Annotated in this window: 38 protein-coding genes and 1 pseudogene; 23 read left to right on the top strand and 16 right to left on the bottom strand. The window is 67.1% G+C overall.

Features of this window, described 5'->3' with window-relative positions; genetic code table 11:
- Positions 1-448: 448 nt before the first annotated feature.
- Positions 449-1,327 carry an AurF N-oxygenase family protein gene (locus Rhe02_RS37815; RefSeq protein ID WP_203913286.1) on the bottom strand — a complete coding sequence of 293 codons (879 nt, stop codon included), beginning with the start codon at positions 1,325-1,327 and terminating at the stop codon, positions 449-451.
- 45 nt (positions 1,328-1,372) lie between these two features.
- Here Rhe02_RS37815 and Rhe02_RS37810 point away from each other — a divergent pair, with 45 nt between their 5' ends.
- The 5 genes from Rhe02_RS37810 to Rhe02_RS37790 are packed head-to-tail and all read left to right on the top strand — an operon-like array spanning position 1,373 to position 5,328.
- Positions 1,373-2,017 (top strand): TetR family transcriptional regulator, encoded by a 645-nt coding sequence (locus tag Rhe02_RS37810; RefSeq protein ID WP_203913285.1) that lies wholly within the window; start codon positions 1,373-1,375, stop codon positions 2,015-2,017.
- The gene (locus Rhe02_RS37805) at positions 2,007-2,234 is read left to right on the top strand and encodes a DUF4873 domain-containing protein (protein WP_203913284.1); all 228 of its coding nucleotides are present in this window, start codon (positions 2,007-2,009) and stop codon (positions 2,232-2,234) included. Before Rhe02_RS37810 ends, Rhe02_RS37805 begins: the two co-directional genes overlap by 11 nt.
- Positions 2,231-3,706: a flavin-containing monooxygenase gene (locus tag Rhe02_RS37800; RefSeq protein WP_203913283.1), complete on the top strand. Its 1,476-nt coding sequence runs from the start codon at positions 2,231-2,233 to the stop codon at positions 3,704-3,706. Before Rhe02_RS37805 ends, Rhe02_RS37800 begins: the two co-directional genes overlap by 4 nt.
- Positions 3,687-4,559 (top strand): SDR family oxidoreductase, encoded by an 873-nt coding sequence (locus Rhe02_RS37795; RefSeq protein ID WP_239124313.1) that lies wholly within the window; start codon positions 3,687-3,689, stop codon positions 4,557-4,559. The genes Rhe02_RS37800 and Rhe02_RS37795 overlap by 20 nt, the downstream gene beginning before the upstream one ends.
- Positions 4,543-5,328 (top strand): alpha/beta fold hydrolase, encoded by a 786-nt coding sequence (locus Rhe02_RS37790; RefSeq protein WP_203913281.1) that lies wholly within the window; start codon positions 4,543-4,545, stop codon positions 5,326-5,328. Before Rhe02_RS37795 ends, Rhe02_RS37790 begins: the two co-directional genes overlap by 17 nt.
- Here Rhe02_RS37790 and Rhe02_RS37785 read toward each other — a convergent pair.
- Positions 5,321-6,262: a hypothetical protein gene (locus tag Rhe02_RS37785; protein WP_203913280.1), complete on the bottom strand. Its 942-nt coding sequence runs from the start codon at positions 6,260-6,262 to the stop codon at positions 5,321-5,323. The two genes, Rhe02_RS37790 and Rhe02_RS37785, sit on opposite strands and share 8 nt — an antisense overlap.
- Positions 6,263-6,264: 2 nt before the next feature.
- Positions 6,265-6,750: a SigE family RNA polymerase sigma factor gene (locus Rhe02_RS37780; RefSeq protein WP_203913279.1), complete on the bottom strand. Its 486-nt coding sequence runs from the start codon at positions 6,748-6,750 to the stop codon at positions 6,265-6,267.
- Between the two features lie 81 nt (positions 6,751-6,831).
- On the opposite strand from Rhe02_RS37780, the gene Rhe02_RS37775 reads away from it, so the two are divergent.
- Positions 6,832-7,791 (top strand): zinc-binding dehydrogenase, encoded by a 960-nt coding sequence (locus Rhe02_RS37775; RefSeq protein WP_203913278.1) that lies wholly within the window; start codon positions 6,832-6,834, stop codon positions 7,789-7,791.
- Here Rhe02_RS37775 and Rhe02_RS37770 read toward each other — a convergent pair.
- Positions 7,772-8,857: an acetate/propionate family kinase gene (locus tag Rhe02_RS37770; RefSeq protein WP_203913277.1), complete on the bottom strand. Its 1,086-nt coding sequence runs from the start codon at positions 8,855-8,857 to the stop codon at positions 7,772-7,774. The genes Rhe02_RS37775 and Rhe02_RS37770 overlap by 20 nt on opposite strands.
- Positions 8,858-8,911: 54 nt before the next feature.
- On the opposite strand from Rhe02_RS37770, the gene nfi reads away from it, so the two are divergent.
- The gene (gene nfi, locus Rhe02_RS37765; protein ID WP_239124312.1) at positions 8,912-9,568 is read left to right on the top strand and encodes a deoxyribonuclease V; all 657 of its coding nucleotides are present in this window, start codon (positions 8,912-8,914) and stop codon (positions 9,566-9,568) included.
- On the opposite strand, the gene pta is transcribed toward nfi, so the two are convergent.
- The 4 genes from pta to Rhe02_RS37745 all read right to left on the bottom strand — a co-directional run bounded on the left by pta (position 9,549) and on the right by Rhe02_RS37745 (position 16,330).
- Positions 9,549-11,606, bottom strand: a complete 2,058-nt coding sequence (gene pta / locus Rhe02_RS37760; protein WP_203913276.1) for a phosphate acetyltransferase — start codon at positions 11,604-11,606, stop codon at positions 9,549-9,551. The two genes, nfi and pta, sit on opposite strands and share 20 nt — an antisense overlap.
- A gap of 163 nt (positions 11,607-11,769) precedes the next feature.
- Positions 11,770-11,946, bottom strand: a complete 177-nt coding sequence (locus Rhe02_RS37755) for a DUF6104 family protein (protein ID WP_203913275.1) — start codon at positions 11,944-11,946, stop codon at positions 11,770-11,772.
- 6 nt (positions 11,947-11,952) lie between these two features.
- Entirely contained in the window at positions 11,953-15,597 is a 3,645-nt protein-coding gene (locus Rhe02_RS37750; protein ID WP_203913274.1) for a multifunctional oxoglutarate decarboxylase/oxoglutarate dehydrogenase thiamine pyrophosphate-binding subunit/dihydrolipoyllysine-residue succinyltransferase subunit, read from the bottom strand.
- Positions 15,598-15,667: 70 nt separating this feature from the next.
- Positions 15,668-16,330 (bottom strand): hotdog fold domain-containing protein, encoded by a 663-nt coding sequence (locus Rhe02_RS37745; RefSeq protein WP_203913288.1) that lies wholly within the window; start codon positions 16,328-16,330, stop codon positions 15,668-15,670.
- 70 nt (positions 16,331-16,400) lie between these two features.
- On the opposite strand from Rhe02_RS37745, the gene Rhe02_RS37740 reads away from it, so the two are divergent.
- Together Rhe02_RS37740 and Rhe02_RS37735 are read left to right on the top strand one after the other, a co-directional pair.
- The gene (locus tag Rhe02_RS37740) at positions 16,401-17,141 is read left to right on the top strand and encodes a GNAT family N-acetyltransferase (protein ID WP_203913273.1); all 741 of its coding nucleotides are present in this window, start codon (positions 16,401-16,403) and stop codon (positions 17,139-17,141) included.
- Positions 17,138-18,022, top strand: a complete 885-nt coding sequence (locus tag Rhe02_RS37735; RefSeq protein ID WP_203913272.1) for a lysophospholipid acyltransferase family protein — start codon at positions 17,138-17,140, stop codon at positions 18,020-18,022. The genes Rhe02_RS37740 and Rhe02_RS37735 overlap by 4 nt, the downstream gene beginning before the upstream one ends.
- Here Rhe02_RS37735 and Rhe02_RS37730 read toward each other — a convergent pair.
- Positions 17,987-18,718 carry a hypothetical protein gene (locus Rhe02_RS37730; RefSeq protein ID WP_203913271.1) on the bottom strand — a complete coding sequence of 244 codons (732 nt, stop codon included), beginning with the start codon at positions 18,716-18,718 and terminating at the stop codon, positions 17,987-17,989. The two genes, Rhe02_RS37735 and Rhe02_RS37730, sit on opposite strands and share 36 nt — an antisense overlap.
- Positions 18,719-18,866: 148 nt before the next feature.
- Here Rhe02_RS37730 and Rhe02_RS37725 point away from each other — a divergent pair, with 148 nt between their 5' ends.
- The 3 genes and pseudogenes from Rhe02_RS37725 to Rhe02_RS37715 all read left to right on the top strand — a co-directional run.
- Positions 18,867-19,553, top strand: coding sequence for a response regulator transcription factor (locus tag Rhe02_RS37725; protein ID WP_203913270.1), 687 nt, complete (start codon positions 18,867-18,869; stop codon positions 19,551-19,553).
- Entirely contained in the window at positions 19,550-21,082 is a 1,533-nt protein-coding gene (locus Rhe02_RS37720; protein WP_203913269.1) for a sensor histidine kinase, read from the top strand. The genes Rhe02_RS37725 and Rhe02_RS37720 overlap by 4 nt, the downstream gene beginning before the upstream one ends.
- A 438-nt stretch (positions 21,083-21,520) precedes the next feature.
- Positions 21,521-22,651: pseudogene (locus Rhe02_RS37715) on the top strand (S1C family serine protease); the annotation flags it as partial.
- 97 nt (positions 22,652-22,748) lie between these two features.
- Here the strand turns inward: Rhe02_RS37715 and glpK are convergent.
- Positions 22,749-24,185 (bottom strand): glycerol kinase GlpK, encoded by a 1,437-nt coding sequence (gene glpK / locus Rhe02_RS37710; RefSeq protein WP_203913267.1) that lies wholly within the window; start codon positions 24,183-24,185, stop codon positions 22,749-22,751.
- 105 nt (positions 24,186-24,290) lie between these two features.
- The gene (locus Rhe02_RS37705) at positions 24,291-27,383 is read right to left on the bottom strand and encodes an efflux RND transporter permease subunit (RefSeq protein ID WP_203913266.1); all 3,093 of its coding nucleotides are present in this window, start codon (positions 27,381-27,383) and stop codon (positions 24,291-24,293) included.
- 100 nt (positions 27,384-27,483) lie between these two features.
- Between Rhe02_RS37705 and Rhe02_RS37700 the strand changes: the two genes are divergently transcribed.
- The 5 genes from Rhe02_RS37700 to Rhe02_RS37680 all read left to right on the top strand — a co-directional run bounded on the left by Rhe02_RS37700 (position 27,484) and on the right by Rhe02_RS37680 (position 35,004).
- On the top strand, positions 27,484-28,176 hold the full coding sequence (locus Rhe02_RS37700; RefSeq protein ID WP_239124311.1) for a response regulator transcription factor: 693 nt from the start codon (positions 27,484-27,486) through the stop codon (positions 28,174-28,176).
- Entirely contained in the window at positions 28,173-29,570 is a 1,398-nt protein-coding gene (locus Rhe02_RS37695; RefSeq protein WP_203913264.1) for a sensor histidine kinase, read from the top strand. Before Rhe02_RS37700 ends, Rhe02_RS37695 begins: the two co-directional genes overlap by 4 nt.
- 180 nt (positions 29,571-29,750) lie before the next feature.
- Positions 29,751-31,421 (top strand): protein kinase domain-containing protein, encoded by a 1,671-nt coding sequence (locus Rhe02_RS37690; protein WP_239124310.1) that lies wholly within the window; start codon positions 29,751-29,753, stop codon positions 31,419-31,421.
- Positions 31,422-31,525: 104 nt separating this feature from the next.
- Positions 31,526-34,090: a glycosyl hydrolase family 18 protein gene (locus Rhe02_RS37685; protein WP_203913262.1), complete on the top strand. Its 2,565-nt coding sequence runs from the start codon at positions 31,526-31,528 to the stop codon at positions 34,088-34,090.
- Positions 34,091-34,179: 89 nt separating this feature from the next.
- On the top strand, positions 34,180-35,004 hold the full coding sequence (locus Rhe02_RS37680) for a patatin-like phospholipase family protein (protein ID WP_203913261.1): 825 nt from the start codon (positions 34,180-34,182) through the stop codon (positions 35,002-35,004).
- Between the two features lie 6 nt (positions 35,005-35,010).
- Here the strand turns inward: Rhe02_RS37680 and Rhe02_RS37675 are convergent, their stop codons facing one another.
- From Rhe02_RS37675 to Rhe02_RS37665, 3 genes are all read right to left on the bottom strand, one after another.
- Positions 35,011-36,249: an RNA polymerase sigma factor gene (locus Rhe02_RS37675; RefSeq protein WP_203913260.1), complete on the bottom strand. Its 1,239-nt coding sequence runs from the start codon at positions 36,247-36,249 to the stop codon at positions 35,011-35,013.
- Positions 36,246-36,581, bottom strand: coding sequence for a YciI family protein (locus Rhe02_RS37670; protein ID WP_203913259.1), 336 nt, complete (start codon positions 36,579-36,581; stop codon positions 36,246-36,248). The genes Rhe02_RS37675 and Rhe02_RS37670 overlap by 4 nt, the downstream gene beginning before the upstream one ends.
- A gap of 395 nt (positions 36,582-36,976) precedes the next feature.
- Positions 36,977-37,498: an HdeD family acid-resistance protein gene (locus Rhe02_RS37665; protein ID WP_203913258.1), complete on the bottom strand. Its 522-nt coding sequence runs from the start codon at positions 37,496-37,498 to the stop codon at positions 36,977-36,979.
- Positions 37,499-37,593: 95 nt separating this feature from the next.
- Between Rhe02_RS37665 and Rhe02_RS37660 the strand changes: the two genes are divergently transcribed.
- The 3 genes from Rhe02_RS37660 to Rhe02_RS37650 are packed head-to-tail and all read left to right on the top strand — an operon-like array spanning position 37,594 to position 42,339.
- Positions 37,594-40,923 carry an SCO7613 C-terminal domain-containing membrane protein gene (locus Rhe02_RS37660; RefSeq protein ID WP_203913257.1) on the top strand — a complete coding sequence of 1,110 codons (3,330 nt, stop codon included), beginning with the start codon at positions 37,594-37,596 and terminating at the stop codon, positions 40,921-40,923.
- A 9-nt stretch (positions 40,924-40,932) separates the two neighbouring features.
- Positions 40,933-41,289 (top strand): SHOCT domain-containing protein, encoded by a 357-nt coding sequence (locus Rhe02_RS37655; RefSeq protein ID WP_203913287.1) that lies wholly within the window; start codon positions 40,933-40,935, stop codon positions 41,287-41,289.
- 9 nt (positions 41,290-41,298) lie between these two features.
- Positions 41,299-42,339, top strand: a complete 1,041-nt coding sequence (locus Rhe02_RS37650; RefSeq protein ID WP_203913256.1) for an FHA domain-containing protein — start codon at positions 41,299-41,301, stop codon at positions 42,337-42,339.
- Between the two features lie 56 nt (positions 42,340-42,395).
- Here the strand turns inward: Rhe02_RS37650 and rocD are convergent, their stop codons facing one another.
- On the bottom strand, positions 42,396-43,601 hold the full coding sequence (gene rocD, locus Rhe02_RS37645; protein WP_203913255.1) for an ornithine--oxo-acid transaminase: 1,206 nt from the start codon (positions 43,599-43,601) through the stop codon (positions 42,396-42,398).
- Positions 43,598-44,407: a dimethylargininase gene (gene ddaH, locus Rhe02_RS37640; RefSeq protein WP_203913254.1), complete on the bottom strand. Its 810-nt coding sequence runs from the start codon at positions 44,405-44,407 to the stop codon at positions 43,598-43,600. The genes rocD and ddaH overlap by 4 nt, the downstream gene beginning before the upstream one ends.
- Positions 44,408-44,627: 220 nt before the next feature.
- Between ddaH and Rhe02_RS37635 the strand changes: the two genes are divergently transcribed.
- From Rhe02_RS37635 to Rhe02_RS37625, 3 genes are all read left to right on the top strand, one after another.
- Positions 44,628-46,079 (top strand): sugar transferase, encoded by a 1,452-nt coding sequence (locus tag Rhe02_RS37635; RefSeq protein ID WP_505973683.1) that lies wholly within the window; start codon positions 44,628-44,630, stop codon positions 46,077-46,079.
- Positions 46,080-46,109: 30 nt separating this feature from the next.
- A complete protein-coding gene (fabG, locus tag Rhe02_RS37630; protein WP_239124309.1) occupies positions 46,110-46,865 on the top strand; it encodes a 3-oxoacyl-ACP reductase FabG in 756 nt (251 codons plus the stop codon).
- Between the two features lie 127 nt (positions 46,866-46,992).
- Complete coding sequence (locus tag Rhe02_RS37625; RefSeq protein WP_203913251.1) at positions 46,993-48,549, top strand: CocE/NonD family hydrolase; 1,557 nt, start codon at positions 46,993-46,995, stop codon at positions 48,547-48,549.
- Positions 48,550-48,579: the final 30 nt, after the last annotated feature.

Here is a 48,579-nt window from a genome sequence, read left to right as displayed (position 1 = left end):
CTGCCCCCGGCTCTCGTTGCCCGCTGCGCCGCTTCCGCCGCCGCGGCGAGATGGGGTGCGTCGCTTGTCCATCTCTGTGTCAGGGAGGTGAGGCAGAGATGGACATGGGAGGGAGGGTGGGTGGGGCGCTGCCGGGGGGCGGCTCTGCGTTAGGGAGGTGAGGCAGAGATGGACAAGCGAGGGAGCAGGGGGTGGGGCGCTGCCGGGGGGCTCTGCGTTGGGGAGGTGAGGAAGAAAGGTGGGGGAGCGGGTGGGTGCTGGAGGCGACGGGGAGGGTGGGGGAGCACCGGTGGGATGTTGGCTCGGCCCAGGAGTTCACCGGGTGGCCTGCCAATGGCGGGGAGCCGCGGGGGGTGACCACGCATGAAGCTTCGTTGCCGCGCGGGAGCTTGCGGCGCGTGACCACGACGCAGCGGCGTAAAGGAAAGATGTTGCGCGGCAAGGGCGGCTAGAGGAGGTGGGCGCGGGTCCAGAGGAGGCGGGCGGGGCCGGCGATTAGGCCTAGGTCGGTGAGGGTGGCGGTGACGCGGGTGGCGGACCAGCGCAGGGTGGCTTGGAAGTGGGGGTTGGCGCGAGCGGCGCTGCGGCCGAGGTTGGGGTCTATGCCGACGGCGCGGTAGACGGAAGGGTGCACGAGGCGGGTGGCCACGGCGTAGGCGGCGCGGGCGATGACGAGGCGGGAGTAGGCCAGGGCGATCGGGTTGGCCGAGGCTACCTGGCGGTCCAGCTCCTCGCGGGCGAAGCGGATGTGCCGGGCCTCCTCGATGACGTGGATCCGGGAAACCATGCGTATCAAGGGTTGTAGCGTTTCGTCGGCCATGATTTCGCGTTGGAATGAATCGAGGATCTCCTCGGCGATGAGGATGGCCGCATACATGTGCGGGCCGCGAGCGGTGGTTTTGAGGAACCGGCCGAGGAAGTGGTCGGCGCGGCTGGGCGGGTAGACGGGACAGCCGGCGGTCGAGATGAGACGGCCGAACATGATCGAGTGGCGGCACTCGTCGGCCACTTCGGTGAGCGCGTATTGGGCGTGCTGGCTGGTCGGGTCGGCGTCGTAGTAGAAGCGGATGAGCATCTGCATGAGGATGGTCTCGAACCAAAGCCCGGCCGATGCCGCGCTAGCCACCTCGTGTTTGGTGAGTTCGACGCGCTGGCGGTGGGTGAGGCCGTCCCAAAGCGACGTGCCGTAGAGGCTGCTGCGGGTCGGCGGGATCCAGAACCGGTCGGGATCCAGCGGCGCCTCCCAGTCGATGTCCACCTGCGGTTCGTATTGGCGCTGCAGGGAGAGGTCCAGCAGGCGGGAGGCGGTCGCCTCACGAGTTGACATAACTCCTCCTTGACGTTACCTCCGTTAACTGTTACGAAAAGTAACGTGCAAGTCAATGCCAGGAAAGCCCGTTGGGCTGAGCATCGGGAGCAGCGCCGGATCGAGCTGATCCAGGCGGCGATCGAGGCCGCGGTCCAATACGGACCGGCCGTCGATATGGATCAGGTGGCCAAGGTGGCCGGGATCAGCAAACCCGTGCTGTACAGGTATTTCGCTGACAAGACCCAGCTGTGGCTGGCCGTGGGCGAGCACCTTGCCCACCAGGTCGTCGCGATCGTCATCCCCGCGATCGATCAGGTGCGCGAGGAGCGCGAGCTGATAGCGGCCACCATCGACTCCTATCTGGGGGCGATCGAGGGGCAGGCGGAGCTGTACAGATTCCTCATGCAGCAACAGGTTCCCGGCGTGCATCACCTGGTGAACAGCGCCTCGCAAACGGTCGAGAGCGGGCTGTCCCGGGTGATCGGCGACCGGCTGCGGGCCCTGGGCCTGGACGCCGGGCCTGCCGAGCCGTGGGCGGTCGGAATAGTCGGGCTGGTCCAGGCCACCGGCGACTGGTGGATGAAGCGCGACCGGCCGATGCGCCGCGAGGCGCTGACCGACTATCTGACAACGCTGCTGTGGCACGGGATCGCCGGGGTCAGGGCGGCCGCGGACATCCCGGGCGGGCTGGCCAGCCATGCGACTTGAGACCGAGCACGGCACGTTTGAGGTGCAGGCGCGGATGCTGGGGCGGGTCGAGCCGGTGGACGGGCGCTACCACTGGGACGGCCGGATCGAGCCAGATGAGCGGATCGCGGCGCTCGTGCGGTCGGGGGCAAGGCAGGCAAGGCTCGACGGGGTTGCGGTCAGGTTGACTGAGGTCGATCCTTGGGGAGGCGTGCTGGTGAGAGGGACGAGACCGTGACAGATACCGATGTGGCTGTGATCGGAGCGGGGTTCGGCGGGCTCGGCGCCGCGATCCGCATGCGCCAGAAGGGGCTTACCGACTTCGTGGTCTTCGACAAGGCTGAGGAGATCGGCGGCACCTGGCGGGACAACACCTACCCGGGCTGCGCCTGCGATGTGCCGTCACATTTGTATTCGTATTCGTTCGCGCTCAATCCCAAGTGGACGGACACCTTCTCCGGTCAGCGGGAGATCTGGGACTACCTGCTGCGTTGCGTCGACCGATACAAGGTGCGGCCACACCTGCGGCTGGGTCACCTTATCGAGGAGATGAGCTGGGAGGAGGCCGCGCAGCGGTGGGTGATCACTACCTCGCAGGGCGTCTATCGGGCCCGCGTGGTCATCCTCGCCACCGGCCCGCTCAGCGAGCCGGCGACGCCGGACATCCCGGGCCTGGAATCCTTCACCGGCACCGTTTTCCACTCCGCGCGCTGGCGGCACGACCATGACCTAAGCGGGCGTCAGGTGGCCGTCATCGGGACGGGCGCCTCGGCGATCCAATTCGTGCCGCAGATCCAGCCGGTGGTGGGAAAGCTGCGGCTCTTCCAGCGCACGCCGCCCTGGGTCATGCCGCGCCGGTCGCGTCGCGTCAGCAAGGCCGAGCACGCGATCTATCGATATGTGCCGGGCGCGCAGCGGCTGATGCGAAGCCTCCTCTATTGGGCCCGCGAGGGGCAGGGCATCGGCTTCTTCCACCCGCGCATCAACCGGATGGGTCAGCGGATCGCCGAGCTTCACCTGCGCAGCCAGGTCAAGGACCCAGTGCTGCGGGCCAAGCTGACGCCAAGCTACGTGATGGGCTGCAAGCGGGTGCTGCTTTCCAACGACTATCTGCCCTCGCTGACCAAAGACAACGTAGACGTCATCACCTCCGGCATCGTGCGCGTCACGCCCAACGGTGTGGTCACCGCCGATGGTGTGGAACACCCCGCAGACACCATCATTTTGGGTACCGGGTTCCGCGTGACCGACATGCCGGTGATGCACCACGTCCGGGGCAGGGAAGGGCAAACCCTTGCCCAAGCGTGGACCCCGACCATGCGCGCCTATCTCGGCACCACGGTCGCCGGTTTCCCCAACCTGTTCTTCCTGCTCGGCCCGAACACCGGCCTGGGTCATACCTCGGTGGTGCTCATGATGGAAAGCCAGCTCCGCCAGGTCCTCAAAGCGCTGGAATACATGCGCCGCACCGGGGTCACCGCGATCGAGCCCACGCCGCAGGCGCAGCAGCGCGACAGCGCCGAGGTCGACCGCAAGATGGCCGGCACGGTTTGGGCCACCGGCGGGTGTAACAGCTGGTACCTCGACTCGACCGGCCGCAACTCCACGCTGTGGCCCGGTTTCGCCACCACCTTCCGCCTGCGCCTGAGGCGCTTCCGCCCCCATGATTACCAGAGCGTCGGAGCACATCGTGAACTCATCAATCAGTAACAAGGTCGTCCTCATCACCGGTGCGGCACGCGGAATCGGGGAGCAGGTCGCGCGGCAGGCGGTGGCCAAGGGGGCCAAGGTTTCCGTGGTGGGCCTGGAACCCGAGCGGCTCAAGAAGCTCGCCGGGGAGCTGGGCTGTCATTGGGCACACTGCGATGTCACCGATCAGGCCGGCCTGGATCTCGCGGTGTCCTCCGCCGTCGAGGCGCACGGCCGGATAGACGTCGTTCTCGCGAATGCCGGTGTGGCCAACATCGGAACGGTCAACACTGGGCCGGTCGAGGCCTTGGTGCGTACCATAAACGTGAATTTGAATGGGGTTATCCGCACCGTGAGCGCGGCCTTGCCGCATCTGATCGAGTCGAAGGGCTACGCCCTTCTCGTCTCCTCGGTGGCGGCGTTCACCGCGATGCCCGGCATGGCCGCCTATTGCGCCTCCAAGGCCGGTGTGGAGCAGTTCGGCAACGTGCTGCGCCTCGAGGTGGCGCATCTGGGTGTGCGGGTGGGCACGGCCCATCCCATCTGGGTCGACACCGATCTGGTCCGGGACTTCCGGGAGGACCTGCCCAGCTATCGCCACGCGCGCAAGAAGATGCCGTGGCCGATGTCGACGGAGCTGACCGCGGAACAATGCGCGCAGGCACTTTTGCGCGGCATGGAGAAACGCAAGCGGCGCGTTTACATCCCGGGTTCGATCGGGCTGGTTCAGGCCCTGCGCACGGTAATGCTCAGCGGATTCGTCGACGGCATCATCAAACGCGGTTCGGGCGGTGGCGAGATGGTCACCGCGATGGAGCAAGAGGCCCGCGACCTCGGCCGGCCCTTCGGGAGTCACAGTGTTGGTCAACAGTGAGAAGAGGGGAAGCGGGCCGCCGCTGGTTCTCATCCACGGCATCGGCCACCGCTGGCAAGCCTGGGAGCCTGTACTCGACGAGCTGGCCCGCCACCACGAGGTCATCGCCATCGACCTGCCCGGATTCGGCCGCTCGCCGGTGCCCGACGGGGGCATGCCGCACGGGATGGCCGAGACGGTGGCCCGGATAGGCGAACACTTCGCTTCGGAAGGGCTGGAAAGGCCGCACGTGGCGGGGAACAGCCTCGGTGGTGCGATCGCCCTTGAGCTCGCCGCCGGTGGCCTCGTCTCCTCGGCCACCGCGCTTTCCCCGGCCGGTTTCTACACCGAGGCGGAGCGGCGTCGCGCCCTGCGGATGCTGAGCACGATGCGGCTCAACACGTTCCTGCCCGGGCCGGTGATGAAGGTGGGTCTGCGGTTCCCGGCGATCCGAGCCATGTCTTTCTCCGGGATAGTGGTCCACCCGGGGCGGCTGTCCGCCGATCGCGCCTACCAGGATGCGCTCGCGATGAGGCGGGGCAAGGGTTTCCGGCAGGTCGCCAAGTCTGCTTTGGACTATCGTTTCGCCGGTGCGCCAACGGTTCCGGTGACTGTCGCCTGGGGGACGCAGGATCGGATCCTGCGTCCCAACCAGGCGGAGCGAGCTCGCGAGCTCTTGCCGCAGGCCCGGCACGTGCCATTGCCCGGCTGCGGTCACGTGCCGATGAGCGACGATCCAGACCTGGTGGCCGCGCTCATCCTGCAGACCACCGGGGCACGGGTCACCTGAACATGTCCATCTCGGTGGCGCTGGACAGCTCGATCAGCTGCTCCGGGCTGAGCAATGTACCGGTGGCGAAGGCAAAGATGGTGCTGTGCGGGCCGTATACCTCTGTCATCAGCATGCCTTCCCGCGTCCGGAAATGACGCACGACCACATCGCCACGTTTCTCAAAGCTCCAACCGGATTCGGGCCCGGTGGGCGGCTCCCATGGCTTGCTCACGCTGATATCGAATTGGATTGACTGGCCCGGGTGGACGATGACGGCCGAGGCGGCATAGATGCGATCTCCATCCCTGCCCCGCCAGCGATAGTCCAAGACCGAGTAGACGGCCAGTGGCTCGCTGTCGCCGTTGCCGTACTGTGGATCGTTGTCGTGGAACTGTGCGAATTTCGCTCCCGGCGCCATCCGCTGTAGCTCGCGTTTGAGGTAGCACTCCATCTCCCGCATGCGCGGCTTGTCTGGAGGATAGGTGGGCGCCATCGTCAACCAGCCCGGGTCGGGAAAGATCACTACCGAGTCGGTCGGATAGGGCGACGGTTCGATGGTTGGAGCGGGCGACGGAAGGTAGGTCGGGTAAGCGGTCGGCATGTTGGTGGGGTGGGTGCTCGGCGCGTTGGTGGGATTGGGGGTTGCTTCCCCGCTCGGGTCAGGCGTAGGCCACGGGCTCGGATTGTCCGGCGCGGTCGACGGCTGGGCGACGTAGCCGTGTATCACCGGCACGCTGCATCCCGACTCCAGCGATGGACTGCCTCCCAACGGCACCAGGGCGATCGAGGCCACCAGGCCGATCGCGGTGACTGTGCCGCCCGAGGTCAGGCCCATCCGCCACCGATGCCGGCGGCGGCCCTTGCTGAGCAGGGCTGCGGCGCTCAAGCCCAGCGGAGGTTCGTTGTCGATCACGTGGTGGCGCAGGGCATCACGAATCTGAATCTCTTCCATTTCTACTCTCCCCGCATTACGGGTACGGCCAGGGCGGCTCGGAGCTTGTCGAGACCGCGGGCGGTCTGGCTCTTCACGGTTCCTTCGGTGATGCCGAGCAGCGCGGCGGCTTCGGCGACCGAGATGTCCTCCAGATGACGCAACACGATCAAGGCCCGCTGCCGGGGTGGCAACTGGGTCAATGCGGCTCGGATGTCCAGCTCGGGGCCTGTTGCGGGCTCGGGTGTGGCCCGGTCAGGTGGCTGGGACACCACGTGCTCCCGGCGGCGCAGCCGGCGATCGGAGAGGAACGCGTTGACCACGATGCGGCGCGAGTACGCGTCGAGCGTGGCCGGTTCGATTCGCTTCCAATGCCGGTAGAGCTGCAGGAACGCGTGCTGGGTGAGGTCTTCGGCCAGGTGCCAGTCGCCGCAGAGCCCGTAGGCCAGGCGGCGCAGTGAGGCGGCTCGGACGGCGAAGTAATCGGAATAGTCCGACTCCCAGGTCATGCACTCCTCCTTCCTTCGCGCCGTATACGTCACAGGCCGCCGAGGGGTTGCACGTGAGCGGTAAATGTTAGCGTCGACAGCATGCGCGCGATCTACGCCGAGTCGATGAATCCAGACAATCCGCTGGCCGGTCTAGTGGTGGGAGAGCAACCTGATCCCCAGGCGCCCGAGGGCTGGACGACGGTCAGGGTGCGCACCAGCTCGCTCAACCATCACGATCTTTGGTCGTTACGCGGGGTCGGGCTTTCCGCCGAGCAGCTGCCGATGATCCTGGGCTGCGACGCGGCCGGGATCGACGAGGACGGCAACGAGGTCGTGGTGCACGCCGTGCTGGGGCAGGGTGAGGACGAAACCCTTGACCCGAAACGCACCCTGCTCTCGGAGAAGCACCCGGGCACGCTGGCCGATCTGGTGTGTGTGCCGCGCCGCAATGTCGTCCCCAAGCCGCAAAGTCTTGATTGGATAGACGCGGCGTGCCTTCCCACCGCCTGGCTCACCGCCTATCGCATGCTCACCACCCGTGGCCGGCTTCCCAAGGACGGCACCGTTCTTGTCCAGGGCGCCGGCGGCGGCGTGGCCACGGCCGCCGTGGTGCTGGCCAAGGCGCTAGGCGCCCGAGTCTTCGCGACCAGCCGTGACGCCGCGAAGCGGGCGCAGGTGGAAGCGTTGGGCGCCACCGCTTTCGAGCCCGGCGGGCGGCTGCCCGAACGCGTCGACGTCGTCATCGAAACCGTGGGCGCGGCCACCTTCGACCATTCCATCAAGAGCACGAAGCCCGGCGGCCGCATCGTCGTCTCCGGCAGCACCTCCGGCCACCTGGCCGAGGTCGATCTGCGCCGCATCTTCTTCCTGCAGCAGGAGATCGTCGGCTCCACCATGGGCACCCGGGCCGAGCTGGTGGCGCTGATGGATCTGGTGGTGGCGCAACAGATCCGTCCGGTCATCGACAGCGTCTACGGCTTCACCCAGGCTCGCGAGGCCTTCGACCGTCTCGCCCACGGCGAGGTCTTCGGCAAGATTGTCATCGACCATTCGAGCTGAGCAGCGCCTCGGTCTGTGTGGCGATCTCGAGCTCCTCGTCGGTGGGAACCACGCAGACCGCCACCCTCGCCCCGTCGGGCGAGATGATGGCTTCCCCCTTGGCGTTGCGGGTCTCATCGACCGCGATGCCCATGAACTCCAAATTGGACAGTGACGCTGCCCTTACCGCAGCCGAGTTCTCGCCGACTCCGGCGGTGAAGGCGACCGCGTCGACACCGCCGAGCATTGCCGTGTAAGCCCCGACGTAGCTCTTGATCCGCTCGCAGTACATCGCCAAGGCCAGCTTGGCCTGCTCATCGTCGCGGCGCAGCACCTCACGCATGTCGCTGTCACCGCACAGGCCAAGCAGCCCGCTGCGCTTGTTGAGCAGATCGTCAATGGCCTCGACCGGCATTCCGGCCACCCGATGCAGATGAAAGATGATGGCCGGATCTATATTGCCGCTTCTGGTGCCCATGACGAGCCCCTCAAGCGGCGACAGTCCCATGCTCGTGGCGAAGCTGCGGCCGCCCTTGACCGCGCAGGCGCTGGCCCCGTTGCCCAGGTGCAAGGTGATCACGTTGACCTCCGCCGGCTCCCGTCCCAGGAGCTTCGCCGTTTGCCGTGACACATAGGCGTGCGATGTCCCGTGGAAGCCGTACCGGATGATCCCGTGCTCCGCGGCGACCGCCGAGTCGATGGCGTAGTGCGCGTTCATAGGCGGAATGGTGCGATGGAAAGCGGTGTCGAAGACCGCCACCTGCGGCACCTCCGGCAACATCCGCCGAGCCTCCCGCACCCCCGCGATGTTTGGCGGATTATGAAGCGGCGCAAGTGGAATCAGCTCGGCCACCGCCGCTATGACCTCGTCGTCGATGAGGGTCGGCCGGCTGAACCTGAGCCCCCCGTGCACCATCCGATGGCCCACCGCGTCCAAACCGGTCAGGTCCACCGCAGACAGCACCTCGTGCAGCGCCGATCCGTGGTCGGTGACGCGTTCCACCAGCCCACCCGCCACCTTTTCGGCCTGGTCGAACAGGCGCCATTTCAGCGAGGAGGAGCCACAGTTCAAAACGAGCGTTCTCACAACATCACCCTAGTGCGTTACGGTGTGGACGTTCGTGACGTTTGGAGACCGACGTTGAGGGATGAGGCGGAGGCGGTCGCGGTCCAGTTGCGGCTCCGCGAGCGAGTGGTGACGGATGCGCCGCTGGGGCGGGCGCCGCGGCTGGTGGCGGGGGTGGATGTCGCCTACGCCGAGGGGAGCGATCTGGTCGCGGGGGCGGTCGTGGTGTTGGAGCTCGACACCCTGGCCGTGGTGGAGACGGTGACCGCTATTGGGGTGGCCGGGTTTCCTTATGTGCCAGGGTTGTTGGCGTTTCGCGAGATCCCGGTGCTGGAGGAGGCGCTGTCTAAGCTGACAGTTACACCGGATCTGCTGGTCTGCGACGGGTACGGGATAGCGCACCCGAGAAGGTTCGGGTTGGCGAGCCATCTGGGGGTGGTGACGGGGATTGCGGCATTCGGGGTGGGCAAGACCGCGTTCATTGGCACGCATGGGCAAGTGGGCGCCGACCGTGGGTCTTGGGCCCCGCTTGTGGACGGTGACGAGATTGTGGGGCGTGTGCTTCGTACCCAGAAAAATGTGAAACCGGTCTTCGTCTCGCCTGGCCATCTGATCGACGTCGAAGGGTCGGCCGAAATAACATTGCGGTTGTCACCGAAGTATCGGCTGCCGGAGACCACCCGGCACGCCGACAGTGCCTGCCGCGCAGCGCTTAAAGCTGTGACTGGATAGCGGTGATGGCGACGGTGGAGATGATGTCGCGCACGGTCGCGCCGCGGGAGAGGTCGTTGACGGGCTTGCGGAGGCCTTGCATGACCGGGCCGATGGCGACCGCGCCGGCCGAGCGCTGGACGGCCTTGTAGGTGTTGTTGCCGGTGTTGAGGTCCGGGAAGATCAGGATGGTGGCCCGGCCGGCGACGGCGCTGTCGGGAAGTTTGGTGGCGGCGACCGTCAGATCGACGGCGGCGTCGTATTGGATTGGGCCCTCGACGGGGAGGTCGGGACGGCGTTCCTGCACGATTTTGGTGGCCATGGCGACCTTGTCGACGTCGGCGCCGTGGCCGCTGACCCCGGTCGAGTAGGAAAGCATGGCGATGCGGGGCTCGACGCCGAAGCGGGCGGCGGTTTCGGCCGAGGAGATGGCGATGTCGGCCAGCTGCTCCGGGTTCGGGTCGGGGTTGATGGCGCAGTCGCCGTAGACCAGGACGTGGTCGGGCAGACACATGAAGAAGATGCTGCTGGCCACCTTGACCTCGGGCGTGGTCTTGATGATTTCGAAGGCGGGCCGGATGGTGTCGGCGGTGGGATGCACGGCGCCGGAAACCATCGCGTCGGCGCGTCCAGTGTGGACCATCATGGTGCCGAAATAGTTGACGTCGCTCATCAGGTCGTGCGCCAGCTCCTGCGTCATCCCCTTGTGGGCACGCAGTTTGGTGTACTCGGTGGCGAACTCGCGCCGCCAGCGGTCGGCGTGCACGGGATCGACGACCCGCACGCTGCCCAGATCGAGGCCAAGCTCGCGGGCCCGCTGCTCGATCTTGTCGACATCGCCCAGCAGAGTGAGGTCGCAAACCCCGCGCCGGGTAAGGGATTCCGCGGCGCGCAGGATGCGTTCCTCATCGCCCTCGGGAAGCACGACGTGGCGGCGGTCGGCGCGAGCGCGCTCGATCAGCTCGTACTCGAACATGAGCGGGGTGACCCGGTCGGAACGAGCCAGGTCCAGCCGCGCGGCCAGCTCGGTGAAGTCCACATGCGACTCGAACAAACCCAGCGCTGCCATCACTTTGCGCGGATTGTCGGGCCGAAGGCGGCCCTCCAGCCCGGTCAGCGCCGCAACGGTGTCGTAACTGTCAAGGCGCACCATGAAAATCGGCAACTCCACCTTGAACCGGCTCACCAGCGCGACCACCCGAGGATCGGGCTCGATCCCGAGCGTCAGCAGGATCCCCGCTATCGAGGCTTGGCCCGCATGGTGAGCGGCGACCGCGGCCACGATGAGGTCTGCCCGGTCGCCAGGCGTGACCACCAGCGTGTTGTCTCTCAAGTTCTCCAAGAAGGTGGGTACGGAAGCCGCCCCCACCATGGCATCCACCACATCGCGGGACATGGCCGCCTCAGTGGTGCCGTGCACGGGAGTGGCTTGCAGCGCCGAAGCCACCTCCGCCATGGTCGGCGCGGCGATCGCGGCGAGCCTGGGGATCGCGTAGACCGGCACACCCGCCGGCAGGCTGACCCGAAGGTCGGCGTCGGCCCGGTTGGCAAGCACCGCAAGCACAGGCAGCTCTTCGCACGCGTAATAGGCGGCCCGCACCGCGTCGGCGACCTCGGAGGCGCTGCGCCCATCGCCCCGCACCACCGGAAGCACAGCCGCCCCCAGCTCAGCGGCCAGCCGCAGATTGAGGCTCAGCTCGTCGGGCAACGCCGGCTCGTCGTGCCCGGCCAGATCGTGCCCATAATCGGTGCCGACGATGATGACCGCGTCGCAGTCGCGCTCCAGCGCGTGGAAGGCTTCGAGCACCTCACCCATCAGCTCATCGCGCCGCCCGCCCCCCAGCAGCTGCGCCGCGCGCTCATAACCCGGCCCGCGGCCGTGGCGCATCCCGTACCGCCGGCGCAACAGCTCCACCACAGGATCGGGTTCCACCCGCACGAAAGGCCGGAAAACCCCCAGCCGCCGCACCCGCCGGCTGAGCACCTCAGCCACCCCAAGTGCGATCGCCGACTTACCGCCGCCAGGCTCAAGGCTGGTCACGTAGACATTGCGCGCCACTCCCTCAGCCTAACGACCGCCTCCGACGACCTCCCGCCAACCGGCGCTGCAGCGTACGGCGCGGAGATCGTCACGAATTCAGCGAAAACGTCCCCTCGCACGAAGTGGATCGGACGATTTCCCCGAAAGCGCGAGGATCTTGAGGGCGGGCGCGCAGGGCGGACTAGTCTTCGTCGTCGTCGAGGCGGGCTAGGTAGGTGGCGAGGCGCTCGATGGGGGTTTCGAACTCGGGATTGAGGTCGACGAAGTCGCGAAGGCGCTCGGCGAGCCACTCGATGGTGACCTCCTCGTCGCCGCGGCGGGTCGCCAGCTCCTCAATCCCGCGATCGGTGAAATACATGTGGCGTCACACCTTCGGCAGCGCGGCCTCGAGCAGCGCAGCCTGTTCGACATCGTGCAGCTTGGTGGAGCCGACGGCGGGCGCGGCCGCGGCCGGGCGGGAGATGCGGCGCAGCCGCACGCCCTCGAGGTGCTCCAGCAGGTTGAGCGCGATGAACGACCACGCGCCCTGGTTCGCCGGCTCTTCCTGCACCCAGGCGAAGTCGCTCGCCGCCGGGTACTTGGCCAGCTCTGCCCGGACCTCGTCGACCGGCAGCGGGTAAAGCTGCTCGATGCGGACGATCGCGGTGTCCGTGATGCCGCGCTCTGCGCGTGCCTGGATCAGGTCGTAGTAGACCTTGCCCGAGCACAGCAGCACCCGCTTCACGCCCTCGGGCGCCAGCGCGGTCTCGCCGATCACCGGCTGGAAGGTGCCGTTGGTGAAGTCGGCCACCGGAGACACGGCAAGCTTGTGCCGCAGCAACGATTTCGGTGTGAACACGATCAGCGGCTTGCGCTTGGCCGACAGCGCTTGGCGGCGCAGCAGGTGGAAGTGGTTGGCCGGGCTCGTCGGGATGACGATGCGCATGTTGTCCTCGGCGGCCATCTGCAGCCAGCGCTCGGGACGGCCCGAGGTGTGGTCGGGGCCCTGGCCCTCGTGCCCGTGCGGCAGCAGAACGGTGACGCTGTTGTGCTGTCCCCACTTCACCTCTCCGGAGGAGATGAACTCGTCGATGACCGATTGGGCGCCGTTGACGAAGTCGCCGAACTGTGCCTCCCAGACCACGAGCGCGTTGGGCTGTTCCACCGAATATCCGTACTCGAAGCCGAGCGCGGCGTATTCGGAAAGCAGCGAGTCGTGGGCGTGGAAGCGGGCATCATCTTGCGCCAACTCGGCGACGGGCAGGTACTCGGCACCGGTCTTGGCGTCGACGATGGCAGCGTGCCGCTGCACGAAGGTGCCGCGCCGGCTGTCCTGACCGGACAGTCGAACGGTAACCCCTTGGGCCAGAAGCGAACCCATCGCGATGATCTCGCCGAAGCCCCAGTCGATGTCGCCCTCGACGGCCATCTTGGCCCGCCGGTCGAGCAGTTGCTGGATGCGCTTGTGCGGGGTGAACCCCTCGGGCAGCGCGGTGTGTACCTCACCGACGCGCCGCACCAGCTCGGCCGGGATGGCGGTGGCCACGTTCGGCTCGGGCTGGGCTTCCTTGGTGCGGGTGAGGCGGCTCGACACCCCGTTCGCCGCGTCGCGGGTGGCTTTGAAGACCGTCTCAAGCTGGCTCTGGTAGTCGCGCAGCGCTTCCTCGGCCTGCTCGACGGTGATGTCGCCGCGCCCGATCAGCTCTTCGGTGTAGAGCTTGCGGACGGAACGCTTGCCATCGATGATCGCGTACATCTGCGGGTTGGTCATCGACGGGTCGTCGCCCTCGTTGTGGCCGCGGCGGCGGTAGCAGACGAGGTCGATGACGACGTCCTTGTTGAACGCCTGCCGGTACTCGAAAGCCAAGCGCCCCACGCGAATCACGGCCTCCGGGTCGTCGCCGTTCACGTGGAAGATCGGCGCCTGGATCATCCGGGCCACGTCGGTGGAGTAGAGCGAGGAGCGGCTGTATTCGGGGGCGGTGGTGAAACCCACCTGGTTGTTGACGACGACGTGAATGGTGCCGCCGGTGCGGTACCCGCGAAGCTGCGAAAGGTTCAAAGTCTCGGCCACCACACCCTGCCCGGCGAAGGCGGCGTCGCCGTGCACCAGAACCGGGAGCACGGTGTAGCCGGTCAGCCCGAGGTCGAGCCGGTCCTGCTTGGCCCGCACGATTCCTTCGAGTACCGGGTCGACCGCCTCAAGGTGGGAAGGGTTGGCGGTCAGCGAGACCGTGGTCACCCCGGACCCGTCGGGCGTGGTGAACTTGCCGGTCATGCCGAGGTGGTACTTCACGTCGCCGGAACCCTGCGCGCTCTTCGGGTCGAGGTGCCCCTCGAACTCGTTGAAGATCTTCTCGTAGGGCTTGCCGACGATGTTCGCCAGCACGTTGAGGCGGCCGCGGTGGGCCATGCCGATGACGACCTCGTCGAGCTCCGCCTCGGCCGACGACTGCAGCACCTCGTCGAGCAGCGGGATCAGCGACTCCCCGCCTTCGAGCGAGAACCGTTTCTGGCCAACGTATTTGGTGGCGAGGAAGGTCTCGAAAGCCTCGGCGGCGTTGAGCCGGCCCATGATGTGGCGCTGCTCTTCCGGGCTGGGCTTGGCGTACTTCTTCTCCACCCGCTCCTGGATCCAGCGGCGCTCTTCCGGGTTCTGAATGTGCATGTACTCCACGCCAACCCGGCGGCAGTACGAATCCCGAAGCACGCCAAGCACATCGCGCAACCGCATCTGCTGCTTGCCGGCGAAGCCGCCGACCGGGAACGCGCGGTCGAGGTCCCACAGGGTGAGGCCGTGTTCGAGGATGTCGAGGTCGGGGTGGCGGCGCACCTCATACTCGAGCGGGTCGGTGTCGGCCATCAGGTGACCACGCACCCGGTATTCCCGGATCAGCTCCATCACCTTGGTGGTCTTGTCGACCTGGCCCTCGTGCACGTCGCGTACCCAGCGCACGGGCTCGTAGGGGATGCGCAGCGCGGTGAAGATCTCGTCGTAGAAGCCGTGCTCACCGAGCAGCAGCTCGTGGATCACTTTGAGGAACTCGCCCGACTGCGCGCCCTGGATCACGCGGTGGTCGTAGGTGCTCGTCAGTGTGATGATCTTGCTGACGGCCAGCTCCGCGAGCTGGGTGTCGCTCATGCCCTGGAACGGCGCGGGATATTCCATCGCGCCCACGCCGATGATGACGCTCTGGCCCACCATCAACCGGGGCTGCGAGTGCACCGTGCCGATGCCGCCCGGGTTGGTCAGCGAGATGGTCGCGCCGGTGTGGTCTTCCATCGTCAGCTCGTTGCGGCGGGCGCGGCGGACTATGTCCTCATATCCCTGCCAGAACTGGCGGAAGTCCATCTGCTCGGTCGCCTTGATCGAGGGGACCACGAGCTGGCGGGAACCGTCCGGCTTGGACAGATCGATGGCGATGCCCAGGTTCACGTGCGGCGGGACGACCATGTTCGGCTTGCCGTCGACCACCGCGAAGGAATTGTTCATCTCCGGGTGCACGGCCATCGCGCGCACCAGGGCGTAGCCGATGAGGTGGGTGAAGCTCACCTTGCCACCACGGCCGCGCGCCAGGTGGTTGTTGATGACTATGCGGTTGTCGGCCAGCAATTTGGCGGGTACGGCACGCACGCTCGTCGCGGTCGGCACGCTCAGCGACGAGTCCATGTTCTCGACGATGCGGGCCGACACGCCGCGCAGCGGGATGTTCTTGGCTTGCGTCTTGGCGGGTGCGGGCTGGTCGGCCTTGGGCGCCGGGGCGGGTGCCGGAGTGGCGGCGCCGGCGGGCGCCTTCGCCTGGCCCGGCGTGGCCGGAAGCACGGGCGCGGCCGGAGCTTGCGGGGTCTGCTCGGTTACCTGGGCCGCCTTGGCAACCGGGGTCTCGATGGCGGGCCGGTAGTCGGCGAAGAAGTCGTGCCACGCCGGGTCGACGCTCGACGGATCGGTGAGGTACCGCTGGTACATCTCCTCGACGATCCACTCATTGGTCCCAAAGCTCGCCAGGGTTTTGTCCTGCTGAGTCGACACGCTGCCATCCGCCCGTTCTTAACGAGTGCTAAACCGCTGTAAAGGCTACGCCATGTGTCGCAGTGATCTATCACACAGTCAGGGCTATCCAGGTCGCTTCGCCGCGCGCCGCAACGCGCGCATCGGGCGTGTAGAGAGTGGTCCTGACCAGTGCTTTTCTGCCTTCACGGGAGAGCGCCTGGCCCACCACGACACACCGCTCACCCGGCTTGGGGAGGTGGTCGATGGCGACCGCGAAGCGTCCCAGAACCCAGGGACGGTCGCCTTCGATGACGGACCAGCCGCCGGGGCAGTCCAGCACCGCCCACACCATGACGGCATCGATGTCGCTGGGGACCTCGAAGGGCGAGGCAGTCCGGCCGTCGGGGAGCTTGCCAGGGAAGATGCCCAGGCCATCGGGTCGCTGCGGTCCGCACACGAAACAGGTGGGAAAGTGATGGCTGCCGTGGCCCGCGTAGTTGCTCGATGCCTGTTCCGCCTCGGCCAGGGTGGCGGCCGCAACGGGTGAAATGTCGTCTTCACGACTTCGGGCGGTGGCGATCACCACTTCCGAGGGATCAAGCACCCGCAACCCCTCCGGCGTATAGATCACGGTCAGCGGCGTCTCGAGGGGCGGCGGCTTCTGCAACGTCACCTCCGGGACACCTTCTGTTATGAAAGCGCCGATCAGACCCGCCGTCCAGCCGCCGTTACCGGTGCCTGGGGGCCCGTTATGGCGGGCGTCGACCATCAGAGGGCTGTTGTTGGGCTGCACGGGTAAAGCATTTCACGTTGATGTCAACTGCGACCGTCACCCTCGCGCCATGAGCACGATGTTGCTGACCAAGGCCCCTACCGGCTACTCCGCGCTGATCGCTGGCGACGCCCACCTCGTCGAAGCCGCGCAGCGCCTGCGCTATCGCGTTTTCGCGGAGGAGCTCGGTGCCCAACTAGACGAGTCCGGAATCGATGTCGATGACTTCGACGCCTACTGCGAGCACCTGATTGTTCGCGAGGACCGCACCGGAGAGGTGGTCGGCACCTACCGCCTGCTCTCTCCGCAGCGCGCTATCTGGCTCGGCCGGCGCTACGGCGACGGTGAGTTCGACCTCGGCCCGCTGACCGTGCTGCGCGACCAGCTGGTCGAGGCGGGGCGCAGCTGCGTGCACCCCGATCACCGCACCGGCGCGGTCATCAACCTGATGTGGGCCGGGATAGCCAAATATCTGGAGCGTTTCGGCTACCGGTGGCTCGGCGGCTGTGCCTCGGTTCCGCTCGCGGACGGCGGCGCCCAGGCAGCCGCCGTCTGGGACCTGGTGTCCCGCAAGCACTTGTCGCCGCTGCCGCTGCGCGTGAAGCCGCACCTGCCGTGGGTCGCGCCGACGCCGGAGAAGGCTGGAGCGCTTTCCGATGTTCCTTCGCTTCTTCGCGGGTACCTGAGACTGGGCGCCTGGGTCTGCGGCGAACCCGCATACGACCCAGCTTTCGGCTGTGCCGACTTCTACGTGCTGCTCGGCCTCGACCGGATCAACCCCCGCTACCTGCAGCACTTCCTGCAGAAATGACCGACCTATGGCGTCCGCCCTGCCCGTGCGGCGCTGACTGTCTGCTTGCCCCGGCGGCGCGGGTGTCGTCCCTCAAGGCGGCTCTGCGTGCCGTGGCGGCGGCGGGCGTCCTGCTCACCGCGCTGTTTCGCCCCCGAGCCGCGAGCAGGGTGGCGCGGGGTTTGCTGAAGGCGATAGGTGTCCGGTGGAGCGTCGCCGGCGCGGCGCTGCGGCCGGGCGCTCTGCTCACCGGCAACCACGTGTCCTGGCTGGACATCGTCGTCATGATGGCCATCGCCCCGACCGTCATGCGCCCACCCGCTGTCGGCCCGTCTGGCGTCGGCCAGGGGGCCGCCGGCCAGAGGGCCGCTTTGGCCGATGGCGGCGTGGCGGGCCGCGCCGCCGCCGACAACCGGCCGCGGTTGCGGATGGTGGCCAAGACCGAGGTGGGCGCGTGGCCGGTGATCGGGCGGCTGGCACGCGCGTCGGGCTCGATCTTTGTGGATCGGTCGCGGCCCCGGATGCTTCCGGTGACCGTGGCCGAGGTGGCCGACGCGCTGCGCAAGGGCGACACCATCCAGGTCTTCCCGGAAGGGACCACCACCTGCGGCGCGCATCCGGCGCGCTGGCGGCCGGCGTTCCTTCAGGCAGCCCTCGACGCGGGTGCTCCGGTGCAGCGGTTCACGCTTTTATTCAGTACCCAGAAAGCGGCTTTTGTGGCTGACGAGACGCTGTTGGCCTCGCTGTGGCGGGTGCTGCGGCTGCGCGGCCTGAGCGTCACGGTGCTCGTGGACGAGGCGCAGCGGGTGGTGGCGACCAACCGCAAAGAGCTGGCCACCCGGCTTTCCCCGAAACGTGCGTCCCGGCTACAGCAGCGCGTCCACCACGGTCGTCGCGCGTGACTCGTGCTTGGCGTAGGCACCGGGATAGGCGGAGACCTGAACAGCCTGCGCAGCCTCGGTGAGAGACATGCTTTCCCAGTCGAGCTTGATGAGCTTGCCGAAGAACTTCTCGGCCTGATAGGCCGGGCGCATCAGGTTGGCCACCGTTCCCCAACCTGAGCTGGGCCGTTGCTGGAAAACGCCGATCGAATCGTGATCGACGCTGGTGCCCTCGTGGGGGTACTTGAGCGACTCCGGCACGGCCTCGCTGGCGTTGTTGTGCAGGTCGCTTTCCTGCATCGCGGTGGCGACGCCGATGATCATTGCTTCGCGTGGCAGGCTCATCGCACGGGCGACCTCGACGATGATCGCGGCATTGTTCATTTGAACCGCGCTGAGCCCGGCCACCGGTGCCGGCATTGCCTTCACAGTCGGGCTGGGGATGGCCGAGGGGCTGGGGCTGGAGGGGGCTGGCGACCGCTCGCTTGAGCGGCTGAGCTCGTCCTCGGCGAAGGCCCGATCATCGAACTCCAGGCTCAGATCCTTGTTGACCCCGGGATCGACCTGGGGGGCCAGCGCGGTGGTGCCGAAGACGGCGGCCGTTCCGAGCAGGCTTGCGGCTATGAGAAGCCTGGGTAAGCGGACCGCCGATCTTTTACGGACTCGGTGGCGCCCGTGGGCACGCTTGCGACGACGATGTGCTCCGGGGGAAAGCATTGACCTAACCTAGGCAGGGGCATGTGGCCCTGGCCACACAAAATGTGTGACGTTTACAACTTTCGGGTGTAGCCGCAGGCCAATGGCTCTCAGGAAGCATGCAGCTAAGCCTCAGCGAACCGGTAGCCGACCGTTGTTAGATGGATCCATGGCTGAGGCGAGTCTGCTCGTGGTCGAGGACGACCCAAACATTTTGGAACTTTTGTCGGCGAGCTTGCGCTTCGCCGGGTTTGACGTCAGATCGGCCACCAACGGCAGCGCCGCGCTTCACGCCGCCCTCGATGAGCGACCCGACCTCGTGGTGCTCGACGTCATGCTGCCCGATGTCGACGGCTTTGAGGTGATCAAGCGGTTGCGCGCCGACGGTGATCGGGTGCCGGTGGTCTTTCTGACCGCCCGCGACGGCACAGATGACAAGATCCGTGGGCTCACCCTGGGCGGCGACGACTATGTCACTAAACCGTTCAGTCTTGAGGAACTGACCGCCCGCATCCGGGCCGTGCTGCGCCGCACCACCGGGGACGCGGGTGCGCCCAAGCTTGCCTTCGCCGACCTCGAGCTCGACGAGGAAACGCATGAGGTGCACCGGGGCGGTCACCTCATCCAGCTCTCGCCGACCGAGTTCAAGCTTTTGCGTTACCTGATGCACAACCCGAACCGGGTGCTCAGCAAGGCCCAAATCCTTGACCACGTCTGGAATTACGACTTCCGCGGCGATGACAACATCGTTGAGTCCTACATCTCTTACCTGCGGCGCAAGGTGGACAATGTCCAACCGCGACTGATCCAGACCTTGCGTGGCGTCGGTTACGTGCTGCGCAAGCCAGTCTCATGAAACTTGCCCACCAGCCCCTACGCGTCAAGCTGGTAGCGCTGGTGCTGCTTCTGCTCACCTTCGCCATCGTGCTGATCGGGCTGGCGAGCAACCTTGCCATGAGCACCTACCTCACCGGAAAGGTCGACGCGGACCTGGAAGTCGCCGCGGCCCAGCTACAGGTCACCCTGCCGGATCTGTTGCAGGCGGCGGACAACAGCGAGCCATTGGTGCTGCCGAGCGAGTTCGTGGTGCTGATACCGAGACGGGACGGGAAGTGGGTGCCCATCAAGTCCACCAACGTCAAAGAGGAATACGAGCCGACGCTGCAGCCGGCCCCGTCCGAGCTGGCCGGCCGGATCGGCGATCACATGACCGTGAACGCCAAGGATGGGACGCACAAGTGGCGCGTGGCGGTGAGCCGCCAGGGCCAGACCGGCCCGGTCTTCGTGGTGGCGAAGAGTCTGTCCGATGTGGAGGGTGTGAAGAACCGCGTCTTTCTGACCACCGTCTACGGCGGGCTGGCCGTGCTGATCCTCGCCGCAACCCTTGGCACAGAGCTAGTTCGGCGCAGTCTCCGTCCACTCACGACAATCGAGAAGACGGCCGGCTCGATCGCCGGTGGTGACCTGACCCGCCGCGTGCCCGACCCCGAGGAAGGCGAGGCGGAAGCCCAGACCGAAGTGGGATCGTTGGCCCGTTCCCTCAACAGCATGCTGACCCAGATCGAGCAAGCCTTCACCGCCCAGGCCGCCTCGGAAGCCGCCGCGCGGTCGGCCGAGGTGGTGGCCCGCGACGCGGCCGAAGCCGCGCAGGTGTCGGAGGCGCGTGCCCGCCGGTCCGAGGAGAAGATGCGCCAGTTCGTCGCCGACGCCTCACACGAGCTGCGCACGCCGCTCACCACGATCCGTGGCTTCGCCGAGCTTTACCGCCAGGGCGCGGTACGTACGCCCGAGGAGACGGCCTCACTGGTGAAGCGGATCGAAGATGAGGCGCGCCGAATGGGACTCCTGGTCGAAGACCTCCTCTTGCTCGCACGGATGGACGAAGAACGTCCGCTTCGTCCCGGCCCGGTAGAGTTGCGGGTGCTCGCGATGGAAGCGGTACAGGGAACCCAGGTCATGGCGCCCGACCGGAAGATCGATCTGGTGGTGGCGCCCGGCTCGGGAGACCTTGTGGTGCAAGGCGACGACGGCCGGCTCCGTCAGGTTCTCAACAACCTCATGGCCAACGCGGTGGCCCACACGCCGGACGGAACACCGATAGAGCTCAGGCTTGCGCAGGAGGGGGCGCAGGCCATCATCGAAGTCATCGATCACGGTCACGGTCTGGATGCCGAGCAGGCCGAGCGGGTCTTCGAACGCTTCTATCGGGGTGACCCGGCGCGTACCAGACATGCCGACGGTCACGTGAGCACCGGCCTCGGCCTGGCCATCGTCGCCGCGCTGGTCGCCGCCCACGAAGGCAAGGTCGAGGTGGACAGCAAACCGGGGGAGGGAGCGACCTTCCGAGTGCGCCTGCCTCTTCATCCAGATTCGATCGAATCGTAGTGATTCTCAGCAGAGTTACAGACCAAACCCAGATTGAAGCAAGCCGCAGAGGGAAGACTAATAGACATGAGCGAGATCGATAGGCCAGGGAGCCAGTCCCAGCAACCACACGAGGGGGACGGCGCTTACTACGCCCCCACGGCCGGCACCCCAGCGCCGGCCTCGCACACGCCTCCTACGCCACCCCCCTCATCAGGGGCCGGCACCCCAGCGCCGGCCTCGCACACACCAACCCCTTTAGTAGAGGCCGGCACCCCGGCGCCACTCCCATCAGTAGAGACCGCCGGAACACAAGACGCCGGCGCTTCCTCGGCGGCGGCCGCAGCCAGCGCGGCTCATCCCCCCTTTTCGCGGGAAGCTGCGGCCGCCGCCGCGGCAGCACCGGTTTGGCAGACGCCGGTCTCGGCGACCCCGGTCACGGCCGGTCCTGCCGAGCAAACCGCTTGGCAGCAGCCGGTTTACGCGACCGGCGGCTACCCGCCGGTCCCACCGAGCGGTCCTCCCGTCTGGACCCCGCCGGCCAGCACCGGACCCAAGCGGATGCCGACCGCGGTCAAGGTGGTCATCGGCGGCGCGGCCGCGGTGATGCTCGCGCTCTGCTCCGGCGTCACCGGCGCGGTGGTCGCCACCGCGTTCCATGACAACAACGGCGGGTTCTCCCTGCCGGTGTCGACCGACGCCGCCCCGGTGGTCAACCGCGACTCGCTCGCCGGGGTGGCCGAGGAAACCCAGCCCAGTGTGGTGAACATCGCCACCAGCTCTGGCGAGGGATCCGGGGTGATCCTCACCGCTGACGGTTACATCCTCACCAACAACCACGTGGTGGAGTCGGCAAGCGGCAGCACGGTCTCGGTCACGCTCTCGGATGGCAAGAAGGTCAAGGCCACGATCGTGGGGACGGATCCCAAGACCGATCTCGCGGTCGTCAAGGCCGACGCGACAGGGCTGAAGGCGGCGACGCTCGGTGACAGCAATAGAGTCGCGGTGGGTGACACCGTGCTCGCCATCGGCAGCCCGCTCGGTCTGCAAGGCTCGGTGACCAGCGGCATCATCAGCGCGAAGGACCGCACCATCGGCGTGGGCCAGAGCCGCGCCGGCTCGCTGTCCGGTCTACTGCAGACAGACGCGCCGATCAACCCCGGCAACTCCGGTGGGGCACTGGTCAACATGGCCGGTGACGTCATCGGGATCAACACCGCGATCGCGACCAGCGGCGGCGGTGAAGGCAACATCGGTGTCGGCTTCGCCATCCCGAGCAACAAGGCCAAGCAGGTCGCCGAGCAGCTCATCAAGGGCCAGAAGGTAAGCCATCCCTTCCTCGGCGTCTCGGTGACCCCCAACGACACCGGCGGGGCGAAGATCGGCACGATCAGCCCCAACAGCCCGGCAGCCGCTGCCGGACTCAAGGAGGGCGACGTCATCACCAAGTTTGGCGACCGAGTCGTCAACGACAGCGATGACCTGGTCTCAGCCGTCCAATCGGGCAATGTGGGTGATCGAGTGACGGTGGAGTTCAACCGAAACGGTGAGAAGATGACCGCAACCGTAACGCTGGCGGAAGCGTCTTAAGCGGTAAGCGCACACGACCTGTGCCTCCTCCCCAAAGGGTGGCGGCGGCGGTGACCTCCGGGGGTTGGTCACTGTCGTCGCCACCCGCCATTTATGGTTAGGGCAAGGTTTTCTGGACGGCGGCGGCCCATTGGGCGGCCGCCGTTTCGCGTGCGGTGTCGTCTGTGGACGGTTGCCAGCGGCGGTCGGCTTTCCAGTGGGCGCGCAGCGTGGGCAGGTCGGGCCAGACCCCGGTGGCCAGGCCAGCGGCGTAGGCGGCGCCCAGGACGGTGGTTTCGGTGATGGTGGGGCGCACCACCTCCACCCCGAGTACGTCGGCCTGGATCTGCAGGAGCAGCTCGCTCGCGGTCATCCCGCCGTCCACGTTGAGGGTTTCCATGGCGACGCCGGACTCCTGTGCCATCACCGAAGCGACGTCGCGCACCTGGTGAGCGGTGGCTTCCAGGGCCGCGCGAGCCAGGTGGGCCTTGGTGACATAGCCGGTCAGGCCGCTGATGACACCGCGTGCGTCGGGTCTCCAATAGGGAGCGAACAGCCCGGAGAAGGCTGGCACGATGGTGCATCCGCCGTTGTCGGGCACGGCCGCGGCCAGTTCGTTGACCTGCGCCGCGGTCGAGATGATGCCGAGGTTGTCGCGCAGCCATTGCACCAGGGCTCCTGCGACGGCGACCGAGCCCTCGAGGGCGTAGACGGCGGGCTGGCCGGCCAGCTGATAGCCGACCGTCGTGACCAGACCGCGCCGTGAGGCTACGGGCGACGTGCCCGTGTTGAGGAGCAGGAAAGCGCCCGTGCCGTAGGTGCATTTGGCTTCACCGACGTCGAAGCAGGCCTGCCCCATGAGGGCGGCCTGCTGATCGCCGAGGACCCCGGCGATGGGCACGCCGCGCAGCGGGCCGGTGGTGATTTCGGCGATCGGCCCGGAGGAGGGGACGATCGAGGGCAGGATCGCGCGGTCTATGCCGAAGGCGGACAGCAGCGACGGGTCCCAGTCCAACGTGGACAGATTCATCAGCATGGTGCGGCTGGCGTTGGTGACGTCGGTGGCATGCCGGCCGGTGAGCTTGTAGATGAGCCAGCTGTCCATGGTGCCGGCCATGACCGAGGTGTGCCGGTGGTGGTCGAGCAGCCAGCGCAGCTTGGGCGCGGAGAAGTAGGTGGCCAGGGGCAGGCCGGTGGCTTCCCGGAAGGTGTCGATGTCGCCGTAGTCGGCGAGCACGGAAGCCGTTCGGGTGTCCTGCCAGACGATCGCGTTGCCGATCGGCTCACTGGTCACCGAGTCCCAGAGCATGGTGGTCTCACGCTGGTTGGTGATGCCGACCGCGCTCACCGCCGGGTTGCCCGCCTTGTCCAGGGCGGCGGTCACCACCGCGCGCACGTTGTGCCAGATCTCGTTGGCGTCGTGCTCGACCCATCCCGGCCGGGGAAAGATCTGCCGGTGCTCGCGCTGGTCGAAAGCGACGATCGCGCCGGCGGAGTCGAAGACGAAGCAGCGCGACGAGGTGGTCCCTTGATCTATGGCGACGACATAAGACACGAACGCCAGTCTCGCAGGTAGAGGCGGCTCTGCCACTAGGCGCGTGCGAAGCAACGCGCGGCAGATCGCCTCGAGGAGGCGGTGCAATGCGGCCGTCAAAGATCGTCAGGATTGCACCGCCGGCGATCTGCGTTTTCGCGCGAGCCGGGCCTTGGCGCCTTCGATCAGTGAGTAGAGGACCGGAACCAGGACCAGGGTGAGCAGGGTGGAGGTGATGAGGCCGCCGATCACCACCACCGCTAGCGGCTGCGAGATGAACGCGCTGGATTCGGTGAAGCCGAGCGACATCGGCAGCAGCGCGAAGATGGTCGCCACCGCGGTCATCAGGATCGGGCGAAGCCGGCGCCGGCCGCCTTCGACGATGGCCTCACGCACGTTGACTCCGGAAGCCCGGTACTGATTGATCAGATCGAGCAGCACGATGGCGTTCGTGACGACGATGCCGATGAGCATCAGCAGCCCGATCATCGCGGGCAGGCCGAGCGGCTCGCCGGTGATGGCCAGCAGCCCGAGCGCGCCGGTGGCCGCGAACGGGATCGAAATCAGCAGGATGAGCGGCTGGGCAACGCTGCGGAAGGTGCCGATCATCACGATGAAGACCAGCGCGATGGCCACGAGCATGGCGAGGAACAGGTCGCCGAAGGCGTCCTGCTGCTCCTGGGTCACCCCACCGACCGAATAGGTCGCGCCCGCGGGAAGCTTGAGCTCCTTGAGCTTGGCCTCCAGCGCGGCGCTGACGGCGCTGAGGCCTTCGGCTGTCGGCGTGGCGCTGACCGTGGCGGTGCGGGCCTGATCCACGCGATTGATCTGACCCGGGCCTTCGACGGTGTTGATGTCGGCGATGTCGTCCAGCTTCACGCCGGGAGCGACCGGCAGGGCCTTCAGCGCGGCCACATCCGACGGCGCGGCTGCGGCACGCATCACCACCGGCTGCTCAACTCCATCGAGCACGATGCGGCTTATCTGGGTACCCCGAAAAGCCTGGTTTATCAATTGCCCCACCGAAGCGTCGGTCATGCCGAGCTTCGCGGCGGCCGCGCGGTCGAGCGTGATCTGCACCTGCGGGGTGTTCGCGGCGAGGTCGGTCTTCACATCGGTGACGTCAGCCAAGCTCGCCATCGCCACGCGGACCTGTTCGGTGGCTTCGCGCAGGGTCTTCTCATCGGCCGCCTCGATCTCCACCGCGAGGTCGGAGGAGCCGAAGGCCCCGCCACCGGCCGCGCCCACGACGATTTCGCCGTCGAGCCCCTTGGTCGCTTCGCGCAGATCGCCGATGACCTTCTGCTGGTCGGTGTCGTCGCGTGAGGTGATGCGGAAACTGGCTCGGTTGCTCGAAGAGCCGCCCTGGCCGAAGATCCCGCCGCCGCCTCCACCGACCGTCACCTGATAGCGCGCGATGTCCGGCTGGCCGGCGAGGATCCGCTCGATGTCCTTGGCGGCCTCATCGGTGACGGCCAGGCTGGTGCCGTTGGGCATCTGCATCGTCATCTGCAGCGTGGTGCCCGAGCCGCCGATGAAGCTCGTCTCGATGGTGGTGGCCAGAACCCCTGTCCCCGCAATGATTCCACCCGCGACCAGAAGCGTTACCAACCGGTGGCGCAGCGCCCAGCCGAGCACGGGAACGTAGGCCCGTTGCAGGCGGCCGTTGGCTTCCGACTCGGCGGGCTTGGCGGTCTTGGGCGGCTTGAGGAACCAGAAGGCGAGCACCGGCACGATGGTCAGCGAGACGATCAGCGAGGCCAGCAGCGCGGCGGTGACGGTGAGGCCGAACGGGCCGAAGAACTGACCCACCAGCCCACCCACGAGCGCGATGGGCAGGAAGACCGCGACCGTGGTCAGGGTCGAGGCGGTCACCGCGCCCGCGACCTCTTTGACGGCGTTTCCAATCGCGTCGCGTTTCGCCTCGCCTCCGGCGAGATGCCGCTTGATGTTTTCGAGCACCACGATGGAGTCGTCGACCACGCGGCCGATGGCGATCGTCAGCCCGCCCAGCGTCAGCATGTTCAGCGAGTAGTCGGCCGACCAGAGCGCGATCAGGGCAATGACCACGCTGACCGGGATCGAGACCGCGGTGACGAGCGTGGACCGCACGGAAAGCAGGAACACCAGGATCACCAGCACGGCGAAGCTGAGGCCCAGCATGCCTTCCGTGGTGAGGCTGCCGATGGCCTTCTCCACCTGGGGCGCCTGGTCGAAGATCACCTCAAGCTCGGCGCCGGTGGCCTGCTCCAAAGTGGACAGCTGGTCGGAGACCTTGTGCGAGATCTCGACCGCGTTCGCGCCGGGAACCGCGGTGACCGCGATGCCCAGGCTCGGCTTGCCGTTGGTGCGGGTGATGCTGGTGATGTCGGCCTGGGCGGGCTCGACCCTGGCAACATCCTTGAGCTGTGTCGGCGTGGAGGCGGCGCCGGGTCGCGGGCTCGCACTCGGGGCCGGTGCGGCGCCTCCGCCGGTTGCGCCTCCGCCGGTCGCAGAAGACGTGAGGTAGAGATCGCGGAGCTGGTCGAGGTTGTTGAAGCGGCCGCCGACCGCGACCGAGTAGGAGAGGTTGCCTTCGGTGATCGTCCCGCCCGCGGTGGACACGCCGTTGGCGGTCAGCGCCGTGATGATCGACTGTGCGGTCAGGCCGCGCCGGGCCAGCTCGGCCTGGTTCACGGTGATGACGACCTGCTTGGCGCGAGCGCCGCTGAGCGTGGCCTCGCGAACGCCGTCGATCTGGCCGATGGTCGGCAAAACCTTGTCCCGCAACGTTTCCTCGTCGGCGCCGGTGGCGGCCAGCACGATGACCGGGATGTCGTCGGTGGTTCCGGCCAGCACGGTCGGGTCGACGTTGGCGGGCAGCCGGTTCTGGACGCGGCTGAGCGCCTGTTCGACGTTGGCCGAGATGGCCTTGATGTCGGCGCCGTAGTCGAAATTGACCCAGACGGTGGCCGAGCCGGTGCGGGAGGCCGAGGTCACCATCGTCACCCCGTCGATGCCGCTGACCGCCTGCTCGATCGGGACGGCGACCTGCTGCTCGACAAGCTCAGGGGTAGCTCCCGGATAGGCGGCGATCACCGAGACCGACGGGAACTGGATGTCGGGCAGCAACTGCTGGCGCAGCTGCGGAACGGCCGACAGGCCAAAACCGAAGATGGCTATGGTGATCAGCGCGACGAGGCCGCGATTGGCGAGGCTGAGCCTGGTGAGGAACGACACCCGGATACCCAACCAGTAATTTGCTCACGTTTGCTGAATCAAACCTGAAAGTTCCCCACAAGATCTTTGCGGCGCGGTGATCTGCGGGCACACTTGCGCCGTGCAGCAGCGATTGCTTGTGGTTGATGACGAGCCGACCATCGTGTCCCTGTTATCGGCGAGCCTGCGCTTTGTCGGGTTCGAGGTGCGCACGGCGGCCTCCGGGGCCGAAGCGCTGAAGGTTGCCGCCGACTTCAAGCCCGAGCTGCTGGTGCTCGACGTGATGCTGCCCGACTACGACGGCTTCGAGGTGGTGCGGCGGCTGCGCGCCGACGGCCGCCACCTTCCCGTGCTCTTCCTCACCGCGCGCGACGGCGTTCAAGACAAGATCACCGGATTGACCGTGGGTGGCGACGATTACGTCACCAAACCGTTCAGCCTCGAAGAGGTGGTGGCCCGGATCAAAGCCGTGCTGCGGCGCACCTACGCACCGCTTTCCGCCACCGACCGGGCTGCGCTGCGCTTCGCCGATCTGGAGATGGACGAGGAAACCCACGACGTGGTGCGTGGCGACAAACTGATCAAGCTGAGCCCCACCGAGTACAAGCTGCTGCATTACCTGCTGGTCAATGCCGAGCGCGTGGTGAGCAAGGCGCAGATCCTCGACCACGTGTGGCGCTACGACTTCGGGGGCGACGCGCGGATCGTCGAGTCCTACATCTCCATGCTGCGGCGCAAGGTCGATGTGGTCGACCCGCCGCTGATCCACACCCTGCGCGGGTTCGGCTACTCCCTGCGCCTGCCCCGGGTATGAAAGCTCCCCGTCGCTGGTCGCTTCGGGCACGCCTGCTGGCAGGCGTGCTCACGCTCGTGGCGGCCGGATTCACCTGCGCCGGGGTGGCCAGCGTCAAGCTGCTGGGCAACTACCTCACCGATCGCGTCGACGAGCAGCTTCGCATCGCGCAGCAGGAGCTGGTCGATGCGCCGCTGCAGCAGGTGATAGACGCCAGCGGGCGGGCCCGGGTGCTGTCGGTGCTCGATGGCTACGTCGTGCAATGGCGCGATCCCAGCGGCGTCTTGGAATACAGCATCTCCGGGCCGGGTCAGGAGGGCGCGCCGAAACTCCCGACGCTGGATGAGGCGACCGTCAAAAAGCTTGCCGGCAAACCGTTTCACGCCCGAAATGCGGGCGACTACCACGATGCCGGGTTCCGGGTGCTCATCACCGAACGCCCGGACGGCCAAGGTTCCCTGGTCATCAGCTACGACTTCACCGAGACCGCGCGGACCATGGGACAGTTCGTGGTCATCGAGCTGGCCGTGATGATGACCGTGCTGAGCCTGTCCGCCCTGCTCGGCGTGGCCATGGTGCGGGTGGGTCTACGGCCGCTGACCGAGGTCGAGCAGACCGCCGAGGAGATCATCGCCGGTGGGGATCTCTCTCGCCGGGTACCGGAACTGGCCGCCCCCGGCACCGAGATGGGCCGCCTGTCATCGACCCTGAACACGATGCTCGCCGAGATCGAAGGCTCGGTGTCGCGCCTGCGGCGCTTCGTCGGCGACGCCTCGCACGAGCTGCGCACCCCGGTCACCGGCATCCGCGGGCTGGCCGAGCTCTACCGGCAGGGGGCGGTGACCGAGCCGGCCGAGGTCGCCGCGCTGGTGGCCCGGATCGAGAGCGAGGCCACCCGGATGGGGGTGCTCGTGGAAGACCTGCTGCTGCTGGCCCGGCTCGACGAGGAACGGCTATTGCGCTCAGAACGGGTGGATCTGGTACCCATAGTGGCGGAAGCCATCGAAGGTCACCCGATCGATCTGGAGCTGGTGGGCGACGAGGAGCCCATCGTCATGGGTGATGAGGACCGGTTGCACCAGGTGGTCACGAACCTGGTCACGAATGCCTTGACGCACACCGCTTCCGGGACGCCGATCACCGTCCGGGTGGGCGTCGACGCAGGCAAAGTGCTGCTGGAGGTGGTCGACCACGGTGTCGGAATTCCGCCCGAGCATGTGAAACGAATCTTCGAGCGCTTCTACCGGATCGATCCGGCGCGGGTCAGGGATCACGAGAGATCGCCTGCTACCGGCGCTGGCCTGGGACTGTCCATTGTGGCCGGGATTGTGACCGCGCACGGTGGCACCGTTTCCATAGCCCAAACTTCCGGTGGCGGCGCGACCTTCCGCGTCGAGTTGCCATTGTCGGAGTAGTCCGGGGCTGCCAAGGATCTCAGCAGGATGGCATGCTGTCTTCCGATCGCCGAGGACAAACTACGGGATGGGTGAATGACAGGCGCTGCGCCATCAGCGGGTCCAGGGCGTCCGCTGCGCCCGTCGGATCCGACTGAGCTTGGGCCATACCGGCTGCTCAGGCGGCTTGGTGAGGGCGGCATGGGCAGCGTCTATCTCGGGCGGCGCGACGAGACAGGCCCGCTGGTCGCGGTCAAGATGATCCGCAAGGACCTGTCCACCGACCCCGACTTCCGCCGCCGGTTCCGCAGCGAGGTGGCGCGCGCCCAGCAGGTCCCGGCTTTCTGCACGGCCGAGGTGCTCGACGCCGACCCGGATCATGAGCCGCCCTATCTGGTGGTCGAATTCGTCAACGGCCCCTCGCTGGCCCGGGTGGTGCAGAACCAGGGCCCATTGAGCCCGGCCAACCTGCACGGGCTCGCGCTCGGGGTGGCCACCGCGCTCACCGCGATCCATGGGGCCGGCATCGTCCATCGGGACCTCAAGCCCGCCAACGTCTTGCTGGCACCCGGTGCGCCCAAGGTGATCGACTTCGGGATAGCGCGGGCCGCCGAGGCCACCGGCTCCGACACCGCCCCGCACCAGCTGATCGGCACGATCCCATATATGGCGCCGGAGCGGCTCGACCAGCAGGGCACCCGCACAGTCAGCCCGGCGGCGGACATCTTCGCCTGGGGTGCGGTGGTGGCCTATGCGGGAACGGGCCGGGTGCCGTTCGGCGGCGGGTCCGCGGAGGCGGCAGCCCGCATCCTCACCCAGCCGCCCGATCTGACCGGTCTCACCGGGACCTTGCGCGACCTGGTCGAGCTGGCGCTCTCCAAGGATCCCAAGGATCGGCCCGCCGCGCGTGAGCTGCTCGATCGCCTGGTGGCCGGCGGCCGGCACGAGACCAGGCAGGGCCTGATCGAGGCCGGCTCGGAGCAGGCCGTGGTGACGGTGGCCAACGTTTCCGACCCGACCCGCTTGGCCTCCATCGACCAGGCGCCATCGATCATCGAGCGCAACTTCGTCCCCGAGCCGCCGCGCCGCGAGCGCAAGCCGGGCCGGGCGCTGATATCGATGCTGGCCGCCACGGTGGTGATCTTGACGGCGACCGTCGTCGGCATCTTCACCGGGGTGATCCCCCCGTTCAGCGGGCGGGCCAACGAGCCGCCGCAGTCCTCCTCGACGCCGCAGGCCAACGCGCCGACCACCTCTTCGTCGTCGCCCACAGTGTCGGCCTCCACCTCGCCAACGGCCACGCCGGGGCTGGCCGTGCCGGCCTTTCCCCCGGTCGGGATCGATCCGGAGGTCAGAGAGAGCCTGACCAAGGATTCGTTCTGGTTCAAGACGCGCGACGAGCTGCAGACCACCTGCCTTTACACCAGCGCCGGTTACCAGGTGCGCAGCACGTACAAGTACACCTACAAATGTCACTCGGATGTCAACGCGTTCAAGGACTTCGCGCTCCAGGTCGAGGTCAGCCTGCGCACGACGGCAAGCTGCGCGGCCATCTGGTTCCGCTTCGACGCCAGCCGGGGATATCTGCTTTCGATCTGCCCCGACCGCTACGAGCTCTTCGATCACGGCGCCAAGGTGGAAAGCATCAAGAAGTGGCCGCAGCCCATCAAGGCCAAGGAGTCCTTCAAGGTGGGCATCCACGTGCAGGGAAGCCGGCTGATCTTCTTCCACAATGGACAGCCGCTCTTCGAGGTCGATGACGACTACACCTACGTGAGCGGGACGATCGGGCTCGGCGTCGACGAGCAGAAGAGCGATACCGATCCGCGCGAGGTCATATACAAGGACATCACGATCTGGCGACTGCCCTGAAGTAAGCCTTAAACCCTGTGGTCACGTCTTGCGTGGCCCCGGTCACCGCATTAACTTTTAGCAAACTTTCCTATTAGGTTAGTGCGCCCTAGGAGCGTGTGGCCATGCAACGCAAGCCCCTCATCACTCTGATCACCGCGGCGGTGACCGCGCTCGCGGCGACCGGGATAGCCGTCGCCGTCGCGGGTTCCGCCGTCTCGGCGGTCGACCACGAAACCTGCCGACCAGACGGCCTCTACCGGACCCCCGGCGTCGCGACCCCCTACTGCAACGCCTACGACAGCAACGGCCGCGAGCTCATGGGCGCGGGCCACCCCCGCCGCGTCATCGGCTACTTCACCTCCTGGCGCACCGGCAAGGACGGGACTCCGTCCTATCTGGCCAGCAATATCCCCTGGGACAAGGTCACCCACATCAACTACGCGTTTGCCCACGTCGACGATCAAAATCGGCTTTCGGTGGGTACCCCCACAGCGGCAAACAATCCGGCGACGAACATGACCTGGCCGGGCGTGGCAGGCGCCGAGATGGATCCCGCTTATTCGTATACGGGTCATTTCAACCTGCTCAACAAATACAAGAAAGCCAACCCGAACGTGAAGACGCTGGTGAGCGTCGGCGGTTGGGCGGAGACCGGCGGATACTTCAACGACGCCGGCACCCGCTTGGATTCCGGCGGCTTCTACCGCATGACCACCACCGCGAGCGGAGCCGTGAACACGGCTGGTATCAACGCTTTCGCCGACTCGGCGGTGGCCTTCGTGCGCACCTACGGCTTCAACGGTGTGGACATCGACTACGAGTATCCGACATCCAATGTGGACGCGGGCAACCCGCTGGACTTCCCCCAGGCCAACGCGCGCCGGGCCGGGCTCCACGCTTCGTACTCGGTGCTGATGAAGACTTTGCGCGAGAAACTCGACGCAGCCGCGGCGGCCGACGGCAAGTACTACCTGCTCACCGTCGCCGCGCCCGCGTCGGGTTGGCTGCTGCGCGGCATGGAAGCCTTCCAGACCACCAAATATCTGGACTACATCAACATCATGTCCTATGACCTGCACGGGGCGTGGAACAAGTTCGTCGGCCCCAACGCGGCCCTGTTCGACGACGGCCAGGACGGCGAGCTCGCCGCCGCGGGTGTCTACGGCGCCTACTCGGGCATCGGCTACCTCAACACCGACTGGGCCGCGCACTACTTCCGCGGTTCGGTGCAGGCGGGCCGGATCAACATCGGCGTGCCCTATTACACCCGTGGCTGGCGCAATGTCACCGGTGGCACGAACGGCCTTTGGGGCACCGCGGCGAAGACCACCGGCTGCGCGCCCGGCACGCAAAGCCCTTGCGGCGACGGCGCTGCCGGAATCGACAACCTCTGGCACGACCTCAACGCGGTCGGCGGCGAGGAACCCGCGGGCTCGAACCCGATGTGGCACGCCAAGAACCTGGAGAACGGCATCGCCGGGTCGTACAGGGCCGCCTACGGCGTGACCGAGGGCCTCACCGGAACCTACACCCGCAACTACAACGCCACCCTTGTCGCGCCTTGGCTTTGGAACAACACGAAGAAGGTCTTCCTCTCCACCGAGGACGAACAGTCCCTCGGCGCGAAGGCCGATTACGTGGTGAACCAGGGCTTGGGCGGCATCATGATTTGGGAGCTCGCGGGCGACTATGCCTTCAACGCTTCGGCCGGCGAGTACAGGATGGGCAACACCCTCACCAACCTGTTGCACAGCAAGCTGACTGTGGCCGGACCCTACGGCGCGGCGAAGTCGAACACCGCGCTGCCCACCACCACCCTGAACGTGGACGTGCAGATCAGCGGCTTCGCGTTGGGTGACTCCAACTATCCGATCAACCCGGAGCTGCGGATCGTCAACAACTCCACCACCACCATCCCCGGCGGCGCTGTGCTCGACTTCGACGCGTCCACCTCCGCGCCGAGCAACATCAGCCAGCAGTCGGGCTGGGCCATGACGGTCACCCCCGGGCACACCGGCAACAACATCGGCGGCCTTGACGGCGACTTCCATCACGCGCGGCTCACGTTGCCGTCGTGGCAGTCGATCGCGCCTGGCGCTTTCGCCGAGCTGACGCTCGACTACAAACTCCCGCTCTCCGGCCCGTCCAACTACACGCTCACCTTCGGCGGGCAGACCTACAACCTCGCGGTCAACCTCAGCCGCGGCGGCGTGACCCCATCCGGCTCGCCCACCGTTTCGCCGACCGCATCGCCCACTTCCTCACCACCGCCCGCCTGCACCTACCCGGCGTGGGTGGCCACCTCCATCTACACCGGCGGCATGCGGGTCAGCCACAACGGCCGGGCTTGGGAAGCCCGCTGGTGGACCCAGAACAACGCGCCCGGCACCAACGAGGTCTGGCGTGACCTGGGCCCGTGCGGTGGAACTGTCTCGCCGTCGCCCTCGGTCTCCCCCTCGGTCTCGCCCTCGCCCTCGGTCTCGCCTTCAGCGTCACCTTCGGCCTCTGCGAGCCCGTCGCCCACTCCCACGGCCACTGGGCAATACCCGGCGTGGGCGACCGGCGTGGCCTACACGGTCGGCGCGAGGGTCTCCTACCAGGGCCGCAACTATCAATGCCGGCAGAATCACACTTCGCTGGCAGGCTGGGATCCGGTGAGCGCGCCCGCTCTCTGGCTAGCCATTTAAGGCAGCGGGGGACCGTCCTTTGGGGGCGGTCCCCCGCCCCGGGCGTGGAAAGCGATAGGTCGGTTGCGTCGATAACTTAGAGTTAGCGGGTGGGGAATGGACCCGTAGGGTTCGTATTGGGCGGCGGTGGCGTCCTCGGCGCGGTTGAGGTCGGCATGCTGCGTGCCCTCTTCCGGGCGCAGATCCGCCCCGATGTCCTCATCGGCACCTCGATCGGGGCCATCAACGCGGCCATGGTGGCGGTCGACCCCAATCCTTCCGTCATCGACGACCTTGTCCGGCTTTGGGCCAGCCCCGAGATGAGCGAGGTCTACGGCGACTCGGTGCCGCGCCAGATGCGGCGCTTCGCCACCCGCACCCACCTGCACAGCCCGGCCCCGCTGCAGCGCATGCTCGAGCGTCACCTGGGCAAGAATCTCACCTTCGCCGACCTCAAGGTCCCGTTGCACCTCATTGCCGCGAGCATCGAACGCTCCGCGGAGCACTGGTTCGCCACCGGTCCGGTGCTTCCCGCCGTCATCGCCGCCGCCGCGATCCCCGGCCTGCTGCCACCCATTGCCATCGACGGCGAGCATTTCATTGATGGCTCCATCGTGCGCCCGTCGCCGGTCGGCCGCGCTGTCGACCTTGGTGCGACCGAAATCTATGTGCTGCAGGTCGGCCGCATGGACAAGCCACTGAGTCCACCCCAGCGGCCCTGGGAAGCCGCAACCGTCGCGCTGGAGCTGGCCCGCCGCGCCCGCTTCGGCTGGGAGCTGGAAGCCGCCCCACCCGGTGTTCGCGTCCACCTGCTGCCCGGCGGTGACGAGGGCGACGAAAGTCCTTGGGCCTACCGCAACACCGCCGCCGTCCGCCATCGCGTGAGCGCCGCCTACACCGCGTCCCGCGATTACCTTGCCTCCGTGGGACTTTGAGCCCTTTCAGCCGGCGTTTTCGTCAGCCCGCTCGAGCAGGGCGCGACGTTCGGATTCGCTGTGCGCCACCGCGGCGGCCCGCCGGAACAGGACGGCGGCACGGTCACGGTCGCCTTGGCGGGCGGTGAGGTCCGCTTCCGCGGCGACCGCGTGTGGATAGTCGTCGAGCGCCCCACCCGCGCGCGCCTGTGCCAGCAGCGCCAGCCCGACCTCGGGACCGTGCGCGTAGCCGTGCGCCACAGCGCGATTCAGCTCGATCACCGGTGACGGGTAGGTCTTGGCCAGCCGGTCGTAGCAGCTCGCGATCTCCTGCCAGTCGGTCGCGCTCGCGGACTCGGCCGTGGCGTGGCAGGCGGCGATGCGGGCTTGCAGGGCGTAGGGGCCATCTGACCGCGGGGTCCCTTCCAGAATCGCCGCGGCTTCCCGAATCGAGGCGTGGTCCCAGCGGGAACGGTCCTGTTTGTCCAAGGTGAGCAGCCGGCCTTCCGCGTCGCGCCGGGCTTCCCGCCGCGAATGCTGGAACAGGAACAGCGCCAGCAGCTCCGGCACTTCAGGTTGCCCCGGCATCAGCTCTTTGAGCAGGCGGGCCAACCGGATCGCCTCGTCGGCGAAGGCCGGCTCACCATTGGCGTTGTAGCCGTTGGTAAACAGCAGGTACAGCACCGTGAGCACGCCGGGCAGCCGCTCGCCAAGCGCGCGGCCACCCGGGACCCGGTAGGGGATCCCGGCGTCCGCGATCTTCGTCTTGGCCCGGGTCAGCCGCCGCGTCATCGTCGACTCGCTGACGAGGAAAGCGTTGGCGATATCGGCCGTGGGCACGGCGCAAACCGTGCGCAGGGTGAGCGCGACCCGTGCCTCAAGCGGCAGCGCCGGATGGCAGCACGTGAAGATGAGCCGCAACCGGTCGTCGCCCACCTCCGACGTTTCCGCCTGCGGCTCAGCCGGATTGGGCTCCGACGTCAACGCGAGGACCGCCAGCTCGCGCAGCTTGCGCTGTTCCACGCTGGCCCGGCGCAGCAGATCGATGGCCCGGTTGCGGGCGACCGTCATCAGCCAGCCACCCGGATTGTCGGGTACGCCATCGGCCGGCCACCGCTCCAAGGCAAGGGTCAGCGCCTCCTGCGCGCAGTCCTCGGCCAGAGTCCAATCGTGGGTGACCCGGATCAGCGCCCCGACAATCCGCGGATACGACTCAGCCGCCGCGGCCGCGACCGCTTCGGCTGTCGCTGCTGCTTCAGCTGTCACTGCTCGAAGTCAGCGAGCGGGCGAATCTCTATCCGCCCCCCACGTGCCATCGGGTGTGCCCGCGCCACCTCGATCGCCTCGTCCAGGTCCGCGCACTGCAGCAGGTCAAAGCCCACAATGACCTCCTTGGTCTCCGCAAACGGCCCGTCTGACACCAGCAACTTCCCGTTGCGCACCCGAACGGTGGTGGCGCTCGACTTCGGCGCGAGCACCATCCCCTGGAGTCGCCTACCGGAGGCATCGTTCTCGGCAACCCACACGTCGATGTCGGGTTCGTTCTCCGTGTCGGTATCCGGCTCGGTATCGGTGCAAACAAACATCAGGTATTTCATGTCAGCCCTCTTCGTCGGCGATGCATCTCAACCTAGTGACGAACCGCCGACCCCGTTGCGGACAACTCCACCAAAAATTTCCACCTGCCGCCGAACGCTCCCGCCTCCTGGTCCCGGGAAGCGCGGATGTGGCGTGGGAGGGTGACCACGACCAGGTGGGGTGGGGGTTCGTGGTGCGGCGCAAGCAATGGTCATACCTGCGCGGTGGGGAGCGGCGCACGCCCGCGACAAGGCCGCGCGCACTAGACGGCACGGGCGTCGCTGGGAGGGCTTGGGGTGATCTAGCACCTGCGGGGTCGGCGGCGCAGCCGTCGGGGGTGGCCAAGCACGGGCGTGGCGTTGCCGCCCGGGAGGTGCGGCGAGGGACCACGACGTGGCGGCGCAAAGGAATTTGGTTATTGGGCGGTGCGGGCGCTCGGGATCGCTGGGGGCTTGCGGCGGCGGAGGCGGGTGGTGAGGAATAGGACCAGCTGGATCACGCCTATGACGATCAGCCAGATGCCGATGACGGTGGCCATGAGGGTGAGGGTGGGCTCTGGCCAGAGAAAGACCGTGATGCCGATGGCGATGCTGAGCAGGCCCAGCAGCGTCGGCCAGAATTTGGGGAAGCCGGCGGCGACCTCGGCCACGCCGCCGATTGTCCACACCAGACCGATGACGAGGGTGAGCAGGGTCAGCGAGCGGAAGGCGTCGCCCAGGCATACCGCGGCGACGATGACGTAGAGCAGTCCGGCGATGCCGAGCAGGACGCGGCGGCGGCGGGGCAGATCCCGGCGGATGACGGACTGAACTATGCGGATGATGCCGGCGATGAGCAGCCACACGCCGATCAGGATGGCGACGAACAGCAGGGTCTTACCCGGCCATAGCACCATGATCAGGCCAGTAATAATGGACACCAGACCGCCGATGATCATTAATTAGCAGGCTACGCGACTGAGTACGCCCGCACAGGCGCAATGAGTACATTGCCGGATAGTGCGAGATCCAAGGCTGCGGCATGCTGTCGCTCATGACTGAGGAGTCGGCCTATCCCTGCCCGGTGTGTCACACGCTGACCACGCTTGAGCACTCTTGCCCGGGCTGTGGGAGGGCGCCGGATCCCAACGCGGCAGCGGTGATCACGTTGGATCATCAGATCCTGGATCTGCGCGCGCAGGTGGACGCGGCCAAGCAGGCCTACGACGGGTTGGTCGCGCAGCTGGCGGAGCTGCGGCGGCAACGGGAGTCCTACGCCACGCTGGTGCGGATGTCGGTGGCGAAGGAGAAGTCGTCCTCGTCGCTGCCGACCGTGCAGCTGGACACGCCGCCGGCCGTGACGACGGTGCCGGTGGCCGCCCCGCGCCCCGAGGCGGCCCCGAGGACGGTGCAGAATCTGCTTTTCGTGCTGGGCGGTCTGCTGCTCGGCATCGCCGCGCTGGTCTTCACCTTCGTGGCCTGGAACAGCTATGGCGTGGTCGGCCGGGCGGTGATCCTGGGCGCGGTGACTTTGACAACGCTGGTGGTGCCGCCGCTGGTGCGCTTGCGCGGTCTGAAGGCGACGGCGGAAACCTTTGCCGCGCTTGGTATGTTCCTCTTGCTGCTGGACGGCTACGCGGCCTGGTTCGTCAACCTCGGCGGCGTCAAGGAGACCTGGGACGGCAGCTTCTACGCGGGGACGGTCTGCGCCATAACGGCCGCGATCGGTTACGGCTACGCGAAGCTGTTCGACCTGAACGGCCCGAGGTTCATCGCGCTGACCGTGGCGCAGCCGGTGCTGCCGCTGTACTTTGCCGAATCCACGGCGGGCGCGGACGTCTGGTCGCTGGTGTTCGTGTCCGTGGCCGGGCTTGACGCGCTGGTTCTGTGGCGACGGCTCAAGCCGCTGTTCTTCGCCGTGCTCGGCTGGCTCTTCCACGGGCTGGCGCTGCTTGTCGCCCTGATGTTCGCTATCGATGAGTGGGCTTTCGTGGGCAGCCTCCGTTCGTCGGCCGTACTGCTAGCGGTGGCACTGGTTTTCGCCGCCGGCGCCTGGGTCGGCGGCACCAGCGCGCACCGTTTGATCGCCGGGGCGACGGTGCCGATCGCCGTGGTGGCAGGGATAGTTCGGCCACTGGCGAAGCAATTGCACGACTGGCGGCTCCTCGTCGCGTGTTCTCTGGTGGTCGTTCTGGTGGCGTTGCTGGCCTGGTTCGGCGCGCAGCGCTTCTCCAGCCAGTTTGCGACAGGCGCCCGCTGGGGTGCCGGAATCGCTTTCCTGGCACCGGCCGCGGTCGCCGCGTTCTGGGCCACCGCGTTCGGCGCGGTCTCGGTCTGGGACGCCACGCCTTGGTGGCACGCCGATCCGGAATCGCTGCAGCGGCCCTACATCTGGGAGTTGCCGGTTTCGCTGGCCCTGCTGACCGCGGCGGGGGCGCTGGCCTCGCGGGGACGGGTGCGCAAGTTCGTGGTCGTCAGCGGTCTGGTCGCGCTGGCGCTAGCCCTTCCGGGCTGGCCGATGATCAGCGTCTGGGCCGCGCCAACGGCCGACCTGCTCGTCGCCACCGGGCTCGTGGTGTGGGCGCTCATCGTGCCGGGCCGGCTCGGGCTCATCGTCAAGGGTCTGGCGGCGCTCTTCCTTGCCACCCATGCTTTGCTTGCCGCGCAAGGCACCCCGATGCAGTCGATGATCGTGATGACGGTCGTGGTGGTGCTCGCCCTGGCCACCTCGTCGGTCGCGCCGCGCAACATGCTGCGCCCGGGTGTCACCATCGATGGACGTTACGAGCTGGCCGGGGTCTGCGCCGGAGTCGCCGATCTGCTGCTGCCGCTGCTCGCCTTCACCACGGTGGCCGCCTTCGACGGTGAGCGGGTGACCTCGTGGCGGCTGCTGCTGCTGATCGTGGTGGCGCTTCCGCTGCTGGGCGTGGGCCGCCAGTTCCGCGGCTACCATGTGGTCGCCTGCCTGGTCGTGGCGCTTTATCCGCTGTGGCCCGCGCTGCCCGACGGCGAGTCGCAGGCTATCTATTCCGCTGGTGCTGCGGTGGCGATGGCTTTGGTGGGTACGAAGTGCGCCTGGAAATGGGTCCGCTGGACGCCCCTGCTGCCGGCTCTGATCACCGTGCTGTGGACGGGCAAGAGCTGGGTGTCGGTCCTGTTCGACCCGTTCCAGCAGGTAACCAGGATCTGGCAGGACAACCCGCCGGTGGCGCAGGTCAGGTTGACCGACGCGGTGGCGCTGACGGTGTTGCTCGTCCCGCTGGCGTTGACCCGCTCGGTTCGCCTGACCGCCTTCGCCGCGCTTGTCCCCGGGCTGTTGTGGCTTGCCGTGCTCGAGGTGCAGTGGCCGGTCATTCCCGCGGTCACCCTCCTCGGCGGGCTCGCCATGCTGGCCGTGGCGTGTCTGCGCAGCCGCGCGGCGGACAGCGACCGGGGCGGCATCGACCCGGTGCTCGCCATCGTGGGCGCACTGCTGGTGCTGCCGGGGCTCGCCGGAACACTCGCTCAGGAATGGTCGACGATCGCCGGGCTCGCCGCCGTTTCGGTCACCATGGCGTCCATCGCGATCGGGTCGAAGGCAGGGGAGATCCGGCTGGCCGCCTGGCTCGCCGGCGCTGTGGCCAAGGTGCTGCTCGCCGTGGCGATCGGCCAGGCCGCTGACTTCGACCCGGAACTGACCGCCTATCTGGTACTGGCCGTGGCCCTATTACTACTAGTGGTTGCCTTCACCCCGCTGGTGCGGGAGTGGGGCAAGCCGGTGGAGGCGGCAGCCCATGCGACCGCGCTCGTGGCGCTGGCGTTGTGCCTGCAGGAGCCCCGGCCCGCCGCCGGGGTGCTGGCGCTGTGGGGTGTCGCGATCGCGCTGACGGCACTCAAGCGCAACCTCGTGCCGCGGGCCGCGGTGGCCGCCGGGTTGGAGGCCGTCGCCTGGATCGTCCTGTTGCGAGCCGCGGACGTGGGGACCCTGGAGGCGTACACGATTCCGATCGCCCTGCTCGCGGTGGCCGCCGGGACGCTCGCTGCGCGGAAGCGGCGCGAGCTGTCGAGCTGGACCGCTTACGGGCCGGCTCTTGCCGCGGCGCTCCTGCCGAGCCTGGCCGCCGTCCTCATCGATCCCACCCCGCTGCGGCGGCTTCTGCTCGGGACGGGTGCGCTGGTCGTCGTGGTGGTGGGGGCGGTCTGGCGCAAGCAGGCGCCCGTCGTCCTGGGCGGGCTGACCCTGCTCGCGGTGGCTGCGCATGAACTGGTCCTGATCTGGCAGCTGGTCCCCGCGTGGGCGCCGCTCGGCGTTGGCGGCCTCCTCCTAGTCGGATTGGCGATTACCTACGAACGCCGGCTGCGCGATTTGGGGCGATTGCGAGACACAGTGTCCAGAATGAGCTGAAATCATGTTATGGATTTTTGGGATGTGTTCTGGCTGCTTCTGATATTCATTCCGCTTTTGCTGGTCTGGGGCTTCGCCATCGTCGACATCTTCCGGCGTGACGATCTCCCGGGCTGGCTGAAGGCCCTCTGGATCATCTGTGTGGTCCTGGTGCCCTTCTTCGGCACGCTGATCTATTTGATCTTCCGTCCGGCCGGGGCGACCAAGGACGAGCGGGAACGTATCGACCAAGCCAACAAGGAATTTGTCCAGAAATACACCCCATCCGACACGTCGCGGGATCTGAAGGTGCTCTCCGACCTGCACGATCGCGGAAAGTTAAGCGACGAGGAGTTCGCGCAAGAGAAGGCGCGAATCCTGAAGTAGTCTCGGGCAATGCGGTTTGAGGTCAGCCAGGTTCTGGATGCCATCGAGCGCCGTCTGGGCACCGACCCCGCTCTGGCGGCGGGGGTGCTGGACGTCGCGGAGATGATGTATTGCGCCGATCTGGACGGCGGTGCCGGCCGTCCGGCCAACCTGTTACGCCTCGGCCTGGTCATCGACGCGCTTGCCCGCCAGGTGGGCGAGGAGCAGGTGATCGCTTATTGCGTAGTCGACAAATCGCTGCTGTCGAATCAAGACCTCACCTCCAACGAGCGCATGGTGATGCGCCGCTGGGCCGATGACGGTCTGGTCGAAGTGATCCAGGGGGCAGCGCCACGGGTGGTGGAGGTTTCCGAGCTCACCGGGCTCCCCGTCATCTCCCGTGCGCTGCCGTCCACCTGGGCGCCGATCCCGGGTGCGGGTGGGGCGGCGATGAACCCCAGAAACTCCATTCCACACGGCCCGTCGCAGACCGGGCAGCGCATGATGTCGCGCTGGTGGCACTGTCCCGACCCGGAGTGCGGCGGCTTCGGCCCGCTGCGTCGCAGCACGGGGCAGCCGATCCCGCGCCTGCGCGGCGGACAGCCCGGCTGTCCGCGACACGACGCCCCATTGCAGGACACCGGCCCCCGCGCGCCGCAGCAGGTGCTCGCGGTCCGCGTCGACGGGCTGATCCGCACCCGCTTCGTGGTCACCGCGGCCGCTCCGGTGGTCGTCGGCCGTGCCCCGGAGGGCGGTGGACTCATGCTCGGGCAGTGGCTCGGCGAGGAGGCACGGGCCAAGGTAAGCCGCTCGCATGTTTCGCTGTCCCTTACCCAGCAAGGGATTACCGTCACCGACCTGAGCATGAACGGCACCACGGTCAAGCTCGGCGGCGCGGCCGACGGCGAGCTGGTCCTCACCAAAGGCGCCCATCGGGTGCTGGGCGCCTCGGATCTGGTGGAGCTCTTCCCCGGCGTCGAGTTCGGCCGGCTGGGCGCCCTGTCCAGCACCCGCCAGCTTGACGGCTCGGTGGTGGCTGAGGCCCCCACCATGATCTTCCGCCCCAACTAGCCGCGCCCGCGGCTGGTGGCCGCGGGCGCGAGTTGGGGGTTGGGGGTTGGGATGGGTCAGCCAAGAACGGCTTTGAGTTGATCCAGGGCGTAGTCGATTTCGTCGGCGGTGATGACCAGCGGAGGCGCCAGACGCAGGGTGGCGCCGTGGGTGTCCTTGGCGAGGATTCCGCGTTCCATCAACGCCTCTGAGGCGCGGCGTCCGGTCATGACGGCCGGGTCGATATCCACTCCAGCCCACAGGCCCCGGCCACGCAGGGCGGTGATGCCCTGTCCGACAAGGGTTTCCAGGCCCGCGTGAAGGCGCTGGCCCAGCTCGGCGGAGCGCTGCTGATATTCGCCCTTTTCCAGCAGCTTGATGACTTCGATGCCCACCGCGCACGCCAGCGGGTTGCCACCGAAGGTGGAGCCGTGCTGGCCGGGCTGCAGGACGCCGAGCACGTCACGGCGGGCGGCGACCGCGGAAACGGGAACTATCCCGCCGCCCAGCGCCTTGCCGAGGATGTGCATGTCGGGCTGAACGCCCTCATAGTCGACCGCGAATGTCTCTCCTGTGCGGCCGAGGCCGCTCTGAATCTCGTCGGCCAGGAAGAGGACGTCGTTTTCGGAGCAAAGGCGGCTGACCCCGGTGAGGTATCCGGCCGGCGGCACGACCACCCCGGCCTCGCCCTGAATGGGTTCCAGGAGAACCGCAACGGTGTTCTGATCGATAGCTTCGGCGATGGCCGAAAGGTTGCCGTAGGGCACGATCTGGAAGCCGGGCGTGTAGGGGCCGTAATCGTCGTGCGCGTCCGGATCGGTGGAGAAGCTGACGATCGTGGTGGTGCGGCCGTGGAAGTTGTCCGCCGCCACGATGATTTTCGCTTGGCCCGGCTTGACGCCCTTGACCCGGTACCCCCATTTGCGGGCAACCTTGATGGCGGTCTCCACGGCTTCGGCGCCCGTGTTCATCGGCAGGACAAGGTCCTGGCCGGTCAGGTCGGCAAGGCGGTGACAGAATTCCGCGAACTGGTCGTGCACAAAGGCGCGTGAGGTCAGGGTCAGCCGGTCGAGCTGGGCATGCGCGGCCGCGATGAGTTGCGGGTGGCGATGCCCGAAATTCAAGGCGGAGTAGCCCGCAAGACAGTCGAGATAGCGGTTGCCGTCGATGTCGGTAACCCAGGCGCCCTCAGCCTCGGAGATGACCACCGGCAGCGGGTGGTAGTTGTGCGCGGTCCACCGCTCCGCTGCCACAACCGCATCCGGGGTTAGGGCGCTGTTCATGCTCTCAACTCCAAAGTGCAGCACTTGGGTCCGCCGCCGGCGAGGCGAAGCTCGGAGACGTCGACGGGAACCGGGTGATATCCGGCCTTGGTCAACTCTGCCGCAAGATTGGTGGCCTGCACCGGAAGCACGACGTTGTGTCCGTCGGAAACCGCGTTGAGCCCGAGCACCTCGCCGTCGGCGATGTTGGCGATGACCGCGTTCGGGTAGAGCTGGCGAAGAACAGCCTGACTTCCGGCCGAGAACGCCTCGGGCAGATAGGCAATGTTGGCTGGCTTTTCGCCGTTGGAACCCGACAGAACGGCGATCGCGGTGTCCAAGTGGTAGAAGCGTGGATCAACCAGTTGAAGGGAAATCACTGGACGCCCGAACAACTCCTGCGCCTCGAGATGGGCGGCGTGGGCGGTGCGGAACCCGGTGCCCGCCAAGAGGAACTCGCCGGCGAGAAGAAAATCACCCTCGCCTTCGTTGACATGCTTGGCTTCGTGTACCTCAAAGCCTTGGCGCTCAGACCAATCGCGGTAAGCAGGCGCTTCATCGGCGCGCTCCGCGTAACGGAACTGTGCCGTGAACATGGTGCCATCGATGACCGTTCCACCGTTCGCGGCGAAAACCATGTCTGGCAGTCCGGGGAGGGGATCGATAAACTCGATTTGGTGTCCGAGCTCTTCATAGGCACTGACCAGCGACTCCCACTGACTTATGGCCAGGGAGGTGTCATAAGGAGCGGACGGGTCCATCCACGGATTGATCTTGTACGTGACGGCGAAGTGTGTCGGCCGGCACATCAGGAAGCGCCTCTGCATGCCCACAACGCTAGATCGCAAAAGCGTGCAACAACTACGGTCAACACGTGCTTTCGGTCGCTATTCATTGCGTATTCACGCGATCTGACCATCGATTCATTGTTTCGAGGATCATTAAACCCTTAAGCGAGTGTCGTTCTGACTACTTTCCGTCTCAACCCCCACCGCCATTCATGTTTGGGCGAGGATGTTGCGCGTGACGGCCACTGTCAGCCCCACGTTGTCTCCGCAGCCCTCGATCAGCGTTACGGCGCTCTATCGACTCCGGCTGCGCTCTTACGTGCGCACTGTTGCGGTGGTGGACACGTTGGTAATTACCATCGCCACCACCGTTGGTTATTTTTCCCGCTTCGCCGAGACGCATGGTCCAGTCGGCCAAACGCCGCCCTACGGTGTGGTAGGGCCCTTGCTTGTCGTCGGCTGGCTTCTCTCGCTTAGGTTTTTGCGCTGTTACGACCCCAGGGTGCTGGGCTACGGCGCCGAGGAATACAGATTCGTGTTGCAGGCAAGCCTGAGGCTGGCCGGGTTCGTGGCGATCAGCGGGTACGTACTGGATCACGACGTTTCGCGTGCGTTCCTGGGCATCACCTTCGCCTGCGGAATGGTCGGGCTGCTGTGCGCCAGGTGGATCGGCCGTCAGGCCTTGCACCGGGCTCGGGCGCAGGGGCACGGCTGGTCGCATCGCGTGCTTGTGGTCGGGGATGTCCCGCACGTGATGGAGCTCGTCGGCCAGCTGCGCCGGGAGTCGTGGACCGGGTACAGGGTGGTGGGCGCCTGCATCCCGCACGCGCTCGCCGCACCGCAGCCGCAGCGCCTCAGCGACGTACCGGTGGTGGGCTCGTTCCGCACCATCGTGGAAGCGGCCACGGCCGCCGAGGCCGACACCATCGCGGTGACCGCCTCGGCCGAGCTGACCGCCTCGCGTCTGCGCCGGCTCGGCTGGCAGCTGGAGGGCAGCGGGATCGATCTGGTGGTCGCCCCCGCGCTGACTGACGTCGCCGGTCCCCGCATCAGGACGCGACCGGTGGCGGGCCTGCCCCTGATCCACGTCGAGCCGCCCGACCTCAACGGCCGCGCGAAGATCGTCAAGGGCTTCGCCGACTGGGTCATCTCCGTCTTCGGCCTGCTCCTCATCTCGCCGCTGCTGCTGTTCATCGCCGCCGCCATCAAGCTGGACAGCCGGGGGCCGGTCTTCTTCCGGCAGCGACGGGTCGGCCAGGATGGCGAGGAGTTCCGCGTCTTCAAGTTCCGCACCATGTTCATCGACGCCGAGGAGAGGCTGGCCGACCTGCGCCACCTCAATGAGGGCGACGGCCTGCTGTTCAAGATGCGCAACGATCCGCGGGTGACGTCGGTGGGACGTCTGTTGCGGCGTTACTCGCTCGATGAGCTGCCGCAGTTGCTCAATGTGCTTACCGGCGAGATGAGCCTGGTCGGCCCGAGGCCGCCGCTGCCTAGCGAGGTGGCGCTCTATGACGGCGACGTGGCCAGGCGCCTGCTGGTCAAGCCGGGCATCACCGGCCTGTGGCAGGTGAGCGGGCGTTCCGATCTGTCCTGGGAGGACGGGATCCGGCTCGACCTCTACTACGTGGAGAACTGGTCGCTCACCACCGACCTTTTGATCATGTGGAAGACGCTGGGTGCGGTCACCCGAGCGCGGGGTGCCTACTAGCACTGTTAGTGCATAAACATACCCGCTAAGGTGCCTGGCATGAGGATTGCAGTTGTCACCGGCGCGGGCCGGGGAATCGGTGCGGCCACCGCCGCGCGGCTGGCCAGCGATGGGTTTGCCGTCGCGGTGGTGGATCTGACCGAGGAGAACGGGGCCGAGACGGTCGCCGCGATCACCGACAAGGGTGGCCGCGCGCTGGCCGTCGGTGCCGATGTATCGAACGAGGAGAGCGTCGCTGCCGCGTTCGAGAAGATCTCCAGCGAGTTGGGCGCGCCATCGGTGCTCGTCAACAACGCCGGCGTGCTGCGGGACAACCTGCTGTTCAAGATGTCGGTGGACGACTGGGATACGGTCATGTCGGTGCACCTGCGCGGAGCCTTCCTGTGCTCGCGGGCGGCGCAGAAGTTCATGGTCGAGCAGAAGTACGGCCGCATCGTGAACCTTTCCAGCACGTCGGCCCTGGGCAACCGTGGTCAGGTGAACTACTCGGCGGCCAAGGCCGGGCTGCAGGGCTTCACCCGGACCCTGGCGATGGAGCTGGGCCCGTTCGGGGTTACGGCCAACGCGGTGGCGCCGGGCTTCATCGTCACCGAGATGACGGCGGCGACAGCAGCCCGGGTCGGGGTGGACTTCGAGGAGTTCCAAGCGGCGCGTGCCGCGGAGACGCCGGTGCGCCGCGTGGGCTATCCCGAGGACATCGCGCACGCGATCTCCTATTTGGTCAGTGAGGGTGCAGGTTTCGTTACCGGCCAAGTCATCTACGTCTCCGGAGGGTCCCGCGGCTAGGTTGTTACCAGCGGGTATTGTGATCTAGCTCACCGCATGGTTACCTGTCGGTAATTTGCGGATCGCCTCTCGAGGCGATCTGCCGCGCGTTGCTTGCACGCGCCGGAATTACTGAAGCGAGGTAGCCATGCGGAGAATCGTCCCTCTCCTGCTGACCCTGACCCTTACCCTTGTCGGCCTGGGCCTGCCCGGCACCGCCGCCCAGGCCGCCCCTACCACCGGATTCCGCTTTGTCGACATCGGAGTCGGCAGCGGCGTGATCCTCAAAGCCAACGTCATCGAGCCCACTACCGCCGGCCGCCATCCAGCCATCGTGTTCCCGTCCAGCTGGGGTCTCAACGACCTGGAATATGTGGCACAGGCCCAGAAGCTGGCCGAGGGCGGCTACACCGTGCTGTCCTACACGCCTCGCGGCTGGTGGGCGTCGGGTGGCGAGATCGACACCGCCGGGCCGAAGGACATCGCCGACGTGTCGCGAGTGCTCGACTGGCTGATCGCCAACACGACCGCCGATGCCGCCCGCATCGGTATGTCGGGCGTCTCCTACGGCGCCGGGATCAGCCTCATCGCCTCCGGGTTCGACAGCCGCATCAAGTCGGTCGCGGTGACCAGCGGTTGGACCGATCTTGTCGCGTCCCTCTACGGCGGCGAGACCCGGCGGGTGCAATCGAGCGCACTGCTCGTGCTCGCCGCGGCTCTGCTGGGCAACACGAGTGCGGAGTTCGACACGATCATCGATGACTTTTACGCCTATCGGAACATCGAGGCAATCAAGAGCTTCGCCCGGATACGTTCCGCCGCAACGTATCTGCCAGCCATCAACGCCAACAACCCGTCGATCCTGATTGCCAACGGGTACGGGGACTCCATCTTCCCGCCCAACCAGATCGTCGACTTCTACGGCGGTCTGACGGGTCCGAAGCGGATCGAGTTCGCACCGGGCGACCATGCCATTCCGGAACTGACCGGGCTGATCGGGCTCAACAGCTCGGTGTGGACTTCGGTCCGGCGATGGTTCGACCGGTACCTGATGGGAATCAGCAACGGCATCGACACCGAGCCCGGCGTCGTGCTCAAGTCGCTGACCGGTGGCGCGACCCAGTCCTACGCCGCCCTGCCTGCCGCCTCCACGCGTCTTGGGCTGGGCGAGGTTTCGTTCTGGACGGGCACCGGAGCACTCGGTGGCGCGCCAACCACAGGCTGGTCGCGCAGCGCAGAAATCAACCCGGACACAGATGCGCAGGGTGGCCTCATCCTGCTCACCAACGGGTTGCAGGCGCTGACCGGGCCGATCGCCAGTGCTTGGATCCCAGGGGTCAACCGGATCAATGCCGGGGTCTGGATCGCCTCTTCCGATGCGGCCCTTCGCATCCGGGGCGTCCCCTCATTGCGCCTGCGGGTGAAGCCGGAACAGTCCAATGGCACGCTCGTGGCCTACCTGTACGACATGGACTGGGCGGGCAACGCCAAACTCATCACCCACGCCCCGGTCTCGTGGCGCAGTGGTGCCGGGGTCACCCGGGACATCGATCTGCGTCTGCCCGTGGTCAACTGGGACGTGCCCGCGGGCCACAAGCTAGCGCTGGTGGTCGACGGACACGACGGCTTCTACCTCGACGACAACGACATCTTCGACACCGCCGTCTTCAGCGGACCGTCCTGGTTGGACATTCCACTTCAGTAAAAGGCGAGCCCCAAGGCTTTCGCCCGCGCC

The sequence above is a fragment of the Rhizocola hellebori genome (assembly GCF_016862955.1).
Lineage (GTDB): Bacteria > Actinomycetota > Actinomycetes > Mycobacteriales > Micromonosporaceae > Rhizocola > Rhizocola hellebori.
The sequence above is the reverse complement of the archived record's forward strand: the minus strand, read 5'-3'. Positions and strand labels throughout refer to the sequence as shown.

Excerpts from the sequence above, each read along its gene's own strand:
- Rhe02_RS37755 (WP_203913275.1), bottom strand. The coding sequence starts at position 11,946 with ATGTATTTCACCGATCGCGGGATTGAGGAGCTGGCGACCCGCCGCGGC.
- Rhe02_RS37735 (WP_203913272.1), top strand. The coding sequence starts at position 17,138 with ATGACCGACCTATGGCGTCCGCCCTGCCCGTGCGGCGCTGACTGTCTG.
- rocD (WP_203913255.1), bottom strand. The coding sequence starts at position 43,601 with ATGAACAGCGCCCTAACCCCGGATGCGGTTGTGGCAGCGGAGCGGTGG.
- Rhe02_RS37695 (WP_203913264.1), top strand. The coding sequence starts at position 28,173 with ATGAAAGCTCCCCGTCGCTGGTCGCTTCGGGCACGCCTGCTGGCAGGC.
- Rhe02_RS37665 (WP_203913258.1), bottom strand. The coding sequence starts at position 37,498 with ATGATCATCGGCGGTCTGGTGTCCATTATTACTGGCCTGATCATGGTG.
- Rhe02_RS37660 (WP_203913257.1), top strand. The coding sequence starts at position 37,594 with ATGACTGAGGAGTCGGCCTATCCCTGCCCGGTGTGTCACACGCTGACC.
- Rhe02_RS37690 (WP_239124310.1), top strand. The coding sequence starts at position 29,751 with ATGGGCAGCGTCTATCTCGGGCGGCGCGACGAGACAGGCCCGCTGGTC.
- Rhe02_RS37780 (WP_203913279.1), bottom strand. The coding sequence starts at position 6,750 with ATGACCTGGGAGTCGGACTATTCCGATTACTTCGCCGTCCGAGCCGCC.
- Rhe02_RS37720 (WP_203913269.1), top strand. The coding sequence starts at position 19,550 with ATGAAACTTGCCCACCAGCCCCTACGCGTCAAGCTGGTAGCGCTGGTG.
- Rhe02_RS37815 (WP_203913286.1), bottom strand. The coding sequence starts at position 1,327 with ATGTCAACTCGTGAGGCGACCGCCTCCCGCCTGCTGGACCTCTCCCTG.
- Rhe02_RS37625 (WP_203913251.1), top strand. The coding sequence starts at position 46,993 with ATGCGGAGAATCGTCCCTCTCCTGCTGACCCTGACCCTTACCCTTGTC.
- Rhe02_RS37740 (WP_203913273.1), top strand. The coding sequence starts at position 16,401 with ATGAGCACGATGTTGCTGACCAAGGCCCCTACCGGCTACTCCGCGCTG.
- Rhe02_RS37785 (WP_203913280.1), bottom strand. The coding sequence starts at position 6,262 with ATGGAAGAGATTCAGATTCGTGATGCCCTGCGCCACCACGTGATCGAC.
- Rhe02_RS37685 (WP_203913262.1), top strand. The coding sequence starts at position 31,526 with ATGCAACGCAAGCCCCTCATCACTCTGATCACCGCGGCGGTGACCGCG.
- Rhe02_RS37730 (WP_203913271.1), bottom strand. The coding sequence starts at position 18,718 with ATGCTTTCCCCCGGAGCACATCGTCGTCGCAAGCGTGCCCACGGGCGC.
- Rhe02_RS37805 (WP_203913284.1), top strand. The coding sequence starts at position 2,007 with ATGCGACTTGAGACCGAGCACGGCACGTTTGAGGTGCAGGCGCGGATG.
- Rhe02_RS37775 (WP_203913278.1), top strand. The coding sequence starts at position 6,832 with ATGCGCGCGATCTACGCCGAGTCGATGAATCCAGACAATCCGCTGGCC.
- Rhe02_RS37650 (WP_203913256.1), top strand. The coding sequence starts at position 41,299 with ATGCGGTTTGAGGTCAGCCAGGTTCTGGATGCCATCGAGCGCCGTCTG.
- Rhe02_RS37655 (WP_203913287.1), top strand. The coding sequence starts at position 40,933 with ATGGATTTTTGGGATGTGTTCTGGCTGCTTCTGATATTCATTCCGCTT.
- Rhe02_RS37670 (WP_203913259.1), bottom strand. The coding sequence starts at position 36,581 with ATGAAATACCTGATGTTTGTTTGCACCGATACCGAGCCGGATACCGAC.
- ddaH (WP_203913254.1), bottom strand. The coding sequence starts at position 44,407 with ATGCAGAGGCGCTTCCTGATGTGCCGGCCGACACACTTCGCCGTCACG.
- Rhe02_RS37725 (WP_203913270.1), top strand. The coding sequence starts at position 18,867 with ATGGCTGAGGCGAGTCTGCTCGTGGTCGAGGACGACCCAAACATTTTG.